We start from the raw sequence: 56692 nt of genomic DNA, 5'->3' as shown, positions 1-56692 counted from the left end.
GCTCGCGTCTCGTGGCCGTGCCCGTCGAGGTCTGCGCCATGCTGGGTCGGCAGGTCGCGGCGGCCGACATGCCGCGCGACGCCTTCGAACCCGCTCCGACCTGGTTCGGCTCCGGCGACGAGGCGCTCAAGGCCGACGAAATCATTCGTGTCGCGGTGATGAGGCGCTGATGGTCATGGAAAACCGCAACGAACCCAACGAAGCCAGGATGCGCGCGCGCAGGCTGCATCCCTTGCCGCTGCGCCTCATGCACTGGCTCAACGCGCTGGCCATGCTGATGCTGATCGGCAGCGGCTGGACCATCTACAATGCCCAGCCCGTCGTCCCCGCCATCCGCTTTCCGGAATGGCTGACGATGGGCGGCGATCCCGAGATCTCGTTTCGCCTGAATGGCGATGGCGGCTATGGCGGCGCCCTGCAGTGGCATTTCGCGGCGATGTGGCTGCTCGTCCTGAACGGCCTGGCCTATCTCGGCTATGGCATCGCCACCGGCCGCTTCCGCCGCAAATTCTTTCCGATCCGGCCGGCCGATGTCGCGGCTGAAATCGCCAAGGCCCTGCGCTTCGATCTCGGCCATGCCGATATCACCCTCTACAACGCCGTCCAGAAGCTGCTCTATGTCGGCGTCATCCTCGTGATCATCCTGCAGGTCGCGGCCGGTCTGGCATTGTGGAAGCCGGTGCAGTTTTCCAATCTGGTCTGGCTGATGGGCGGGTTCCAGGGCGTCCGCATGGTCCATTTCCTCGGCATGGGCGCGATCGTCGGCTTTCTCGTCATCCATGTTCTGCTAGCGCTCATCGTGCCGCGCACCATCGCGGCGATGGTCACGGGCGGACCGCGCATCATCGAGAAGAGCACTGCAGCCAGCGAAGCGGGCACGATCCCGGTCGCCACTCAAGGACAGCCATCATGACAGGCTCCCTCTTCAGGCCGCGCGGCGGCATCGACCAGGTCCCGCTGCTGGCGGAGCGCAAGCTCGTCGAGACGGTCGAACGGCGCGGCGTGCTGAAAGGCGCGGTCAGCCTCGGCGCGCTGACCTTCCTGTCCGGCTGCGACGTCACCAATGAGCGCTCGGTCCAGAGCGTGCTGACCGCGATGTCGTCCTGGAACGACAAGGTCCAGTCTTGGCTCTTCGACGCGAACCGTCTCGCGCCGACCTTCGCGCTCTCCGATGTCGTCGATCCGCCGCGCTACAATGCCTTCTACCAGATCGAGGAGGTCAAGCCTGTCGATGTCTCGACCTGGAAGCTCGAACTCGGCGGGCTGATCTTCGACAAGCGGCCCTGGCTGCCGGCGCAGCTCGCGGCCTTGCCGCAGCAGGACATGATCATCAGACATGTCTGCGTCGAGGGCTGGGACTATATCGGCCACTGGACCGGGGTGAACCTGAAGGCATTCCTCGAACGCATCGGCGCCGACATGACCGCCAAATACGTAGCCTTCCGCTCCTTCGACGGCTATGTTTCCTCGCTCGACATGGCAAGCGCGCTGCACCCCCAGACGATGCTCGCCACCCACTACGCCGGCCGTCCCCTGACCGAACCTTTTGGTGCACCATTGCGCCTGCGGACGGCGGTCAAGCTCGGTTTCAAGAACCCAAAGTGGCTGACCGCGATCGAGGTTACGAACGCCTATCCCGGCGGATACTGGGAGGATCGTGGCTACAACTGGTTCAGCGGGATGTAGGGAAGAGCGCCGGAATCTTGGGCATGTCCGGCTCGGAAGCCCAAGGTGATCGCCGACGGTAATTCGCTGACCGAAATTAGAAATCCAAACGTTCGATGCCGACCAGCTTCGGCCTGACTGTCATGTTGCCCGAAAGCAGACCTTGCGAGCGTCCGCAACGGGCCAAAACCGCCAGCCGCTCGCCCGGGCGAGATGCGCCACTTCCTGACATTCGGGCTTTGCCATTAAGCGGACATTCGAGCGCATCGCGACGCCATCCGAACCCGTGACGGAGATCACAGAGTTTTCGGTCTGCAACGGCGCGGCGGGAGCTGCCGCGCCGTCTCGATCAGATATCGGTCTGTTCAGACAAGATTAGAGCGTCATCGACCTCAATTCCGAGGTAGCGGACTGTGCTCTCCAGTTTCGAGTGGCCAAGCAGGAGCTGGCAGGCGCGCAGATTTCCGGTGCGCTTGTAAATCAGCGCGACCTTGGTCCGCCTCAGGCTGTGCGTGCCATATAGAGCCGGATCAAGACCGATCAGCGAGACCCAGTCATCGAGCAGGCGTCCATATTGGCGGGTTGTGACGTGGTCGCCTTTGTGGCTACGGCTGGGAAACAGCCAATCGGCATCGATGGATGGTCGATGCCGGAGCCAAGCGGTCAGCGCTTCGCGCGTCGGATCTGTCAGTTCGAAGGGCACTGGTCGGCCCGTCTTTTGCTGAATGATCGAGGTCCGCAGTCTTACCGTTCCACCGAGGACGACATCGCTGATCCGAAGGCGAACCAGGTCGCAACCTCGCAACTTGCTGTCGATCGCCAGGTTGAACATGGCGAGGTCGCGTATGCGATGATCATGCTGAAGCCGAGTTCGAATAGCCCAGATGTGACGGGGCTTCAGCGGAGGCTTGGGGCCAATCAGGCGCCCTGTGTTCCAGGCCCGACGTTGAGCGACTTTTTGCTGCTCAATAAGCATAGTGCATCCTCCTCAGGATGCCGCATCCACCCGCACAATATATCATCGTGATCAGGCTGCCGTGAGCGGCCTGCCGATGGTGCCAAGCGCCGGTTTGCAACTCCGGCGCGTAGCCCGAAAGCGCACTGGTGAAGCGGGGTGGCTAGGTAGACCACGCCCACGCGCCGCCATTTCGCGAGCGAGAGCCAGGAAGGCCTTCATTCCCGCCGAGAGGTTTCGGCGGCCGGGGTAGTAGAGGCAGAGCCCGGAGGACGGCGCGTCCAGTCCTCCAGGATGCGGATGAGATTGCCGCTTGCGATGTCCGCGAGAACGTCCTGCTCGAAGAAGAAGCCGATACCCTTTCGCACGCCCATCCGCGCAAGGCCGCCCTCATCCAGGATGATCGGCCGCGGACATCCAGTTAGCGATCTCGCCGTCCTTCTCGAAGTGCCAGCGAAACAGCCCGCCATCGGGCAGCCGCACACGGATGCAGGTGTGACGGAGAAGGTCTCGCGGGCCCCGAGGCTTGCCGTGGCGCTCGAAATAGCCTGGCGATCGCCGGGAAAAGGACGTTCCCGTAGCGACATTGGCCGTCACAGGCGACGCCGAGATGCAACCTCGCCGCCTTTACGGTTCCTAAGCACTCAAAGTTCGCTCAACGCGACCGCAGGCTATTTGAATTTTCTGGTCATATCGAAGCCAAGATAGCCGAGAATTGCCACGGTCTGGGCGGCGACCATGGCGCCGCCGCCTGCATGGCGGCAGCCGCGGTCCGCCGCGGCCTGCAGCAGCGGGGTCGAAGGCATTGTCACGATGTCGACGACCGCCGTGTTTGCAGACAGTCCGGCGATGTCGATCGCGATCTCGTCGCCGGGCGCCATGCCGACCGGCGTCGCATGGACGAGCAGATCGATTGTGCCGACATCGAACGTCCCCGCGACCGGCGCCAGCGGCCCGGTCGCCGCAACCCGGCGGCAGAGATCGGCGGCTCGCGCGCCGTCGCGATCATGGATCGCAAGGGAGATGACGCCGGCCTCGGCCAAGGCGAAGGCGATGGCTGCGCCGGCTCCGCCGGCGCCGATCAGCCCGACCTTCAGCCCGCGCGGCGACATCCCCAGGCCTTCGATGGCTCCGACCAGGCCGACGCCGTCAAAGATATCGCCAACCCAGGCGCCATCGGCCCGTCGCCGGGCCGCATTCACCGCCCCCACGGCGCGGGCGCGGGCCGAGACCTCGTCGAGCCGGGCGATCAGCCGCTCCTTGAACGGCATCGTCACAACGAGCCCGTCGAGATTGGCGATCGCCATCACGCCGCCGATGGCGGCGTCGAATTCATCCTGCCGCAGATGGATCGGCACCAACACGGCGTCATGTCCCGTCGCGGCCAGGCGCGGGTTGAAATTCTGGGGCGATTTGGCGTGGATGACGGGATCGCCGAGAAAGCCGATGAGGCGCGTGGCGCCCGTGATCGGGACGGCGGAGGCAACGGGAGGTGTCATGGCAAGCCTTCTGGGAGAGGGATCGGGGAATGGGTGATCCCTACGTGGCAGGGGGAGGCCCCGAGGACGCCCGGATGACCAGCTCGGCCTGCGCCTCCAGCGGCGCGCTGCAGCTGCGCCCTTCGAGCCGCGCAATCAGCACCCGAGCGGCAATCCGGCCGATCTCGGCACTGGGAACCCGAACGGTCGTCACGGGCACAGGGAGATGGCTCATGATTTCGATGTCGTCATAGCCGACGATCGACAGGTCGTCGGGCAGGCGCAGGCCCATGGCAAGTGCTTCCAGTACCGCGCCGACCGCGAGATGGGCGTTGCCACAGATGATGGCGGTCGGCTTCGGATTGGTCTGCAGCAGGGCACGCAACAGGCTGCGGCCCTCCGCGATCGACCATTCGCCGGTGGCGAAATGCTGGGGCCGCACCGCCAGCCCGCGCAGGGACAGGGCATCGCGCACACCGTCGAGACGCGCGCTGGCGCGATCGTTGTTGCGGGTCGATTGCGCGATGACGCCGAAGCGGACATGGCCCAGATCGGCCAGATAATCCGTCATCATCATCAGCGCCTTGCGGTTGTCGGGGCCGACGCAGGTGCCGTGGGTCTGCGGGTCGTAGACGAAGGTGTTGACGAAGGGCATCTGCCGTTGCGCCAGCAGCGGCGCCAGATCGGGGTGATGCGCCTGGCCGACCAGCATCAGACCGTCGACGCCGCGCTCGACGAATTTCCGGACCTGCCGCAGTTCGAGATCGGAATCATAGTCCGAGCAGGCGAGGAGCAGCGTGTAGCCCGACAGGGACAGCTCCGACTGGATGGCCTGCGTCGCATGGGCGAAATCGCCGACCGACAGGGCCGGAAACACCGCCCCGATGGTTTGCGAGCGGCGTGTGCTCAGCGCGCGCGCTGCGCCATCGGGCACCCAGCCCAGCGCTTTGACGGCAACGGCGATGCGCTCGCGCAAATCCGCGGAGACGACGTCGGGCGTGTTGATCGCGCGCGAGACCGTCGCCGTCGAGACGCCGGCGGCGCGCGCCACCTCCCTCAATCCCACCGTGCGGGACCCCTCCAGCATGGCAGGAGGGATCTCGGCCTCGGTTCTGGTCTGCGCGGTCTTGCCCCTCGCCATCGCGATCCGTTCCTCCAGCGGGCTGTCACTCAGGCGATCTGGTGTTTCGCGAGCCCGTATTGCAGCCGATAGATGCCACAATCGCGAACCGCGTCGTAATCGGTCGCGATCAGGGCAAGCCGCGTCTGCGAGGCGTGCTCCGCCAGGACGGCCTCCAGCGGCCCGGCATCGACGGCCTCGACCAGCAGGATCCAATCGGCGATCTGGTCCGGTTGCCCGCGCAGCGCCCTTTCCGCCGTCGCGCCGGTGCCACCGCCACCTTGCCCTTCGAGGAGATGGACGGCCACGATCGACGGGGCCTGTCTCAAAGGTTCCAGAACCGCCTCGCGCATCGCGTTCCAAAATTCCATGCGCTCGCCGCGCGCCGCCAGCCGCAGCGTCGCCACATAGGCGCCGTCGCCGAGTCCCTCGCTGGCGGCGACCGCGCACACCGTTCGCGAGGTATCGCGAAAATGCCGAACGACGCGCTTCGTCCAGTCCGAGGGTGCATTGAGCCGCGCTAGGTATTCCGGCGAGACGAGCGCGTCGGGCGAGTCCGTCTCGTAGAAGTTGAAGTATTTCGGCGTCCCGCGCTCGGCGACATAGCGGCGTCCGCGCAGGAAGCCCGGCACGGCGACGCGCTCGGGGATGTGCTCGCCGATATGCCAGGCGATGAAGTCGTCTTCCGCCTCCGCGGCGATGCCGTTCCAGATCGCCAGGACGCCATTACCTGCCAGTGCCATTTCGTCTTTCTCCTCAGACCCGGTGCAGGTGCAATCCGCCCCCGACATCGATGTGGATGCCCGTCGCATAGGGGATCGCCCCGGTCGCGAGCGCGGCCACCGTACGCCCTATATCGGACGGCTCGCCCCAGCGGCCCATGGGAATGCCGCCGCCGGCCAACAGCGCATCGTATTTGGTCGCGGCCGGCGCCGTCATTTCCGTGCGGATCACGCCCGGTCGCACCTCGAAAACGGCGATGCCATCGGCCGCCAGGCGCGCCGCGAACAGCTTCGCCATCATCGCGACGCCGGCCTTGCTGACGCAGTAATCAGCGCGGTTCTCGCCGAGGATCTCGGCATTGGCCGAGCCGATGAAGATGATGGAGCCCGGCTCGATGTCTTTGTCGCCGTTGATTGCGGTCTTCGCCAGGCGCCGGCTTGCAAAGGCCTGGGTCAAAAAGAAGCCGGCCCGCAGATTGATGGCCAGGGTGCGGTCGTAGCTCTCCGGCGAGAGATTGAGCAGATCGCCGCGCTGCAGCGAGGTGACGCCGGCATTGTTGACCAGACAGTCCGGCTCGCCGAGATCCTCCGCGATGCGCGCGATCAATCGGACGTGGGCGGTCAGGTCGGCCACGTCGCAGCTGTAATAAGCGCCCGTCCCGGGGGCGATGCTGCCAGCCTCGGGCGCCGTTTCCAGGCTGACGCGGGCCACGATGAACCCGGCCTCGACCAGCGCGTCGGCGATGGCGCGGCCGATGCCGCGGCCAGCCCCGGTGACGATCGCAACGCGGCTCATCGCCCGCCCATCCTACGGGCGCTGTCGGCCGATGATCTGGAACCAAGACTTGACACTGGAGGACTCCCAACTTTATGCAAGCGGTTACAAAACCGGCGGCGAAAGTCAATCGCATCGAGGCCGGACGCCATGAGGAAGCGACCGATGAAGGTGATCAGCGCCAGCGAGGCCGCCTCGCTCATCCAGCAAGGCGACAGCGTGCTCGTCAGCGGCTCGGGCGGCGGTCACTGCGTGCCGGAAGCCATTCTCGAAGCGGTCGAGGCCCGTTTTCTCGAAACCGGCGCGCCGCGCGACCTGTGCCTCATCCATGCCGTCGGCATCGGCGACCGCAAGCTGAAGGGCGCTGCCCGCTTCCGTCATCCCGGCATGCTCAAGCGCAGCATCACGGGCGCGCTTGTCGACTCGCCCCCGCTGATCGCGCTCGCGCAGAGGGATCTGATCGAGTCCTACACCTTGCCGCAGGGCGTGATCGCGCAGATGACGCGCGAGATTGCGGCCGGCCGGCCCGGCGTGATCACCAAGACGGGGCTGCACACCTTCGTCGATCCGCGCCAGCGCGGGGCGAGGCAGAGCCCCAGCGCGCGTGAGGATCTGGTCGAGCTGCTCGACATCGGCGGTGAGGAATGGCTGCGCTTCAAGCCGTTTCCGCTCGACATCGTGCTGCTGCGCGGCACCAGCGCCGACGAGGACGGCAATATCACCATGGAGCAGGAGGCCATTCCCGGCGAGATGCTGTCCTCCGCGCAGGCCGGGCGGCGGCTGGGCGCGGCGGTGGTCGTCCAGGTCAAGCGCATGGCAAGGCGGGGTACGCTTCCGCAGCGCGCGGTGAAGATCCCCGGTGTCCTGGTGGACTATGTTGTCGTCGACGAGAACCAGCGCCAGACCTATTGGAGCGACTATAACCCGAGCTACTCTGGCGAGATGCGGGTTCCGCTCGAAGGCCTGCGCAAGCTGCCCTTCACCGAGCGCAAGATCGTCGCGCGGCGTGCGGCCATGGAAATCCAGCCGGGCGCGATCTGCAATCTCGGCGCCGGGATCTCGACGGGCGTTTCGGCCGTGGCGGCCGAGGAGGGCTTCCTCGACGAGATCGTCCTGACCAACGAGCAGGGCTTCATCGGCGGCGCCCCGCTGACGGGACCCGATTCCGGCGCCGCGCAGAACTACGACGCCATGGTCGACCAGCCTTACCAGTTCGACTTCTATGACGGCGGCGGGCTCGACATCGCCTTTCTGTCCTTCGCCGAGGTGGACGCCCAAGGCCATGTCAATGTCAGCCGCTTCGGCGACACGATCGTCGGCATTGGGGGCTTCGTGAACATCAGCCAGAATGCGCGCAAGGTCGTCTTCAGCGGCACCTTCACCGCCGGCGGGCTGCAGATCGCGACGACCGACGGCAAGCTGCGCATCCTGCAGGAGGGCCGCAGCCGCAAGTTCGTCCAGGACGTCGAGCAGATCTGCTACAATGGCCGCTTCGCCCGAGAGCAGGGTCGCGAGGCTGTGTTCGTGACGGAGCGCGCGGTGTTCCGCGTCGGCTCGGCGGGTCTCGAACTTTGCGAAATCGCGCCAGGGGTCGAGATCGAGCATGACATCCTGGCGCATATGGCCTTCCGACCGGCGATCGCGGCCGATCTCAAGACGATGGATGCGCGCCTCTTCGCGGCCGAGCCGATGGGCCTGAAGCGCGATATCCTCGCCGGCGGCTCGCAGGCGCGGCGGCCGCGGCGGCTGCTGGCTGCCAAGGATAGCGCCCGGAGGCCGGAGGGCGTGGCCGAGCCGGCGTGACAACGCTGGAGCCTTTTACCTCAGGCTCCACCGCGTGCCGCCTCCAACCCGAGGATCAGCGCGGCCAGAGCCTCGAGTGTCGGTGTCGGGACGGCCTTGGCCCGCCCGCGTTCGATGACGCTGAGATAGATCGCCTCGACCTCGCTGGGCCGTCCCGCCTCGATATCGCGGCGCATGCTGGTCTTGTTGCGGGCCGCGCCGCTGGCCACGATGCCGTCGAAGACCTCATAGCGCGTTTCGAACGGAAGGCTTATGCCACAGGCCGCGGCCACGGCCGCCGCCTCGTCCATGGCCCGGCGCGCAACGATCGCGAGAGGCGGCAGGTTTGCGACGGCGCCGATCGTCAGCCCGGTCAGCCCGCTCGTCGCCGACATCGCGACATTGAGCATCAGCTTGCGCCATTTCTCGGTGAGGATGTCGTCGCTGGCCGAGGTCGGAAGGCCGTGAGCGGTCATCAGCGCGGCCATGGCCTCGGCCCGCGGCGAGAGCCCGCCCGCCATCTCGCCGATCATCGTCGGCAGGGTGGCATAGCTGCGCACCATGCCCGGCGCTTCCAGCGTCGCTCCCAGCGAGGTCAGGCCGCCGAGCACCGCTTCGCGGCCCATGGCCTGCGCCATGATGTCCTCATTGCCGAGCCCGTTCTGGAAACTGACGGCAATCGCGCCGGGCGCCATCAGCGCAGCGACGCTTTCGCTGAGCGCCCGAGTCGCATGCGCCTTGCTCTGGATGAAGACGATATCGGCAGGCGAGACCCCGGCGGTCGATGTCGCCGCGCCGATCGGCACATGGCGATCGCCGCCCTCGCCGACGATGCGCAGCCCGTGCTCGCGGATGGAAGCGACATGCTCCTCGCGCCGCGCCAGCAGCGTCACGCGCAGCCCGTTTTCGGCGAGCAGTCCGCCGAACAGGCTCCCCATCGCTCCAGCGCCGGCGACGACGATATGCGGATCCTTCACGACGGCTCTCTCCAGTCACTGTCGCCCACCGCCATAAAAGGAATGTAAGCGGATACATTTCTGTTGTCACGCCTGCCAAGTTGGAATAGCGTTCAAACATCGGACGAAGTGCCTGCGCGATTGCCAGGCTACAAAAAAGAAGCGCGACCCTCGGGATACGCGTCGATGTCAGGGAAGGAGAGCTGCGAGATGGCTTCGCAGATGGCGTCGCGTGCGGCGTCGGATTTCACGATGCCCGAGACGCTTGGCGATGCGCCCCGGCGGCGTTCGCCGGCGACGCGCCGACTGATGGCGATCGGCTGGAATTTGATTCCGCCGCTGACCTTCGTCGCGATCGTCGGTTTGTGGTCGGCCTCGATCCAGATCTTCCAGATCCCCGCCTATTTGCTGCCGGCGCCTGGAGCGGTCTTCCAGCGCGTGATCAGCGACGCGGCGATGCTGTGGCTGAACGCGAAGGTCACGCTCACCGAGATCGTTCTGGGTTTCGGCCTCACCGTCGTCTTCGCGATCCCGCTGGGCCTCCTGATCGCCCTGTCGCCGATCGCCAAGCAGACGCTTTACCCGCCAATCATGCTGCTACAGCTGGTGCCGAAGATCGCGGTCGCGCCGCTCTTCCTGGTCTGGCTCGGCTTCGGCATGGAATCGAAGGTGCTGCTGACCTTTCTGATGACGTTCTTTCCGCTCCTGCTCGCCAGCATCAGCGGGTTTCAGATCCTCGATCAGCGGCTGCTCTATCTCACCAAATCCATGGGTGCGAGCACCTGGCAGACCTTCTGGTATCTGCGCTTCCCGGCGGCGCTGCCGGTGATCTTCTCGGGCATCAAGACCTCGGCCACGATCGCGGCCACCGCGGCCATCGTCGCGGAGTTCGTCGGTGCCAACCAGGGTCTCGGCTATGTGCTGCTGCGCGGCACCAGCACGCTCGACATGGAACTCACCTTCGCCGTCCTCGTGGTGCTGACGGTGATCGGGGTCATCATCAACTACGCGGTCGAGTTCAGCGAATGGGCGTTGACGCCTTGGCAACGCCAGAACCGCCGCTGACCACGGCCGGGCCAAACGACAAGCCGGTTCATCGAACAACAATAACGGGAGGATTTGTCATGAAGCACTGGATCAATCGGACGCTTGCAGCCACCGCGGTCGTGGCCGGGATGGGCCTGGCTGCAGCCACCGCGCAGACGCCTGTGACCTTCCAGCTCAACTGGACGGCGGGCGGCCCCAATGCGGGCTTCGCCGCAGCGGTCGGTGAAGGTTACTACAAGGCCGCCGGCCTCGACGTCACCGTCGTCCAGGGCAACGGCTCGGGCAACACCGCCCAGCTGGTCGCCAGCGGTCGCTCTCAACTGGCCTATGCCGACGCGGTGGCGGTGAGCCAGCTGATCTCGAAGGGCGCGCCGATGAAAATCGTCGCGACGGTCTACCAGTCGAACCCCAATTCGGTGAACGCGCTCAAGAAGACCGGCATCAAGTCGCTCGCCGATCTCAAGGGCAAGAAGGTCGGCGTTCCCGCCGGCTCGTCGCAAGGCCCCATGCTGCCGCTGCTGCTGAAGGCCAACGGCCTGAAGGAGGCGGACATGACCCTGATCAACATGCCGGTGGCCGCGATGGTGCCCTCACTGCTGCAGGGACAGGTCGATGCGATCCTCGGTTCGCTTGACGCCTATCAGATTCAGCTCGAGATGCAGGGCGCGGAATTGAGCAACTTCCCCTTCGCCGACCATGGCGTGCCCACCGTGGCCACCTCGATCTTCGCATCGAACGATTTCATCAAGCAGAATCCCGAGGTCCTGAAGAAGTTCATCGGGGCGAGCCTGAAGGGCTGGTCCTTCGCGCTCGACAATCCGACCAAGGCGATCGAGCACGTCAAGACGCTGTTCCCGGACGTGAACGTGAAGCTCGCCACCGCCGAACTCGCCGCCATCACCCCCCTGTTCTGCAGCGGCGGCGCTAAGTTCATCGGCAAGGCCGAGGACGCGCACTGGACACGGACGCAGGCGCTGCTCTCCGAGGTCAAGCTGCTGCCCGAGGGCCAGGATCCCAAGAGCTACTACAGCAACGACTATCTGCCGGCGGCTGCCGAGATGCGCGCCTGCAAGTAAGCGCACGCCGTCGCTCATGCTCCATCAGGTCGTGGTCAGGACATCAGCGGACGCCATGAACGTAAAACCGAGACTCGGTTATCGCTATGACGATCTCTTCGTCGGGATGCAGTTCCGCAGCCCCGGCCGGACGATCACCGACGCCGACCTGATGAGCTTCGCCGGGCTGACGGGCGACCATTCGGAGCTGCACACCAGCGACGTCTATGCGCAGGCCAGCCAGTTCGGCCAGAAGGTCGCCCATGGCATGATGGGGCTGGCCTACGCCCATGGCCTGATGTGGGCGCGCACCGGCGAGTTGCGCGAGACCGCCATCGCCTTCCTCGGCATCGATGGCTGGCGCTTCGTCGGGCCGATCTTCGTCGGCGACACGATCTTCGTCGACTACGAACTGGCCGAACTCCGCGAAAGCCGGTCCCGGCCGACGCAGGCGATCGCGACCTTCGAGGTGAAGGTGGTCAAGCAGGACGGCTCGATCGTGCAGCAGGGCCGCAAGGCCCTGCTCGTCTCCAAGTTTCCGCTCGAGGCCGTCGCAGCCTCTGCCCCCGTCGCGGCGACCGCAAGCTGATGAGCCAGCCCATGACCGACAACACCATGACCGACAGCGCCCCGAAATCGGGCGTGGCGATTCATATCCGTAACGTCTCCAAGGTTTTCGGGGCCGATTTGGAGAAGCCGTTTCGGGCCCTGAAGCCTCTCGACGTGACGATTCCCGCAGGCCAATTCATCTCCGTCGTGGGTGCGTCCGGCTGCGGCAAGAGCACGCTCATGCTGATGATCGCGGGGCTTCTGGCGCGCTCCACCGGCGAGATCACGGTCGACGGCAAGGTCGTGACGAAGCCGATCACCGATGTCGGCATCGCCTTCCAGGATCATCTCCTGCTCGATTTCCGCACGGCCTTCGAGAATGTGATGCTGCACGCCGACATCCGGGGCCTCGACCGGGAGGTTCTGGCAAGACGCGCGAAGGATCTGTTCGCCCAGCTGCGCCTCGAACATGCGATGGACAAATACCCCAACCAGCTCTCGGGCGGCATGCGCCAGCGCGTCTCGCTGATCCGCACCCTGGTGCATGAGCCGCCAGTCATCCTGATGGACGAGCCTTTTGGGGCGCTCGACGCCCTGACGCGCCTGCAGGTGCGCACCGATCTCGAAAGCCTCTGGCTGCGCCGGCGCCCCACCGTGGTGTTCATCACCCACAGCGTCGAGGAGGCGGTCGGCCTGTCCGACCGCATCCTGGTGATGAGTCCGAGCCCGGGCGAGGTAATCGACGACATCCAGGTCGAGCTGCCGCGCCCCCGCCCGATCGTGCTCGGTGACGCGGCGGCCTTTTCAGCCTATGTCGACCGAATCCACCAGCAGTTCGAGCGGATGGGCGTGCTGCACGGCATCACCCTGCCGCAGCAGAGCGCGGCCTGACGATGGCGGGCACAGCGGCGACGCCGCCACCTCCGGCGGGCTTGGTCACAATGAGCGAGAATGGCGCTGTCGCCGAGATCCTGCTCGCGAACGGTTCACTCAATCTCGTCACCCGCTCGTTGCTGCGGCAGCTCAACCGGCTACTGGCCGCCGTCTCACAAAGGCAGGACCTGCGCTGCATCATCCTGCATGGCGGGGACGCACGCGCCTTCTGTGCCGGCAGCGACATCAAGGAGTTCGGCCCGTTCAAGGCCGATGCCAGCGAGCAGAAAATCCTGTTCGAGGACATGGTGCTGCGCAATCTGGCGCGGCTTCCCATCCCGACCATCGCGGCGATCGACGGACCGGCGCTGGGCGGCGGACTCGAGATCGCGCTGTGCTGCGACCTGCGCATCCTGCGCGCCGGCGTTTCGATAGGCCTACCCGAATGTCATCTCGGCGGGCTCGCCGGCAATGGCGCGATCCGGCTGACGCGCCTTGTCGGCCCCGCACGCGCCAAGCAGATACTGTTCACGGGCGCTCCGATTTCGAGCGAGCAGGCCCTCTCCTGGGGCGTGGTAAACGCGGTGACGGGAGTAGGATCAGCCCTGGCCGCGGCCCGCGAGATGGCCGGGACGATCGCCCTTCGCGGCCCGATATCCAACCGCCTCGCGAAGGAACTCGTTGATCTGGCGGATGATCTGCCGCTCGATGCCGGCCTGTCGCACTCGACCGTGGCACAGCAGCGTATCTTCGATTCCGACGATCTGCAGGAGGGCGCCGCGGCCTTCTTCGCAAAGCGACCGCCCGTTTTCGCCGGCCGCTGATGGCGGAGCCGGCACACATTCGGATACTGCGCGAGCCATGGCCCATATTCCCGCCGAACGCTGCTTGTCCATCGTCGAGCTTCTTGTGGAGGAAGCGGGCGAGATGCAGCTCGGCGACATCGCCCTGCGGCTGGGCTTGCCCAAGAGTGGCGTCCACCGCCTGCTGGGCGCTTTGATCCAGCAGGGCTGGGTGGCGCAGGATGAGCAAACGAGCGCCTATCGGCTAACGATGCGTCTGAGCATCCTGGGTCAACGCCTCTACAATGCGACGGGCATTCCCGATATCTGCCAGCCCGTGCTCGACAATCTGGCCGTGGAGACCCGCGAATTCGTCCGCCTCGCCGTCATTGACGCCCATGCCTTGGTCTGGATCGCTGATGCACAGGGCGCACGCGGCGGCCTGATGTACCAGCCGTTGCTGAGCACCAACACCGTGCCCCTTCATGCCACGGCGAGCGGAAAATCCTGGCTCGCGCGCCTTCCACCCACGCAGGTGCATCATCTGATCGCCCGCAATGGCGGCTTTGGTGAACCTGGCCAGTATGGCCCCAACGCGGTGCGCAGTTTCGACCAGCTTTTCGCCGAGCTGGAACACACTCTCGCACGTGGCTACGGAATTGCAGTCGGCGAGGCGGAGCCCGGAGTCACGGCGGTTGCCGCCGCCATCATCTCAGGAGTCGAGGGGCACATCGTAGGCACCGTGAGTGTGGCCGCCCCCAATATCAGACTGGGCTTAGCACAACTCAATATCGTTGGCCGTCGCGTGATCGACGCAGCCGGCCAGTTGTCCGAGATCTGGCCGCTACGCGAGAAGGCGAAGCGGGGAGGTTTGTCAGCAGCTGCATGAAGGATAGCTAAAGTGATGGCAGGCTGGAAACAAGCAGCCGACGCGCTGCGCCAATACCAGACTTTAAAGCAATGCCAAGGAGCGGACCTTTAAATCAGCGATACACCAGGTCGCGTAGCGCGAGCGAAATCCACGGCACGTAGGTGATCAACATCAGGCAGGCCAGGACCACGCCGATAAAGGGCAGGAGCGACTTCGTCATTCGGTCGAGCGAGATCCGGGCGACCGCGCAGGCGGCGAAGAGATTGACGCCGAAGGGTGGCGTGATCATGCCGAGCGCCAGGTTGACCACCATGACCATGCCGAAATGGACCGGGTCGATGCCGAAGGTCATCGCGACCGGCGCCAGAATCGGGGCCAGCACAATGATCGCCGCCGAGGTCTCGATGAACATGCCGATCACGAACAGGAACGCGTTGACCGCCAGCAGGAACGACCAGCCGCTGTCGAAGGTCGCGATGATATAGGCACCGATCTGGGCGGGCACGCCGGCGCGTGTCAGCAGGAAGCTGAACAACCCCGCCATCGCGATGATCAGCATGATCACCGAAGACGACACCACCGATTTGCGCAGGATCGCGATGACTGCGGCGAGATCGAGCTCACGATAGATGAAGCAACTCACGATCAGCGCGTAGAAGACGGCGACGATCGACGCCTCCGTCGGGGTGAAGACACCGCCATAGATGCCGCCGAGGATGATCACCGGCATCATCAAGGCAAGCGCCGCCGCGCGCGTCGCCGGCCAGACGCCGAGGCGGCCTTCGTGGTCGGTCTTGCCGTAGCCGCGGATCAGGCACCAGACCCAGACGGAGAGCATGAGTGCGCCGGCGATCAGGATGCCGGGGCCGAAGCCAGCGACGAAGAGCTCGCCGATCGAGACCTCGGCGGCCACGCCATAGAGGATCATCGGTATGGAAGGCGGAATGATCACGCCGAGCTCCGCCGCGCTCGCCTGGAGCGAGGCCGCAAACGAGACCGGGTAGCCATGCTTGACCATGGCCGGGATCAGGATCGCACCGATCGCAAAGGTGGTGGCGACGCTGGAGCCGGAGACGGCGGCGAAGATCATGCAGGTCAGGATGCAGGTGCAGGCCAGCCCGCCCTGGACGCCGCCGACAAGGCTCTTGGCGAAATCGACCAGCCGGCGCGAGATGCCGCCCTCGCCCATCAGGTTGCCGGCGAGGATAAAGAACGGCACGGCGGCGAGCGGAAACTTGTCGAGCGAGGCGAAGGCCTGCTGTGCCACGAGGACGAGCGGCAACGGCGTGTAGAGGCTCATGCCCGCGACGGCCGCCAAACCGACGGCGATAGCCACCGGCACGGAGCACAGGAAGAGCACGCACATCGTGACGAGCATGGTGGCGGTCATGATCGGCTCCTCAGACCGCGGTTTCGAGTTCTTCGCGACGCGGATCGAAGAAGTGGGCGACGACGGCCAGCATCGAGATCAGCGCGCCCGTCGGGATTGCGGCATAGGCATAGCTCACCGGGATCTCGAGGCCGGCGAGGTTCTGGAAGCGCACCCGATTGGTCAGGTCGATGCCGAACCAAACGAGCACCGCAAGCAGGCTCAAGGTCGCCAAAGCGATCACCGCTTCCAGCGCGCGCCGCTGGCGCCCGCGAACCAGCCGGTATAGCAAATCGACCGAAATCAGCGAGCCGGCCCGCACCGCGGATGCCAGCCCGAGATAGGCCATCCAGATCAGCATGATCCGGATGAGCGGCTCCGACCAGGTCGCCGGCTCCTGCAGGATGAAGCGGGTCAGCACCTGGAAGAGTCCGGCACAGGCCGCGACCGTCATCGCGACGCAGCCCATGGCTAGCGCCGCGCCGGTGACAAGGCGCTCGGTTGCGAGCAGCAGCGCGACCGGGCGGCTACCTTGCGCGCTCACTTCTGATCCTTGATGCGCGCGATCGTCGCCTCGCCGAAGCGCTTGCCGAGTTCGGCGAAGGCCGGCTTGAGCAGGTCCTGGAACTTGGCGGTGTCGACCTTCTCGACGACCTGAAGGCCGAGCTTGCGCAGCTCGTCGATGCCGGTCTTCTCGACCTTGGCGACCTCGTCCTTGCAGATCGCCATGGCGCGGCGCCCGGCCTCGACGAACAGCTTCTGGTCCTCGGGCGACAGCGCCTCGAAAGCACGCGGGGCCATGACGAAGCCGACCGGCGTGAAGGCATGGTTGGTGATCGTCAGATACTTCTGCACCTGGCCGAACTTGTTGTTCAGGATCGCGCCGATCGGGTTTTCCTGGCCGTCGACGACGCCTTGTTGCAGCGCGGTGAACACCTCGGGCAGCGCCATCGGTGTCGGCAGGGCGCCGAGCGCGCGCCAGACCTGGAGATGGATCTGATTCTCCTGCGTGCGGATCTTCAGGCCCTTGACGTCCTCGGGGCCGTTGACCGGCCGGCGGCTGTTGGTGAGCTGGCGAAAGCCGATGCCCCCAAAAGCGAGGCCCTGCAGCCCCTTGGCCTTGAACTTGGCCAGGATCTCCTGGCCGATCGGGCCGTCGAGAACCGCTTGGGCGTGGTCGAAATCGCGGAACAGGAAGGGTATGTCGAAGACCTGAACCTCGGGCACGAAATTGGCGATGACCGAGGTCGAGGGGACAGTGAGATCGACCGTGCCGATCTGCAGGCCTTCGAGCACTTCCCGGTCACCGCCGAGGGCGCCACCCGGATGCAGGCGGATCTCGATACGGCCATTGGTCTTGGCCTTGATCTCCTCGGCAAAGGCGGTCATCGCGATGCCTTCCGGCGCCGTCGCCCGGCCGACGATCGCCAGATTCAGCACTTTGGGCTGCTGTGCCGTGGCCGTCGTGATGCCGGCGAGGCAGGCGACGCCGATCAGGGCGGTATGCAGGATGGAGGTCAGTCGCATGGTTCGTCTCCTCTGGGATGCGGTCGCGGTTGAGTCCGACGAGCCGGTTATTCGATGGTCCAATGGTTGGCGATGAAGGGTTCGAGCTTTTCGGGCGTCAGGTCGAGGCCCAGGCCCGGCGCATCGGGAACGGCAACCATACCGTCGCCGTCGAGCGGATGGCAGGCGAAGGCGGTGCGGAGCGGATTTTCCGAAGGATCATACTCGAAGAGCGGCCAGCGCAGGCGGCCGCGCCGCTCCGGCAGGCAGGCGGCGAAATGCAACGAGGCCTGGAAGTTGACAACCGAGCCCCAGACATGGGGCACCAGCGCGACGTCGAACGCCTCGCACAGCGCCGAAATCCGCATGCCCTCCGAGAGCCCGCCGCACAGGCCGAGATCGGGCTGGATGAAGTCGAACACGCCCGCGGTCAGATAATCGCGGAACGCGCGGAGGCCAAACAGCGCCTCGCCACCGGCCAGCGGCATCGGCGATGCGGCCGCGAAGCGGCGGTAGCCCGGCAAGTCGTCATGCGCGATCGGCTCCTCGAGCCAGACCGGATCGACCTCGGCGAGCCTGCGCGCGATCGCCATCGCGCCCTCGACCGTGAAGCCCTCGTTGAGATCGACCATCAGCGGCATCGCAGCTCCGATCTGGGCACGGACCTTGAGCGCCGTCGCGCCATCCTGTGCCGGATTGCTGCCCATCCGCAGTTTGATCGCCCGGAATCCTGTGTCGAGATAGCCGGCGATATCGGCCTCGAAATCCCGATAGGGATTGCCGGCAGGCTTCATAAAGGGACCGCTGACATAGGCCGGAATGCGGTCTCGCAACTTGCCCCCGAGCAGCGCATGGACCGGCTGCCCGGCGATCTGGCCGGCGAGGTCCCACAAAGCCACATCGAGGCCGCCGAGCGCCATGGTCGAGATGCCGCGCCGGTCATAGCCGAGCTTGGCCGCCATCGCCTGCCATCCGGCCCGCGGCGTGGTTGCGTCGCGGCCGATCAGCACCGGCGCGAAATGCTCGCGGATAAGTGCGGCCGCCGCACCCGGATAGGCCCAGGTTTCGCCCCAGCCGACGGCGCCGGCTTCGCTCGTGATGCGGAGCAGCAGCGCGCCACGGCGGTCGAACATCTGCCGCGAATTGCCGACGGTCTCTCTCAACTTCGCCGTGAGTTCGAAGCCCTCAATGCGGGTAATTTTGGGAGGCGCGGACAGCATGGACACTAAGGGTTGCGGCAGGGACGCCATCGTAGATCAGCTTTGCAAACGCTAATCCAATTGGTTTATCTGCAGGGGTATTCATCAGGTATCCTAATATGAGCATCGTATGGGTATGAGATTTACGATCGCGCAGCTTGAGGCCTTCTTCTGGACTGCGCGGCTCGGTTCGCTGAGCCGCGCCGCCGGCCATCTTCACATGTCTCAACCGACGATCTCACTGCGCCTGCGCGATCTCGAACAGGCGCTGAATGTCGAGCTGTTCCAGCGGAAGGGGCGAGGCCTCGCGCCGACAGCGGAGGGGCTCGCCCTGCTGCCGCGCGCCGCTGCGCTGCTGGAGGAAGCGGACCGGATCATGCTCCAGACCGATCCGGCTATCGTGACCGGCAACATCCGCGTCGGCTTCGCCGAGGGCTTCGCGATGACCTGCCTGCCGGCGCTGCTGGAGACCGTGCGAGCGAGTTATCCCCTGCTGAAGGCCGAGTATGTCGTCTCGATCAGCTATGAACTGGAGCGCGAACTCAACGAGCGGCATCTCGACCTTGCCGTGCTGGTCAATCCAATCGGACGGCCCGGCATGAGGCTCGTGCCGCTCGGTGTGCAGGACACGGCCTGGGTCGCCTCGGTGAAATGGGGGCTTGGGCCGGAGGTTCGCCCGGCGGATCTCTATCACCTGCCGATCGTCAGCAATCAGCCGCGATCGGCGATGTTCCGGCAAATCAAGGACTGGTTCGCGACCGCCGGACTCGAACCGCTGCGCCATGATCTCTGCAACAGCGTCGCGGTGATCGGCCATCTCGTCTCGTCTGGCGTCGCGCTCGGTGTGCTTCCGGCACGGATGATGGAGGCCGACGTCGCGTCGGGGCTGGTCAAGGTGCTGAAGCCCGTGCCGGAGCTCAATCATGGCCGGGTCTATGCCAGCTATCCGGAGGGCGGGCTGACGGCGCCGGTGAGCGCGATGCTGAAATCGATCCAGAAGGCGCTCGATGCGATCGACTATCTCAAGGTCGACGCGCCGATCCCGTTCGACGGGGCGGTTGCCTCGGCGGGCGCGTAAGGGTTGGACCTTCCGCCGCAGGCAGCAGGAACGGGACCTGATCGAGGACGCGCTGCGCTGCCGCGATCACCACTTCGATTTCCGCCGTCGCACCGCCGACGCGATGGCCGGCGCAGAGCGAGGCATGCTGGAAATCGGGCACCGAATGAAGCTTCACGACCCGTCCTGTGCTCAGCGCGGGTTCCATCAGCTTCACCGGAAGGAAGGCAGCGGCGACGCCTTCCTGCACCAGATGGGCGATGACCATCTGCCCGGTGCAGAAATCAAGTCGGCGCGGTTTCACGTCAGCGGCACTGAACCATTCCGTGATCTGCCGATGCATCGCCGAGGGCGGCGGATTGGACAGGATCTGGCAGTCCTGCAGATCGGCGGGCCGCACGATCGGCCCCAGACCCAGGCTGTCGGACGCGACCCAGGCCGCTTCCTGCCGTCCGAGATGGACGAGCCGGATGGCCGCCCCGTCGCTGGGATGGACCAGAAAAGCGAGATCGAGCCGATGGGCGCAGAGATCGTCTTCCAGACGCGAGCTCGTCGCCACCGACAATTCCAGCCGCAGCAACGGATAGCGCGCCGCGAGATCCTTTAGGATCAGCGGCAGGCAGGCGACCGCGAAGGTTTCGGGCAGGCCAACCTTCACCGTGCCGTGGAGCGACCCGGTCGAGCCGGCGCGCTCGCGCATCCGGCCGAGTTCCTCGATGATCGCGATGGCATGGGCAAAAAGCCGGTCGCCGTCCGGGCTCAGCCTGAGTGCCGCGCCGGAGCGGTCGAAGATCCTGACCCCGAGTTCGTCCTGCAGGGATTTCAGCCGAAGCGAGACAGTCGGCTGCGCGAGGAAAAGATGCCGGGCAGCCGCCTGCACCGAGCCGAGGCGTGCCGTCCAGACGAATGCCTCCAGCTCCGCGATCGTCGGGCGCATTGAAATTTCCAATGTTGCTAGGCGAGATAATCCAATTGGATTTGCGATTGCAATGCGGCTTACGCTGTTTGTGAGAAGTCGGATAAACGGCCTTACCAAGGGGAGAGTGCGATGCAGCGACCTGTTCGGGTCATGGCCTTTCTGGCCGCCTTTGGAATATCCGCCCTGGGTGCCCAGGCGCAGGACTTCCCAAAGCTCAATCTCAAAGTGTCTGGCGGCAACCAGACGCAGAACCTGTTTCAGAAGATCTACAAGCCGTTCTTCACCGAAATGCTCGCGGCCAAGACCAACGGCGCGATTACCACGACCTTCGGATCGCTCGAGGAACTCGGCCTGCGCGGGCCTGAAGTGCTGCGGCTGCTTCGCCAAGGCGTGTTCGACATCTCCGAGGCGACGATGAGCTACATGGCCGGCGAGGATTCGCGCTTCGACGGCCTCGACCTGCCCGGCGTCACCGTCGACATCGCCACGCAGCGCAAGGCGGCCGACGCGTTCCGGCCCGCGCTCGCGAAGGCGCTGGAGACGAAATACAACACCAAGCTCCTGAGCATGAGCCCGGTCGCGGCGCAGATGTTCTATTGCAAGGGCGAGATCCTCGGCCTCGACTCCCTGCGCGGCAAGGCTGTCCGCACCTTCAACCGCGCGATGTCGCAGATGGTCGAGGGCGCCGGCGGCTCCTCCGTCAACGTGCCTTTCGCGGAGGTCATTCCCGCGATGCAGCGCGGCGTCGCGCAGTGCGCGGTGACTGGCACCTCAGCTGGGAACACGGCACGCTGGTGGGAGGTGAGCGACCACCTCTATGCACTGCCGATGGGCTGGTCGATGACCTTCTTCGGCGCCAATTTGAATAGCTGGAAGAAGCTCGACGAGAAGACACGGACCTTCCTCGAACAGCAATTCGCCGAGATGGAAGGCCGCATGTGGGCGCAGGCCGGCAGCGACATCCAGGACGGCGTCAACTGCAACACCGGCTCCGGGCCCTGCAAGGACGGCATCGAGGCCAACCCCAAGATGAAGTTCGTCACCGTCTCCGATGCCGACAAGGCGGTTGCGCAGAAGATACTGCGCGAGCGCGTGCTGCCGGACTGGGCCAAGCGCTGCGGCCCGGAATGCGTCGCGGAGTGGAATGCGACCGTGGGCAAGGTGGCCGGGGTCGAGGCGAGCGCGCAGTAGACCCGCGGTTCAAGCGAGGCGCTTCTTCATGAAAAGATTTCACGCGATCGTCGCGGCCATCTCGCTCTGGATGGCTCGCCTCGGCGGCCTGATGCTCGTCGGCTCCGCCGTGGTCATCACCATTGAGATCCTTGCGCGCAAGGTGATCCACATTCCGTTCAGCGTCGGCACCGAATTGTCGAGCTATGCCCTCGCCATCTCGGCAAGCTGGTCGTTCAGCTATGCGCTGCTGAACCGCGCGCATGTGCGGATCGACGTGATCCGGAACTGGACGCCGCCGACCATCCGGTTTTGCCTCGATGTGCTGGCGCTCGGCTCGCTCGGGGGCGTCGCCATGATCCTTGCCTGGTTCGCTTGGGACACCGTCGATACCTCTTGGGCCCTGGGCGCCCGCGAAAACACCTCGCTCGGCACGCTGCTGGTGATCCCGCAAGGGCTGTGGTTCGCCGGGCTGATCTGGTTTGCCCTCGTCTGCGTGGAACAGCTCGGGTTGGTCGCGCTCGCCCTCATGCAAGGTGACCAGGCCGCCGCAGCCGCGATCGTCACGACGCCCGATGTCTCCGACGAGATCGACGAAGCGCTCGAGGCCGTGGATGCACAGCCCGTGATCCCGAGGTAAGCCGCCATGGTCCCGAGCTCGCTTGGCCTCCTCATCCTCCTGCTCGGACTCAGCATCCCTGTCGGCGCGGCGCTGCTGCTGCTCGCACTATCGCTAGGAGCGGCTTTCTCGCCGATGCCGATCTATCTCGCTATGGGCGAGGTGATCTGGTCGGCCTCGACCAATGCGATCCTAGTCAGCGTGCCGCTCTTCGTGCTGCTCGGCGAGATCCTGCTGCGCTCGGGCATGGCCGACCGACTCTACAGCTCGATGAGCCACTGGCTCGCCTGGCTGCCGGGCGGGCTGATGCATGCTAATATCGGCGCCTCGATGGTGTTTGCCGCGACATCGGGTTCGAGCGTTGCGACCGCGGCGACGATCGGGACCGTCGCGACGCCCGTCATCAAGACCTACGGCTATGGCGAGCGGCTCTTCCTCGGCTCGGTCGCCGCGGGGGGGACGCTCGGTATCCTGATCCCGCCCTCGATCAACCTGATAATCTATGGCTGGCTGACGCAGACCTCGGTGCCGCAGCTCTATCTCGCCGGCTTTGTGCCCGGCATCGTGCTCGGGCTGATCTTCATGGCGACGATCGTGATCTGCTGCCTGATCCGGCCGCAATGGCGCGGCCGCACGATCGAGACCTCGTGGAAGCAGCGCGTCGAGAGCCTCGGCGGCCTTGTCCCGCCCGGCATCATCTTCCTGATCGTAATCGGCAGCATCTATGCGGGCTTCGCGACGCCGACGGAATCGGCCGCGCTCGGCGTCGTCGTGGCGATCGGGCTCGCGGCGTTCAACCGCAAGCTTTCCGTTAGGATGATACTCGAAGCGCTGGACGGCACCATGCGGACCTCGGCGATGATCATGCTGATCGTCGCCTCGGCCTTCTTCCTGAATTTCGTCCTGTCGGCGATCGGTCTCGTCGGTGCGCTGAACAGCTTCATCACCGGCCTCGGGCTCGGGCCAATGGGGACGCTGGTCGCGATCATCGTCTTTTATCTGGTCCTCGGCTGCTTCATGGAGCCGCTGCCGATGATGATCGTGACGATCCCGATCATCGTGCCGGTCGTCATCCAGGCCGGCTTCGACCCGGTCTGGTTCGGCATCATGGTGGTCCTGCTTTGCGAGACCGCGATGATCACGCCGCCGGTCGGCGTCAATCTTTATGTCGTGCAGGGCGTCAGGGGACGCGGCGTCATCAGCGACGTGATCCTCGGCGTCCTGCCCTTCATCGCCAGCCTGCTCGTCATGATCGTGCTGATCATCGCCGCGCCCGGCATCGTCATGTGGCTGCCGCGCCTGATCGGCGCGCAGTGAGCACCATCCAAGACCCGACCACCTGGAGAAGACCGTGACCTATCCCCGAACCGTCACGCTGCGTGGCAAGACCATCGAGATCACCCAGGCCAAGCGCGCCGCTCGCGTCGCCGAGATGCCCGAGATCGACTGGATCGAGGATGGCGATCTGCGCGATAAGGTGATCGACGCCTGGGTGGCGGCGCTCGAAGCCCACGGCTTTACGCAGATCGGCGAGATGAAGCCCTCCGGCAACTACGACTCCAACCCACTGCTGACCGGCACTCAATGCGACCATATGCGCTCGGTCTGCCGCTTGGCGGTGAAGACCGCCGAGGAAATGGCCGCGCTGTTTCCGAACTTCCGCTATGACCGCAATATCCTAATCGCGGGCGCTCTCTGCCACGACATCGGCAAGGTTTGGGAGTTCCAACCAGACAATGTGCAGCGCTGGAAGGCTAATCCCTACGCCACCGGCTTCCCCTCGATCCGCCACCCCGGCTATGGCGTCTTCATCTGCTTTGCCATGGACCTGCCGGAGCAGGTCGCCCATATCGCCGCGGCACATTCGGCAGAGGGCGAGCTGCTTGAGCGAAGCCTAGAGAACACTATCGTTCACTGGGCCGACGTGACCTTCTGGAAAACCGTGGCAGCCGGACGGCAATTCGCGGAAAGCGATACCTGGCTCGACGGGTTGACCGGTGGTGTCAGTGGCCAGCCTAAGTAGGGTAGCTGACGAATATCAAAAAGCGCGCGGTGAAGCATCGGGCACATGTGCTTGGTCAATCTATAGGACAGACGCTTCGCGGTTATCGGGCACGCTTTTTCTACTGGTTCAATCGTAACCGTGTGCCTTCGTCGGCTATGGGCAGAACCGCCCTCCCCGCTCCCGGGTGAAAGGCGCCACTTCCTGACCTTGGGCGCGTTCCATATACCGGACGGTGGATGCGGCTAGCTGCCCAGTTGCCCAAGAATGCCATCGATGCGATAGAGCCGGCAGGGTGTTCCGCTCCAATCGTTGAGCGGGCAGGACGAGCGTAGGTCGGGCCGCCAGCGCGGGAAACCTGCGCCTATGACCCGGTCCTTTTCAACATTTCGCGAATTCCTGCGCAATGAGGCGGCCGGCGGCCTGGTCCTCATGGGCGCGGCGCTGTTGGCGCTAGTCGTTGCGAATTCGCCGTTAGCACCGACCTACTTCTCCGCGCTCAAGGCCTATATCGGCCCTCTTAGCTTGCTCCATTGGATCAACGATGCCCTGATGGCAGTCTTCTTCCTGCTCGTGGGGCTCGAGATCAAGCGCGAGGTCGTCGACGGCCAACTTTCGACGTGGAGCCGCAGAACACTTCCCGGTGTCGCTGCGCTGGGCGGCATGATCGTTCCTGGTATCATCTACGTCGCCTTCAATCGTGCCGACCCTTCAGCGCTACGCGGCTGGGCCATTCCTGCGGCAACGGACATCGCATTTGCCTTGGGCGTGCTATCCCTACTTGGATCTCGAGTGCCGACGTCCCTCAAGGTCTTTCTGGCGGCTCTGGCCATCATAGACGACCTCGGCGCCGTCATCATCATCGCCATCTTCTATACGGCTCAATTGAACGTCTACGCACTCCTCGGCGCACTGTTCGTATTTGGAATCCTGAGGGCGCTGAACACCTTCGGTTACGACCGGCTGCCACTCTACCTCGCATTCGGCGTCGTGTTGTGGGTGTTGGTATTACTGTCCGGTATCCACGCCACCATCGCAGGCGTCGTGCTCGCCCTGATGATTCCAATCGTGCCGACGCCCGCCAAGCCCGAAGCGGCTCTAGACATCTCGCCGCTGCACCGCCTTGAGCATGCGCTCCACGTCCCCGTGGCTTTCGTCATCGTCCCGATTTTTGGGTTCGCTAATGCGGGCGTCTCTTTTATTGGTCTGACACCTGCGGTGCTCGGCGACACGCTTGCGGTGGGCGTGGCCGCCGGCCTTCTTTTTGGCAAACTGTTCGGCGTCTTCGGCGCGGTGACACTGCTTGTGAGGGCAGGATGGGCAGACCTCCCCGCGCACGCGACATGGCCTCAGATGCTGGGTGTCTCGCTGCTATGCGGCATTGGCTTCACGATGAGCCTTTTTATTGGCCTGCTCGCCTTTGATGACCCGTCCATGCAGGATCGCGTGAAATACGGAATCCTCGTCGGATCCTTGCTAGCAGGCATGACCGGCTATCTGGTCCTTCGCACACAACGACAGAGGAGAAATGCATGATATTTAGGCGTCGGCATGTTGCTCTTGGTTAGATCACGACGATCCTCGCTGCCGGCGGGACACTTCACCTGAGTTGGTCAAGGGGCATCTTACCAAAAAGGCCTGCGGCAAGCGCATTGGCAACCGCTTCAGCCATGCAGGCATATCCGGAACTGGTGGCGTCGAAGTCGTCGACGGATGCCCCCGATCGTGCCTTGGCGAGCGCCTCTCCGGCTTCATAGCGTCCAATTCGCAGAACGCCCTGCTCAACGGCGACCCGCCGTACGGCTTCTCTAATGGCTTGGTAGATCGCGTCGGTCTCCAGGCTGCGAACATAGTGTAGGCCGACAAAAACCAGATCGATTTTGTGGGCCCGAAGCCATTTTGCCGTCTCCGCAAGGGTCTGCGCGATCTCCTCCGGCGCGACCCGCGCAAGAGCATCGAATGTGCCGACTTGCCAGAGGACAAGGTCGACACTGTCCAGCGCAACCTCGAGCTTGATCCGCTCTGCCGCATCGCGGACTAATTCACCCGAGACGCCCCGGTCGAGGATTTCGACGTTCAGGCCCTTGAACGCCCGTTCAAGATAGCGCTCGATGATGTCGTAATAGTCTCTCGACGGCGTACGGCTGGCGGCCGAGGCTCCGATCGTGAGAATGGTGATCTTGCGCTTGTTGGCCAGGGCGTTGCCGATCTGCGGCAATCGGATTTCGGTTGTTGCAACGCCGGTGCCGGTCATGCAGCCTGGCGCGGCCTCGTTTTGCGGCATGGGCGGAACCGTTTGCGCCACGGCCGTGCTGCACATCCAGGCCATGGCGGCGATCCAGAGCGCGAGCGAGCCCTTCATGCTGGTTTACCCCCCAAGCGATCGCGCCATTCCGACAACCATGCAGTAAATCCCAGTAGCGATATACCAACAAGCATGATGACCGTGTCGAGCAGGATGCTCGCTCCCACCGATACGCGCACGATCTGGGCCAACAGGCTCAGCAATGATCCGACGCAGAAAACATGTAGTGAGTTCCGGCCTAGGAGTGCGAGGCCCCCGACCACACGGCCTGTGTGTCGCACAATAAATGGATAGACGGCTGAGAAGAGCGCAACCAGCGCCAGGAACTGGATCAGACGCAACGGCGTCACGTAGGTTTTGCTTACCAGGAAAAGCAGCCGTGGGGATGGCACCTTGGTCGGGTCGGGCCACAAACTGAACCACATCATGACGCCGCACCCCAGGATGATCGGCAACGCCAGAAGTCGAATAAGGTGGAGATGTTCACGGACGATCCGACCTGGGCCACGCTCCCGGGCCAGGGTAAAGCCGAGCACGAAAACGAGCTGCCAGCATAACGGGTTGAAGAACCACTGGCCTCGGGTCGGCCATGTTGGCAGATTGATCCGCAGAACGATCGCGAGCAGGTAGAGCGCGAGCGAGATTGGTAGCAGCCAGTTGGGTGCCGACCGGTGAACCAGCACCATCGCCGGCGCCATCATCATCAGCACAATATACAGGGGCAGGATGTCAAAATAGCCTAGTTGCAGACTCAACATCGCCAGCCCGAGATGGGCGTCTGCCGGATTGTAGAAGATCGGCGCGGCGTTGATCCATTCGAGGATCAGCGGGTTGTCGAGTCCGCGCGCGGTCGCGCCCAACATAGCGATTGCGACGAGGACGATCATTGCCTGCGCAGCGTAGAGCGTCACCGCCCGGCCTAGGACACGCATGACGACCTGCTTGTGGGGTACTTCGCTATCGGCTCGCCCCACCGCGTAGCGCAAGCCCCAGCCCGCAAGGAACACGAACAGGTCAGCGGAATCGGAAAGTGAAATGTTGCGATGCGTGAACCGCTCGTAAAACAGTCCAGGAACGTGATTGATGAATATCGTGATCAGAGCAAAGCCGCGCCAGAAATCAACTGCGTTAGGCTGGCGCATGGCAACTCGTTCTTCCTTTTAGACGACGATCATCACCTGCGTCGACGTCGGTGCGTCAACATATGAATCTCTATGTCGTTCACCGCGCCACCGGCGCGCCAACATCTAAGCCTGCCAATGAGCATCTTACCGGCTTGGCTGGGCCGAATCCCCGGCACGTCATCGCGGAAAGGGCGACTTTGGACCATCCTAGCTCACGCCTTCTATCTCTGCCGCAAGACTGCGTAGCACAGCGATGTCCTGCTCAAGGGGCAGAGCAGTCTCGGCCCGCTTCAAGGCCAGCACTGAGTGCCGCGCGGCATTCTCGGCGAAGTTTGCCGGACCGAGGCGCGACAGGATCTTAAGCGTCTTTTGCAGCCTGACCCCGACTTCGACGATGCCTGCGCCATCGCGCGCGATCGGCGTGAACAGGTCGTCGAACAGGTCGGCCACTGCGATCGCCGGAATATGCACCCGCGGGAACAGCGTCTCGTGCTCCGGGTCGCCCGGTTTGGCCCAGATCGCGAGTATGCGGACAGCTCGGCCGATGACGTCGATCGCGGTGCCGGGATCATTGATGGCAGGCGACAGGGCGCGCGATGCGATCTCGGCCAGCACCGAGGCGCCAAAGCGTGGGTCCTGATCGAATGAACGGACGTCGTCGATCGTGAAGCAGGCGCGGATCTCGCTGTCCTGCTCGTCTTGTTCAAGCGCGTCCGCCCAGGCGATCGGCTCGGTCGGGCTGACGAAGGCACCAGGCGTGGCACCGGCAAAAATCGTGCCCCCGCCGCGTTCTGCGATCTTCGACAACTGGCCAACGTCGAGATGCTGAACATAGCCGATCTGCGACGCGTAGATCGGCCGTGCCGCCTTCGGAATCTCGGTCAGAGGTTGGCCGCCCATGAACGGGCTTTCGTGGCGCATCAGCATGGCATCTGTTGCAGCCTTCTCAACGCGGGCCGTGGTCTCCGTCACCCGCCCGAGCCGCGACAGGTGATCGATCCAGCGCAGCAGCGTCACAACGATCAGGACGATGACGCCGGCCGTGACGACGAACAGCACGACGCGACCGGTACTGCCATAAGCCCCTGTGCTGAGCGCGATGATGCCGACCAGGCTGTAGAGAAATGAGCCGACGAAGGTCGCCAGCACGTTCTGCGTGGTTGTGTCCTCCATCACCAGCCGGGTCGCGCGCGGCGTGACGTTGCTGGTCGCAGCCGAATAGGCGGAGACCATCGTGCTGAGCGAGAAAGTGGTCACGGCCAGCATGCTCGAGGCGATGATGCCGAGAATGTTGTCGACCGCGTCGGCGCCGATCTTCGTTGGCAGGTCGCTGGGGATATAGGGACCCAGCACGATCGCCACGAGCGCCGTGGCAACTGCCAGGATCGAGAAAAGCGTGGCGCGAAACCACATCCGCCGGGTCAGTTGAGACGCAAGCCAAAGCCATCGCGACGTCATAGCGGTGCCGAGGTCATACGGAGTACTTTCTTGGTCTCAGGCTAGTCAGAGAAGCCGATTGATATAACGCGGGCCCATCGCATCAGTTGCGGTGTCTCGCCCGATCGACGATGAGCGTTGAGATGGAGCCCTTATCGTGACGCTGCGTGCCGCCCTCCCGCGCTTCCAGGATCAGCAATGCTCTCCGCTTTCGACCTCATTGCCATCCTGATCGTCCTGACCGCCATCTTCGGCTGGCTGAACCACGTCTTCATCGGACTTCCGCACGCCATCGGCCTGCTTGTGTTGGGGCTGGCTTCGTCGTTGATCCTCATCGGGCTCGAGGTCGCCTTGCCGAATATCTCGCTTTACGATGATTTGCGGCGCCTGCTTCGGCAGATCGATTTCCAGGAGGCGGTCCTCAACGGGATGCTGGCATTTCTGCTGTTTGCCGGCGCGCTCCACGTCAATCTCGCCATTCTCAAAAGCCGGGCCTGGGCCGTCGGTTTGATGGCAACCGTCGGCGTGGTGATCTCGACAGGCGTCGTCGGCGTCGGCTTCTGGTGGCTGTCGGCTCTCCTTGGAGCACCGGTTCCTCTCGCCTGGTCGCTGGTCTTTGGCGCCCTGATCAGTCCGACCGACCCGGTCGCGGTCCTGAGCACGCTCAAATCGGTCAGCGTTCCCAAGACGCTCGAAGCCGATATGGCCGGAGAATCGCTCTTCAACGATGGCGTCGGTGTCGTGATCTTCACGGTGATCGTCGCGATCGCGGCAGGTGCGAGCAACGGTGCCGTCGAGGTCACGCAGGTCGCGCATCTATTCGTCTTCGAGGCGCTCGGCGGCGCCATCCTAGGCCTCATCACGGGCTATGTCGCCTATCGCGCCACGCGCGCGATCGACGACTACCCGATCGAGACTCTGATCTCGCTGGCGCTGGTGATGGGCACGTACGCCCTGGCATCGAAGCTTCACATGAGCGGGCAGATCGCCGTCGTGGTCGCCGGCATCCTGATCGGCAACCAAGGCCCACGCGATGCGATGAGCGACGAGACGCAGCGCTATCTCTTTGCGTTCTGGACCCTGATCGACGAGGTCCTGAATTCGGTCCTCTTCCTGCTGATCGGCCTGGAGGTCCTGGTCCTCAGCTTTGACCGGATATTCCTCTGGCCCGCGCTCTGCGTCATTCCGCTCGTGCTGCTGGCGCGTTTCCTGGCCGTATCAATCCCGGTCATGGCGCTAAGCTCGCGCACTGAATTCGTAAAGGGAACGATCCCCATTCTGACCTGGGGCGGCTTGCGCGGCGGCATCTCGATCGCGTTGGCGCTGTCGCTTCCTACCGTTGCCGAGAAGCCGATCCTGCTTGCCGCGACCTACGCGGCCGTTATCTTCACGATCGTCGTCCAAGGCTTGAGCTTGAGAGCTGTCGTCGAGCGGTTCTCAGGGCCGCGCTGAATGCCCAGATTTCGCCCACGCGCTCGGCTGGCAGCCGAAATATCTTCGGGCTTCGGGCTCAGCGTTTAATTAAACTTGGCCTGCCGCCGGTATCGTGGACACCGAGCTTGGGCGTTCCATGAAGCCAGCAGAAGGCCACGATGGTCATCCTCGTTTACGGCTCAAGCTGACGAAATCGACAACTCAATAATCTCGCCGCGCGCCGGCACGGGCTGGCGCGGAAACAGCGTGACGAGATCGTCATGAATTTTCGCTCGGAGAGAGGCGAATTCAGATGCGGGTGGTGAGGTTGGTCAGCCAAGCCGGCGAGTTTTCGACCAGATAGGCCTCTACGATTTTGTCGAAGCCCGTCACAATCAGGAGACCGGTGGCGATCAGGACAGCGCCCATCACGATCTTGGAGCCCTGTCCAGCGCTCAGCATCCTACCTCGCCAGCGCAGTATCGCTTCGCGCGAGAGAAAGCCGAGCAACAGAAGCGGCAGTGCCGCGCCGATGCCGAACACCACCATTGTCAGCGCGACCTGCCCCAGATTCTCGCCCTGCGCTGCTAGCACCGAAGCTGCGCCAAGCGTCGGGCCAACGCAAGGAGCCCAGACCGCGCCAAGCAGGAGCCCGACGGCGAACTGGCCGGACAAGCCGGAGCCGGATATTCCGCCAAAGCGCTGTTCGGCCCAGTTGCCGACCGGGCCGGCCGCGAGCGCGACCTGCGCCTGCAGCCTGGGCGTCACCAGCACGAGGCCGATCAGCATCAACACGATCGCGGCCGCAAGCCGGAATAAGCCGCCGTCGAGCCCGATCGAGAAGCCAATCGTGGCGACGAACAAACCGATGGTGACAAAGGACAAGGCCAGGCCGGCAGCGAGCGCTACCGGCCCAAACCTATGCTGCGAAACCGCCGTGCCGAGCACGATCGGCAAGAGCGGTAGAACGCAGGGCGACAGCGTCGAGAGTAAGCCAGCCAGCAGCGCGAGCGCGGCAGTGCCCATGATCGCTCAGACACCCTTTTTCAGGAGCGCCTCGATCGAGGCGGCGTTGGTGTCGCCAACCGAACGCCCGACTTCCTGCTTGCCCTTGTAGATGATTAGCGTGCTTTGCATCGTCGACTTGAGCATGCGCACGACGTCCTTCTGGCTGTCGAAGTCGACCTCGAAGACCGTAAGCGTGGCGAATTCGGGCTTGCTGCCCAGGCTCAAAATAATGGGCTTCTGCGCCTTACAGGTAGGGCACCAAGGCGCGCTTATCTCGACCAGGATCGACTCACCGGCTGCCTGCGCAGCCTCGAATGCCTTCACGTCGAAGGGCGCCTTGGCGGAGAAGGCGACGGCAGAACTTGCGGACGCCAAGCTGGCGAGAGCCACAGCTGCAAGTCCAAGATTACGTCGAGTGAGGGACATTTGTGATCCTCCGGAGCTTCAGGCGATTGAATTGACCGCATCGGTGAGTGGGAGATAGCCCGGCCAATTGCAAACCTGAACTGACGTTTGCCGGAGTTGCTTCACATTGCTGTGGTCTACCGCGCACGCCGGCCTTGTAATGCGAACATCGGATATTTCCTGGAAAGTGGGATGAAAGTTTTTGTGGGCCCTGGCAAACTTCCTCGGCGCGCCGATTTTGCAATTTACGCCGACGCGCTCGACGAGGCGAAGGCGGGGTTTAAAGAGCTCGGGTTTCAATACCGGCCATAGTGGTCGAATGGTCACCTTGAACGAGCGCTCGCTCAAGGCGACGGCGTCCCGCTGACCATGGCGTGAGGGGGCATGCCGCCCTCGAAAGATGCCTGAGACGGCGATGAAACGGGGCGCAAGCGGCGGCTCGGTGCCCCCTCAGTGGAGTGCCCAGAAGGAGACATTTCTAGTGTCAGCTAATGGGATGGACCGGCTGCTCCCGCCGCCGCGTAAGCTGTGGCCTTACCCAAGCCGGAGCAGCCCCATGAACAGGACGACCTCGAACACCGAAGCAGAGCTTACCGTTGTCGGCATCGACATTGGCAAAGACGTTTTTCACCTTGTCGGCTTCGACGGGAACGGCAAGCTTGCCTTCCGACGCAAGATCCGGCGCTTGGCGCTGGAGGAGACCTTCAAGACCCTCCCAGGCTGCATCGTCGGGATGGAGGCGTGCCTGAGCGCTCATTTCGTCGCCCGAACACTGCGCAGGCTCGGCCACGAACCCCGCATCATTCCGGCAAAATATGCCAAGCCCTTCGCGAAGGGACAGAAGAACGACTACAACGATGCCGAAGCGATCGCGGAGGCCGCGCTGCGACCGAACCTGCGGGTGGTGCGGGAGAAGACGCAGGACGAACTGGACCTGCAAGCCTATCATCGTATCCGGTCGCGCCTGGTCTCGCGCCGGACCGCAACGGTCAACCAGATTCGGGCTTTCCTCATCGAGCAGGGCATCGCCATCCGCCCCGGCTTGCGAGCCCTGCGCGCCTCGCTCTTCGATATCCTGAAGAACCGTGCCGATGAGATCTCGCCTCGCATGAGCGATCTGATCGTCGGCCTCTATGAAGACTGGCTGTGGCTCGACAAGCGGATCGAGACGATCACCGCCGAGATCGAGAAGATCGCAGCCGAGCAGGCCGCGTGCGCTCGGCTCATGAGTATTCCGGGCGTCGGGCCGATCATCTCGACGGCGCTGGTCGCCGCGATCGGCGATGGTGAAGCCTTCGACCGAGGCCGCGATTTCGGCGCCTGGCTCGGTCTCGTCCCGCGGCAATACAGCACCGGCGGCAGAACCGTGCTCGGGCGCATCTCCAAACAGGGCAACACCTATCTCAGAATGCTGTTCATCCAGGCCGCGAAGGTCATCATCATGAGACCGCATAACTGGGAGAAGTTCAGCTTCGGAACCTGGTTGAAGGAAGCGGCTCCGCGGCTTCACCGCAACAAGCTGGCAACGGCCCTCGCCAACAAGCTCGCTCGCATCAGCTGGAGCGTTCTGCGCAACGGCAGGTCGTTCGACGCGCACGGGGAGGCTGTCGCCATCTAGCACCCCAAGGAGTTCGCGACGGAGCAGGCATGGAACGGATTCAATATGCGCACCCTGAGCCTGGTGGCCCTTTTGGCCCCTGAACGGCCGATCTGCTAATAAGGCCAAAGGTGCGCGCGTACTCCCATCAAGGCCACGGCCCACGAGCCGATCAGTAGGCCGGATACATATGAGCGACTTCCGTCACCGCGCCGAACCCGTTGTGAAACGCAGCCGGTCCATACATAAGGGCCAAAACTGCCAGCCGTTCGGCCGGGCGAGCAGCGCCACGAGCCGACGCCGGCTTGCTGCCCGAAACCAGATTTTTACTTTCGGGCGTAGCGCGAGGTCCCGAATGTTCTGCGCCGACTACCCGCGCCCGAGGCGCGGTCTCAGATCCAGGCCTTTCGTCATGAGCTTCGCCGTGCCGCCCAACTCGCGCGATATGGACTCGGCCTCATCGTTAAGAAGGCGCATCAGTTCCTCGAACCCAATCCGCATGCCTGTCGTTGGGTGGTCCCACTCTCGCTCCCGGGCAATTTTAACTAGCAAGCAGCCCGCACGGCAGTCCTCGGCAGCCATATACTTTTTCAGCAGCTGTTTGCGGAGCGTATCGAAAAGATCTCGGCCCGGACGGTCGTCGGCCAATTTGAGTTCGATCGTCGCCTGGTGCGTCGAAGCGGTGGAGCGAAGCCGGATGTCCGTTTCCTTTTCGTCGGCTGTTACCGCTTCCTGATCGACGACATAGGCCCCCTTTGCTGCGTCGTGCAGCACATTGGCCAACGCGCGCCGCATGACGCGCTCGACCGTGATGCTCGCCCAGAACTCACGCGGGGAAGTATCCCGCAAAAGAAGATCATCGAGATCATCGAGGCGGTCGCGCATTAGCGCGAACATGGCGTCGTTCGTCGAGGGTGGCATTTCGCCCAATCTGTCGAGGACGATGAACTCGGCTTCGCTCGCGGGTGTACCATCGGCCTCCTCTGCGGCCGTCTCTGCCGCCAGTGCCAGCGTCCGATCCTTGATATGCCGAAAGGCGGGGTCGCCGACCACGGAAAGCTTGGAACTCCAACCTTCTGCACCCGGTGCCGTCAACACGGCGCTCAGGATGGCATTTCGCGCCCGCTCGGCGTAATCGCGTGTGTCTGGAGTATAGCTGCCTTCGTGATGCACATCGTCCTCGAGCCGGACGTGACGGTAAGCGACCCGGAGCATGCGTAGCAGGAGAGCCGGGACAAAGCCCGTGCCACGAAGGTCGATCCCTGCGCCGCGATCACCGTCGAAGAGGCTACCAAGGAGGTACACGCCGGCGCCGATTGGCGCGATCTTGGCCGTCTCCAGGCAGCGTTCCAACGCATCGACACCCGCCGCAGGCTGAAGCTGGAGAAGCGCGGAGAGCCAGATGTCGCCAAACGGTTCGGCTTCTGCCAAACGTCGTGTCGCCTCCGCCTCGACGAAACGACGATCGTCATCGCCGCCGCTCTTGATGAGGATTCCGACCGCTTGCCGGATGTGGCGTCCCACAGGAGCACCATCCCCGGTGTTGTTTATTTCGCCGAGCCCCGCCAGCCAAGCGCGGATGCGGGGAACGAAGAGTACCGTGAGGATCGGTGAGGCGTGACCGACGTCCTGAAGCGTCACGGCATAGCCATTGGATTCCATGTCTGCCAGCGACAGGCTGAGCTCTCGGCCAAGAACCCGATCGATTGCCGCCGGATGCTGGACCGCCAAGCATTCCAGCCACGGTGGAAAGCCGCTCAGTTGCATCGGAACATAGCGACAGGCCAATTCTGCCTCGCTCTGCGTAAGATGTTTGACCCAGTTCGGATCTTCGGCTTCGGCGGTGATGCAGGCGAGACCGAACTGCCATCGAACGAGGAAGGTATTTCTTTCTTCCTTCGGCCGCTCGCTTGCGAGGGTGGGCGTATCCTTCCGCCAAGCGGCCTTCATTGTCTCGCGGAGCTGATCTGCGACAGGTTTACCGAACTGCTGTTCGATGAGACGCCGGTTCCAGCCAGTGGCGCGGCTTTCGCCGCCCGAGCGCTCGACCGCCCTCCAGAGATTCCACGCGGTGTTTTCAGCGCGCTCAGGATGGAAGACCACATCGGAATCGCGTGCCACCTCGCGCCAGAACGCGACCCAGCTGCCGTGCGCCTTGGCCGATTTCCGCTCCGCTTGCCTCTTGCGTTTTGCGCTTTCGGCTTCCCACCGCTTCATCTCCGGATCGTCGGGCCGCGGCTTCCTTCGCTCCTCGACGATGGTGACCAGCCGTGGGGCATCGGCCACGATCAGTAGGAGATCATCAAGGAGGGCGGCGTGATCGGATATGTGACGGTTGAGAAAAACCATCTCCGCCCAAAGCATCATCTCGCGATGTTCGAGAGGCGCGGCCGGATCGGCTAGGCGTCGGTGTACCCACTCCCCGTCCTTCGCATCGTCCAACACGATGCCCTTGTTGTGGGTCAGCTCGAACATCCGGTTGTAAGCGTCCTTCATGGGACGAAGGGTTTCCAGGAGCGCGGCTTCGCTCCAGAAGCCTGCCTCGCGCGCTGCGGCGGGCAGTTCGTCGAGCGCCCGACGCAACTGCTCCGACGGCTTTTCGTCTGTGTATTCCCTTTTCGTCAGCCGCGCCGCCAACAGCGCCGATCTCGTCCAAGCGTCCGTTCGGACGCCTTCCGAGGCTTGTCGACAACATGCCGACGTCAATGCCGGAAGAAGATCCGACCGCGGAGTTCTGAGAGGCGGATGGGCTCCGTCCTTCCACTTCAAGCCGTAGCTCACGAGATCGAAGAGCGCCTGTCGCAATCCGTCGAGATATTCCGGCGCGAGCTCAGCGTGCGTGATTTCCTGACGCAAACGATATGTGTAATCGCCAAGGCCGCTGCTGTCGTCGACGACGCGCGCAAGGATTACCTTCAGCCGCTCTATCGGCATATGTGTCGGGAACAGCTCGACAGTGGCGCGGCGCGCGGCCGCGGGTGGCCAGCGTTCGGCATCTTTCTCGAGCGAGGCAGCGAGAGCGTCTACTCGGGGATCGCCCAAGCGAAGAAGCGCTTCGATGGCGAGGGTGCGCTCATGGAGCGGCGAATGCCCGTCCATTGCCGTGGCGTAGGTGAGATCTCCGCATCCACGCAACCGCCCGGCTGCGATAAGCCTCAGCAGCAGTTCACGAACTTCGCCGTTTTCAATGCCTTGGTCCCATAGCCGCGAGACCGGGCCCGCCAGCTCCTCGGCCGCGAAGCGGCGAACCTGAATGGATGGGGTTTGCAGACCCCGCCAACCGCCGGTCCTGTGACGTTCGACATAGGCCTCGAGCGCACGGCTGCGCTGAGCGATCGACAGCGATTGCGGGTCGCCGAAATCCAGCACCACCGACGCGTCGAGCCGCACGACGTCGTCGAGTATGGTCGGGTGCCAAGTTGCCAGCCAGGCCGCAACCGGGCGCATCGACGGACGCACCACCATTCGGCCTTGGGCAGTTTCAGCGAACAGGAGGCGCTTGATCCCCTTGATCGGCGCGCCTCGTGCAAGCAGGGCGTCAAGGCGCCTTGCTGCAAGAAACTCGACGACTGATCGATGATGAAATCGAACACGGCCGTAGCTGGCGAACCCGAAAAGCGGCCGCTCAAGCAATGTGGCCTGTGCCGCCGCGGTCCAATCGACGAGGATCCTCGAAACATCGAGTGCCGGTTCGCTGGCCGTAACACGATCGGATTCGACACTGTGGCGAAGGGTCAGCCTTCGCGTTAGCATCGCGGCGAGAGCGAGCCGGCTTGCCCCCTCTACCGCGGCCTCCAGCGATAACTCCACTCGCTCGGGCCGATCGGTGCGCGGCTTAAGTTTGTACGCGATGTTCGATTCGACTTGGTCGAAATGCGATCGAATTCGGTGATGATCGCGCCAGTCGGCGCATAGCTCGATCAGATCCTGCGGTCGACCGGCGAATTCCTCGGCGTCGCGAATGCGAATATCTTCCAACAACGCGTCCGGGTCAGGGATCCCTTGTCCCACCGCGAAGGTCCGCCGCTGCTCCTGCGACAGTGGCATCAACCCGACGGTCCGCCATGACTTGGCTTCTTTTTCGCTATCGCCTCCGTCCGATGTGTCGCCACGCTCCATCATCATGTCGGCGAACGCCTCGGCCGTCGGCTCGGCGAGGATCGGCGAAGGGATCGGCAACAATCGTTCGACCAAGGCGCGGTCGAACGGCACGGGCCGCGTTGTCACCACGATGCGAGCGCGAGCTATCTGGCCGCCGAGCGCCTTGGCGAAGCGCTTCAGCGAGAGTTCGAAACTGCCGAGGGTCAGCTTCAGTTCGTCTATGGAATCTAGAAAGAACGTAGCGATATCGGACTGTGAGAAGAGCCAGCCATCGAACCGGGTCTCCTCTTCGGGAAGGAGCATGTCGCGGAGCGGCTCCTTAGCCAACGTGGCAAGATCGAAGAAAAATGCGGCCTCGCCCATGGCGATAAGGCGATCCCGCTTCTCCCGGCATTCCCGGGTCTTGCCCGCCCCTGCCTCGGAGATCAGCAGCACGCGTGGCGAACGCAGAATCTCATCCCAGCCAACTCCGCCAGCCCAACCGAATTTAGCCAGCGCCGACGCCTTCTCGATGTCGGCAACCTCGGCATCCGACAGATCGCGGAACGTCCGCTCAACCGACACGTAATGACTTGGGTCAACGGCCATGGGCTCAACTGAAGGCTTACGCCGCCTTCTCCAAACGTCCGCCCGGCGACTATCGCAAAAGCGCGGAGGTCAACACAACGTCCTTGGTGGACTCATACAGCGTTGGCCTGCAGCTTTCCTACCGTACTTGCGCTCCAGTAGCCGTAGCCGCGTCGCAGCCGATCGTCACGCCGACGTATTCGACTTCCCCATTGAAACGGTAGCATCGTCGGCGTTCACCGCCCACGCAGCCTCCGCAGACTGCCCTGAACATATGTTCCAGCCGTCGGCTTGGGGCCACCTTCGGCAACTAGACCGATTGGCCCATCGGGCTCCTCGGAAGCAGACGTTCCAGACGTCGGCTAGGGGCCAACTTTCCCCGCTGGTCGAGCCGGCTGCCAGGGAACATGGCGGCCAATGGAAGGCGGAAAACTGAGCGGCCGGAACCCGTCTAAGGGAACCCCCGGAACCTGCGCATGACGTCCTGGAGAGGGAGAGTGGGCGGCCGGGCCTGATGCTCCGACCTTGGATGATCCGATGACGTTGAAGACCCCTGCGGGCGGCGAACCGCGCCCCAACGATGCCGAGCTTGAAATGTACGCCCGCGCCTACCGGCAGCGCGCTGAGGCCGACACCTTCTACCTGCGCTGGCAGTTGCATACCGCGCACGCGATGCTGCTTGAGCACGACCCGACGCGGATCTATCCGGAACATGGCGGCCTCAACGGCCGACAGATCGGAGAGGGTGCGCGGATCGCGGCGCGGCGCTTCGCGCTGCTGCTGGCCGAGCCGCCGGCCTTCTCCGAGCCGCTGCTCCGCCTCAAGATCGCATGCTACGAGGCCATGATCATCGACGCTGACGAGCTCAAGCGTTCGCGCGCCGTGGCGATGATCGAGGCCGCCATCCGGCGCGACGCGCAGGACCTCGGCATCGTCATCGACGAAGGGCCGATCATGCCCGACGCCGGCGGCTGGCACTGAGGTCGCCGGTCATGAGCTTCATCTTCTACGACCTCGAAACCACCGGCCTCGCCCCGCAATGGGACGTGCCGCTGCAGGCTGCCCTGATCCACACCGATGCCGATCTCAACATCCAGGCCGAGCTCTCGTTCCGGGCGCGGCTGCCGGCGCATATCGTGCCGTCGCCCGGCGCGCTTCTTGTCACCGGCGTGACACCGGCGATGCTGGAGCAAGCGCCGCTTTCGGTCGGTGAGATACTCGGCCTCATCGCCCGGGCCTTCACCGGATGGGCGCCCGCGACGATCGTGACCTACAACGGTCTGCGCTTCGACGAGGAGGTGCTGCGCCACGCCTTCTTCACCCACCTGCTGCCGCCTTACGCGACGCAAGGACCCGGCCTGAAGCGGGCTGACCTCCTGGTCATGTTGCGCTCGGTGCGGCTGCTCGAACCGGGAGCGGTGACGATCCCGATCGGCACCAACGGCAAGCCGTCGATGAAGCTCGGTGACGTCTGCTGCGCGAACGGCATCACGCTCCACGAGGACGATGCCCATGATGCGCTCGCCGACACCCGCGCCACGCTGGCCTTGTTCCGCCACCTCCGCAAGGTCGCGCCGAGCACCATCGCCCTCATGCTGGAGAATGCCCAAAAATCCGGCCCTGCGGCACTGCTGGCCGGCGAGGAGCTGATCCTGCTAGGTGGCATGACGGCGATGGCGCCAGTCATCGGCGTCGCGCCGAGCCCGCGCAACGCCGCAGCCTGGGCGGTGGCCGACCTCTCGGTCGACCCGGCAAGCTATCTCGACAGCCCGGTCGAGGAGATCGCGGCGCTGCTGACCGCGAAAGGACCGCGGACGATCCGGACGGTCCGGACCAATGCCCAGCCGATCCTCACCGGATGGGAGCATGGGGTACATGCCCTGCCGGCCGATCGCCTCGATGACGCAGTCTACCGCCGGCGCGCGCGGCAGGTTCGTGACCACGAGGGCTTTCGCAAGAACCTGATGCTGGCGCTCGCCGACCAGTATGCCGATGCCGAACCATCGCACTGGCCCGAGGCGACGCTGTATAGCGGTGGCTTCATCGCCGACGAGCAGATTCGCCTGTCCCGGCGTTGGCACGAGATCGACTGGGTGCAGCGCCCGGCCTTCGCCGACAAGCTCTTCACCGACTTGCGGATGCGGGCCTTCGCCAACAGGCTCACGTTCCTCAATGCCGCCGAGCACCTATCGCCGGCGGCCTGGGCGAAAGGCCGCGACTGGCTGCGCCATCGCCTCCTGACGCAGGACGATGTGCCTTGGTTGACCTTGCCGAAAGCGCTCCACGAGACCGACGTGCTTCGCGCTCAAGCCGAACCTGGCGACGGCGAGCGCCTGCGTCAGCTTGCTGAGATCGAGCGCTGGCTCGTTGAGCGCCAGCAGGAACTGGCGCGGGCATCCGCAGCCTAGGCGGATCACAGAACGGATACCGACAAAGGCCCGCGCGCTCCCGCTCGCGGGCCTTCGTTCGTTCCAGGGGAAAGGATGTCAGCGCTGCCAACTGGGCAGAACCCCACTCAAAAGGGAAAGATCATGATGGACACCAACACCAAAAGCAGCCTCGCGGACGTGAAGGAGGAGGCGTGGAACGTCTCGATCGTCGACGAGCTCGATGCCATCGCGCGCGAGCGTCCCTGGGGAGACGGAGACGCTGAAAGCTACAGCCTTATCATCGGCAAGCTTCCCTCGCTGATCGACGTCGCCGCCCGCGCCCGCTACCACGCGGGCCAGGTCGAGCGCTTCCTCGATCTCGCTGGCCGGACGCAGGACCATGCGCTGATCCAGTGCCGGCTGCCGTGGATTCTTGCGCTGACGATGCTGAACCACGCTGCGACGCTCGCGGTCGCGCTTCTGCCGGCCCGCGACACCATCGACGACTGGATCCGCGGCAACGCCGGCGAGAGCATCATCGAAACGTCGCAGCGGCATCAGACCCCGGCGACCGCCGAACTGGCTCGCGCCGCCTTCGGACTGGGCACGCCAGCCGTGAATGCGGCCCTAGAATCGCCGCGAGCGTTCATCGCGGGAGCCGACCGTCTCCTCGCGGTGACCAATGCGCTGGCACCAAGCAGGGAGGTTGAGGATGGCGGCACGCGGGTCCACTGGCTGGAACGTGGGTCAACGCTGGCTGACTACGTCGCCGATCACCTCGACCTCGAGTACCGCCTCGATTCCGTCCGGCACCATCTTCGCTGGGCCGATCGCTTCGCCGCAGAACTCGAGGATGGCGAGCTCAGCCAGGCCCATCGTGATCGGCTCGGCCGAGCCCAGGCTGGCGCGACGATCCTCGCGCTCGCCGATCTCGCCAGGATAGGGCTCTGGCCCGCCCGCGATCCTGGCGACCATCGCGTCAAGCTCCAGGCGCGTGAGCTGATGCGGGCGCGGCAGGGTCCGGATCGGCACAAGGCGATCGTCGAACTCGCCTTCGTCATCGGAGGCCAGATGCAGGCCGGGCTCGGCGCGCTCACCGCGCGCCTGAGCGAGGCCAAGATCTAAGAGGTTCCGGAGTAGCGCCCCGATCCCGGTAGCCAACAACACCGCAACAAGAAGCGCCCAGGACGGCTAAACTGGCTCAGGAGCTCGCAGGGAGCCGACGGGAAGCCACCAGGCATCCATATCGCTGCCTTCTATCGACGATCAGCAAAGCCCGGTCAGACCCAGGTTGCCTCCAGGACGGCGCTCCCACCACATTCCAAGGCCGGACCGAGCCAGGACGGCGACAACACGACAACAGGGCGCTCAGGACCGCGTCAGACGATGAAGGCGCTCCCTAGGGGGGCGCCTTTCCCATGTTCGGAGAGATCGGAGGGAGCAGCGACATGGCTGTCACCCACGTAAAGGATCACATCCGTGACCAACAAAGACAAAGGCGTGCCGGCGCCGACCGAGACCAGCGACACCGAAATGCCCCAGCAAATCCCTGGTGATCCCATCGCCATGGTCACCGGCAGCGTCGGAGACGATCCCTGCCTTAGCGAGCTTGCCGCCTTCCGCAACGGAGCGCCGGACTTGAAGTTCGCTGCTCGCAAAGCCAAGGAATTCCTCGACGAGGCCATGCGGATCAGGCTCGCAAGCAGCGATCTCGAAGATGCACAGCGCGTCGCCGCCGGCCTCATGCTGGTCGGACTCTCCTTCGTCGCCATGGTCTGCATCTGGCCGTCCGACAGCCTCGACGAGGTCGATGCCAAGCTCGCGCTGGCCGAGGTCGGCCGGGTGCATGGCGACGACCAGGAAGACGACTACGCCCCGATGCTCGAGCCCGACACCGCGCGGCGCATCCGCGTCCGGCGCGCCGCCTTCAACGTGGGCGAGCTGATGGTGCCGCCCCGCGCCGCCGGGCCGGCATCGACCGATCGCGGGCTGGCGACCTGGCCGATGCAGGGCCTCGACCTGACGCTCCTCCTGCCGCCGCGCGGCGGCGAGCCGGTCTTCGCCGACCAGCAGGCAGGTGCATGGGCCGGCCTCCTGTCTGCGCCGCCCGATCTCGATCGACTTGCCGACCGCGTTGAACGCCTGCTGGCGACGGCCGATCGGCTGTTCCTGCTGGCTGCGCGCCCGACAGAAAACAGCGCGGAACTGCGCCGTGCCGCCGAGGGCGCGCAGATCATGGCTTACCTCGCCGCCGCCCAGGTCGCACTTTGGCCGGTCGAGCGGGGCTCGGCCGGGGTCAAGGCGAAGCGTCGAATGGCGAAGGCGATCGACGATCGCGCCTGCCGTTCCGATCCGCTCCATATGCAGGCCGCTGTCCGCAACATCTTCGAGGAGGCGACCTGGCTGGCCAAGCTGCTTGGGGCCGAGCGCATGGCCATCAAGATGCCGACCTGGACGGAGATCGTCTGAACCTGATTCATCCAGAGATGAACATCGCTCATCACTGATAAGCACCGTTCAAGGCCAAGTCAGGCGGCGCCGCGCGGTGCCGCCTTTTCTCGTTGAACCAGGTTCACGGAGGGTCGGACCGACCACCCCGTCAAACGCTCAGGTTCGGCGGAATAGCGAAATCAGCTCGATGACCAAAGACGACTACGACTTCCAGTTCGCGGACGCGGGGCTCAAGGCGCGAGTCGTAAGAGCGAAGCGCGCAAACTCACAAAAGGCGACCGAAATTTCCGCCGAAGTACCTTCGGTCAAGGCTGAGCCAGCGCTGCCCGACGATTCATCGCGCTTCGCCTCGGTGGTCGACCTCCCCGCCGTCCTGCAACAGATCGAAATCGCCTATGGGCGTGAGTACCTCGGTGATCTTGAAGCCGAACACGGCTATGTTCCCCCGAACCTGCAGAGTGACGAGCAGGTGCGCATCGATCGCTTGAAGGCGATCTACCACGATCCTCGGGGCCCACTCAGGCCGCTCCTGTTCGGATCCGACGCGTTTCGCTCCCGGCTCGACATCGTCCGGCAGGGCTGCCCGGCTTTCACCGCGATCGTCGATCTCGTCGACCGCAGCGTCGCGTTGTCCCAGCGTACCGGGGCGCCGGTTTCCGTCCCGCCCATCCTTGTTGCCGGTCCCCCGGGGATCGGGAAGACCCACTTCGCCAAGACCCTATCTGCAGCGTTGGGTGTTGCCATGCACCCTCTTCAGTTCTCGACGAACGGCGACGCTCAGCAACTCGTGGCTGGGCACCCGACCTCCTGGCGCGGAGCACGCATGGGCGTGATGACCGAAGCCCTCTACAAGGGCGACACCGCCTCCCCCGTCTTCCTCGGAGACGAAATCGACAAGCTGGTCACTCACTGGTCGGAGAAGCCCTACAACGTGCTTCTGAACGTCTTCGAGCCCGAAAACAGCCGCGCCCTCCTCGACGAATATCTGCGAGTTCCATTCAACCTGGCTCATAGCATCTTCATCGCGACGGCAAACGACGTCTCGCTCCTACCGGACTTCATCGTCGATCGGCTGTTGGTGTTCGAGATCTCCCCGCCGACGGGGAACCAGCTCATCGCGGTCGCGCGCCTGATCTGCGAGGTGGCAGTGGCCGAGCTGGGGCAGACCGTCACCATGCCCAGCGACCAGGTGCTGGCGCGGCTGGCCCGCGCGAACCCGCGACGGATCGCACGCATCGTCCGGCTGGCTTTCGGCTATGCCGCCGCGGCCGGGCGAGACCACATCGTGTTCGCCGATGCCGACGCCGCCGACGCCATCTGCGGTGGGCCTAACGAAAAACCCCGCATCGGATTCCTTCCGTCGCAGCCTGCTGCCCAGCAGGGAGAGCGCGCGGGGCTCGGTCGGAACCCGCCGAAGGACGGTCCAACCAAGCGGACACTCGATCGGAAGGAATAATTTTGAGGGATTGAAGGGATGCCCCCGGAAATGCCGCTCACGCCGAAATCGAACGAGACCCTGATGACCAAGACCAAGACCACCACGCCCCTCGTCAGCCACCCAACCAAGCGCTCCCGAGCTTCGCGCAGCAGCTGCATCACCTCCCCTGCCCTGCGCCGGATCAAGCCGGAGCACAGCGCCGCCGCCGTCACCGAGTATCTGCCGACCCAATGGCCGGCGCTCGGAGGCAACGGTCCTGCGCTGCCGGCAGGCGCCTTCACCGACGCATCGTTCACGAGCCGCTTCAAGCCCGGGTTCACGGCCTACGTCTACGCGGCCGGATGTGGCGAGAACTTCCGTAATCCCACTCAGGCCGGCGGCCTGCTCGGCGTCGCCCGTAAGCTCAAGCTCCCGATCTACAAGATCTCCGCCACCAGCGGAGACCTGCGTGACAGGCTCGACGAAGTCAGCGCCGACCGGTACGCCTCTGAGACGAATGGCCCGGATGGCCCCGTCTGCCAGCTCGGATTCGACGCCTACACGGCCCAGATCCTGCGGCCCGATCGGCGACCGCTCGACGGTTCGCCTGTCGTCCTGCAGACTCGCTGCCTGGAAGTTCGCCTGCCAAGCACGCTGTCGCTGCGCGCCTTCGAGAAGGCCTTGCATGCGGCGATGTCGCGGTCGAGCCTCAACCGCTGGCTCGACACGCCCGCCGGCCGAAGCCACTGCGAACAGCTCGATCTCGTCGCTTCCGACCAGAAGCGCTACACGACCTACGCATTCGGCGCCGGGCAACGCCGGAGCGAGGCACAGGAAATCTACATCGCCAGGCCCAAGGGGCGCGATGCCAGCAGGCTGGTGGGCATCGTCGAGCGCATCGTCCACGACGCTGTCATGCCAGGGTGGGATCGCGGCCACTACGGGTGGCGCTGCCGCAGCCAGCGGTAACACCTCATCGATGCATGTCGGCGCGATCTCTGGGTCGCGCCGCCTCAGATGTCTTCTCCCTAACCCGCGCAGTACGAACAGGCGCGGAGAAAGCGTCTGCGCAACTTCAAACGTCAGATGCGCGAGAGGTCGACCTTGGAGTAGGAGATACCTTGCAGCATCTCGTTCAAAGTTCCGATGTCAAATCCATCGCCATAGCCGCTGGTCGTATCGCCCACATGATGGCCTAGGATGGCCTGCATGACGGCGTATAGCTTCCCCTTCCGGAGCTCGTCCGTCACCCTGTGGCGGAAGCTATGGAAAGTTTTATCTTTGTCTTTTGTAATGAACTGACGCGCGTACCGACCCCACCACTTGCTGAAATAGTGCGTCGTCTTGCCGTCGTATTCTACGAGATCTGGGAAGAGACGAACGTGCCCGGCCTTACCCTGCTCCTTGGCATAGGCAAGTAGCCCCTTTGCGATCAACATCGCATGGATCGGCACCCGCCGGCGCGATGAACCCGTCTTTCGGCTCGTGGTCTGACCTGGCGTATCATCGATCTCTCGCAGATCGAAATAATGAACCTCATCCTCGCACTTGATATCCATTACCCGGAGTTGCCCGATCTCCTCGAGCCTCGCTCCCGAGTACGCGCTGATCAAGGGCAGCCATTTCTGGGCCTCACCTCCCCCCGCGTCATATCTCTTTCCCTCACCGAAAACCGGCGACGCTAGGAGCCTGGATAGGTCCGCATCATCGTAAGGCTTCCGCTTGCCCGCTTCGCCCTCCTTCAAGGAAAACTTCATACCGGTGCATGGATTGGCTTCGATCTCCCCGTTTCGTAGCGCTACGGCAAGGATGGCCGAGATCGCGCCGATCGACTTGTCGTTGATCGTGGTCCGTGACAGCAGCGGATGTCCCTCCGCCAAGGCCCAGGCGTGAAGCTCCCAGAAAGGGCAGCCGGCCATCTCCTTCGGGACGTTTCGCGGGCAACCCGTCAGGGCATCGCGGTAGGCCCGCACATGCTTCTTCGTGATGGAAGCGATCGGAACATCACCGTTAATTTCAATGAATCTATCGACGTAGAGCCGATAACCCTCTGCCGTGCGTGAAGACGGCTTCCGTTCGTTCTTCCATGTATCGTAGGCCTCACCGAGCTTCACGCCCTCGTTAGGCTGGGTGCGAGCTATCGGCGCCACCAGGGCCGGCGTCGGTACGGCCGCACCCTCCAATCGCTCGAGGACAGCGCTATGGCCACGTATGCCCGCACGGATGACTTCCAGCGCCAGCAGATTACGATCGGGATGGCCGTGCGGGAGATCCACTCCGCTCTGGGCCAGAACAGCTTCGACAGCGCTTTCTCCAATGACGTCTGACAAGTCCTCCCTTGCTCGCTTCGCACTGTCGGGAGACATGCCTTCGCGCACGAGGCTCTCCAGCGTCGGAATCTGCCTGGCGCCGTCGAAGTCAAACTGATCTACGCGGCGAGCATGCGATCTCAGATGATCGAGTTCACGCAAATGGGCCCGCCGCTTCGCATCGAAGAGGTTGGGCACATCGTCGTTGCCGCGCTCACCCATCTCGTTGAGCACGATCTCCGTCAGATCGGCAGGCCGCCCCGTGAGAGCCTCTTCATCATCGGAGGCGAGAATTCGCTGGTAGACGTCCTCGGCGATCTGCTTGATGGCCTCGCGCGGAAGCGATTGCAGGCGCGTCACTGTTGAAGGGCGCGTCGTGCGACGCTGGAACGTCTCTTTCGCAAAGCCGATCAGGTTCTCGACCTGAGGATGAACCTCCATCCATCGCTGGCGCGCCAAGGTCAGGTCGGTTGTTCCTAGTGCGATCTTGAGGACCTGCTTCCCACCGACCTTCCGGCGTTCCTGCGACCAGGACAAGGCAAGCTCACCTGACAGGCTCGCGAAGAGCTTCGGAGACAGGTCGCGCGTATAGCTGAAACCGCCCTCAGGGCGCTTCACGAAATACGGCATTCCGAAGTTTGACGAGCGTCCCATCAGCACCTCATCCGGCGCTGATTCCTACCAGGATTCCTACCAAGGATCCTACCAGAGCCGATTTCGGCCTATTATCTACCAAACACTTCGTTGAAAATCAATGACTTAGCCACATGAGTGGCGCGACCTACGGGAGTCGAACCCGTCTCCCCAGCGTGAAAGGCTGGTGTCCTAACCGATAGACGAAGGTCGCGAGCTTGGGTGAACCGCGGACGGCTCGCTGCGAAGCGGGCCGAGGTATAGTGGCAGGGCCCGGCCTCCGCAAGCGCCAGTTTGCCGCTTTCGGCAGTCAAAGTCCCGGCAGGGCCATGTCGAGGACGCGCAGTTCGGCGGTCTCGTTGCCGCCCCAGCGGTTCAGCGACAAGGTCGCGGCGAGATGGACGCTGTCGCCGCGGGCGGCGAGCAGGGCCTGGCCGAGGGGTTCCTGGGCCGCACGGAAGGCTATCCCGCCCACAGTTGCGCCGTCACCGCTCCTGAGCTTGATGCGGATATGGCCGCCGCTGCCGATCTCGACCACATCGGTCAGGCGATGCGAGGGGAAGACGAAGACGGGTTCGGGCGCGCCCTGGCCGTAGGGCCCTGCCCGGTCGAGTTCGGCCAGCAGGCGCGGATTGGCACCACCGGCGCTCATCGCGGCATCGACCAGCAGGGCCTGCGCCGAATCGGTCGCGCCGAATTCGGCAGCGAGATGGTCGATCAGGAAGGCGTGGAAGGCCTCCGTCTGTCCGGGGCCGAGCGTGACGCCCGCCGCCATAGCGTGGCCGCCACCCTTCAGCGCGAGCCCGGCTTCCACAGCCTTGCGCACCGCCCGGCCGAGATCGACGCCGGGGACCGAACGGCCCGAGCCGGTGGCGCCGCCCTCCCCGTTCAGGGCCAGTGCGAAGGCGGGGCGGCGGAAGCGCTCCTTCAGCCGCGCCGCCACCAATCCGACGATGCCTGGATGCCAGTCGAGCGAGCCTGCGAGCAGCACCGGCTGATCGGGTGCGTTCATCAGCGCGTGGTCGGCCTCGGCCGTCGCCTCCAGCACGGCCTGGCGCTCGATCTCCTGACGCTCCTGGTTCAGGCGGTTGAGTTCGCCCGCGAGGCCGCGAGCCTCAATCGCGTCCTGCGTGCGCAGCAGGCGGGCACCGAGCGCGGCATCGCCGATGCGCCCGCCGGCATTGATGCGCGGGCCGAGCAGAAAGCCGAGATGCCAGGGCTGCACCGGCCCGTCGAGGCCCGCGACATCCATCAAGGCCGCAAGGCCGGGCCGCGTGCGCCCGCGCAGCATGGCGAGGCCTTGCCGGACGAAGGCGCGGTTGAGGCCGGTCAGTGGCACGACGTCGGCGACGGTCGCAAGCGCGACGAGGTCGAGGGCTGCCAGCAGGTCGGGCTCCGCAGCCTGGTTGGCCCAGAAACCCTGCTGGCGCAGGGCGGCGCGGGTCGCGACCAGCGTCAGGAAGACGACACCGGCAGCGCAAAGATGGCCGAGGCCCGAGAGATCGTCCTGCCGGTTGGGATTGACCAGCGCCGCGACCTCCGGCAGCCGCTCGGGCGCCTGGTGGTGGTCGAGCACGACGACGTCGAGTCCCAGCCTCGCGGCCTCGGCCAGCGGCTCATGGCTGGTGGTGCCGCAATCGACGGTGACCAGCAAGGTCGCGCCCTCGCCTACCAGCATCCGGATGGCCTCGGCATTGGGGCCGTAGCCCTCGATCAGCCGATCGGGGATGTGGATGCGCGGGCGGGCGCCGGCCGCCTCCAGGAACTCGGCCAGCAGCGCCGAGGAGCAGGCGCCGTCGACATCGTAGTCGCCGAAGATGGCGACCGCCTCGCCCGACTGCGCGGCCCGGGCGAGGCGGGCGGCGGCGGCCTCCATGCCGGCGAGCGAGGCGGGGTCGGGCAGGAGGTCGCGCAGCTTCGGCTCGAGGAAGCGGGCGGCGTCAGCAGCCTCGACGCCGCGGCCGGCAAGCACACGGGCGAGGATGTCGGGCATGCCCTCGACCTGCGCCAGCGCTTCGGCCCGGCCGAGGCCGGCCGCATCCAGCCTGTCGCGCCAGGGGCGACCGAGCGCGGAGCGAGTGACGCCGAGAAAGGCACGCGGGAGGGTGAGACTCATGGGCGGATGGGGTCGCGCAGGCCGGGGCCCGCGTCAAGCGACACGGCCACACCGTCGCGATGTCAGCGCTCGGCCGAGGCCGCCCAGATGTTGAGCCCGCCGTCAACGGCATGCCGGTCGATGCTCTCCAGTTCCTCGACAGAGAAATCTGGCTTTTCCAGCGCGGCGACGCATTCGACCACCTGCTCCGGACGGCTGGCGCCGATCAGCGCCGAGGTGACGCGACCGCCCCGCAGGACCCAGGCGATGGCCATCTGGGCGAGGGTCTGGCCGCGCGCGGCGGCGATCTCGTTCAGCCCGGCAATGTGGCGCAGATTGTCTTCGCTCAGGAAGCCGTCGCGGAAGGACGGCGCCTTCTTGGCGGCTCGGCTACCTTCGGGGACGCCGCCGAGATATTTCGAGGTGAGCATACCCTGCGCCAGCGGCGAGAAGACGATCGAGCCGATGCCCTCCTGCTGCAGCGTTTCGAGAAGCCCGTCTTCCTCGATCCAGCGGTTGAGCATCGAATAGCTCGGCTGGTGAATGATGCAGGGCGTGCCGAGGCCTTTCAGGATCGCGGCGGCCTCGCGGGTGCGCTTCGCATTGTAGGAGGAGATGCCGACATAGAGCGCCTTGCCCTGGCGCACGGCCGCGTCGAGCGCGCCCATCGTTTCTTCCAGCGGCGTATTGGGGTCGAAGCGGTGGGAATAGAAGATATCGACATAGTCGAGCTTCATCCGCTTCAAGCTCTGGTCGAGGCTGGAGAGCAGGTATTTGCGGCTGCCCCACTCGCCATAGGGTCCGGGCCACATGCGGTAGCCGGCTTTGGTCGAGATCACGAGTTCGTCGCGATGGCCCGCGAGGTCGCCGTGCAGAATCTCGCCGAAGGCGGTCTCGGCCGAGCCCGGCGGCGGGCCGTAATTGTTGGCGAGGTCGAAATGGGTGATGCCGAGATCGAAGGCGGTGCGGCAGATGGCGCGGCCCGTCTCGCGCGGCGTGGTCTCGCCGAAATTCTGCCAGAGGCCGAGCGAGAGCGCGGGCAGCATGAGCCCGCTGCGGCCGCTGCGGTTATATTTCATGCGGTCATATCGGCTCGCGTCAACCATCGCTCACTCTCCCTCAGGTCGCTACGAAAACAGCGCGCGATCATCGTCGCGCGCCGCTTGTCGGCTCGATCATGGCATAGCCGCGGCAGGCGCTCAGTCCAGCTTGAACTTGCCGAAATCGCGGTGCTCGCCGTGGATGCGGCGGACCGTGCCGGTGATCGAGCGGTACACGATCGTCTCGGTCTCGATGACGTCGCGGCCGAACTTGACGCCCTTGAGCATGCCGCCGTCGGTGACGCCGGTGGCGCAGACGATGGTGTCGCCCGAGGCCATTTCTTCCATGCTGTATTTCTTGTTGGGGTCGGTGATGCCCATGGTCAGCGCGCGCGCACGCTTCTCCTCGGTGTCGAGGATGAGGCGGCCCTGCATCTGGCCGCCGACGCAGCGCAGCGCGGCCGCCGCCAGCACGCCCTCGGGCGCGCCGCCGATGCCGAGATAGAGGTCGATGCCGGTCTTGTGCGGCTCGGTGCAGTAGATCACGCCGGCGACATCGCCGTCGGTGATCAGGCGGATCGAGCAGCCGGTCTTGCGGACCTCCTCGATCAGCTTGGCATGGCGCGGGCGGTCCATGATCAGCGTCGAGATCTCGCTCGGCTTGACGCCCTTGGCCTTGGCGAGCGCATGGATGTTGTCGGTCGCCGAGGCGTCTAGGTCGACGACGCCACGGGCATAGCCGGGGCCGATCGCGATCTTGTTCATGTAGACGTCGGGCGCATTGAGTAGCTTGCCGGCCTCGGCCATCGCCATCACGGCGATGGAATCGGGCATGTCCTTGGCGCAAAGCGTCGTGCCTTCCAGAGGATCGACGGCGATGTGGACCTTGGGCCCCTGCCTCGTGCCGACCTTCTCGCCGATGAAGAGCATCGGCGCCTCGTCACGCTCGCCCTCGCCGATGACGATCTCGCCGTCGATCGGCAGGCGGTTGAGTTCGCGCCGCATCGCATCGACCGCCGCCTGGTCCGCCGCCTTCTCGTTGCCGTGGCCGCGCAGGCGCGCAGCCGAGACGGCGGCGCGCTCAGTGACGCGGACCAGTTCCATCGAGAGATAGCGCTCGATGATCTGGGAGGAGGAGATACGGAGATCTTCTGACATGGGTGGCTCCTTTGGGCAGTCGGCAATGGGCAGTGCGCAGTCGGGCTTGCTCCCGCCGACTGCCTACTCCCGCTCTATCCTGATGACTTGCGGCGGTTCGGCGATATGGCCGTCGGCGGTGACCTTCTCCAGGGCCGCGCGGATCGCGGTCTCGGAGGTGGCATAGGTGATAAGCACGACCGGGACCGGGGCGCCGGAACGGCCGGCGGGATCGCGCAGGGCGGCGGCTTCCGAGCGGCGCTGGACGATGCTCTCCAGCGAGATGTCGGCTTGGGCCATGCGGGTCGCGATCGCGGCGGCTGCTCCGGGACGGTCGGCGACCGCGAGGCGGATATAGTAACCGCCCTCATGGCGCTGCATCGGGGCGCGGACAGCATCCTCCAAACGCGCCACCGGAAGGCCGAAGGGCAGCCCGGCCGTACCGCGAGCGATATCGGCGATGTCGGCGACAACGGCGGACGCCGTCGGGTCGCCGCCGGCGCCGGGTCCGACGAGCGTGATCTCGCGGACGGCGTCGGCATCCACGGTGACGGCGTTGGTGACGCCCATGACCTGGGCGATGGCCGAGGATTTCGGCACCATGGTCGGGTGGACGCGCTGCTCGATGCCGGTCTTCGTGCGCTCGGCGACGCCGAGCAGCTTGATCCGGTAGCCGAGTTCGTCGGCCATCTTGAGATCAAGCGGCGCGATCGAGGAAATGCCTTCCACATGAATCGCTTCGGCGTCGATCTTCGTACCGAAGGCGAGGCTGGTCAGGATGGCGAGCTTGTGGGCGGTGTCGTAGCCCTCGACATCGAAGGTCGGGTCGGCCTCGGCATAGCCGAGACGCTGGGCGTCCTTCAGGCAGGCCTCGAAGGTCAGCCCTTCGAGCTCCATGCGGGAGAGGATGTAATTGCAGGTGCCGTTGAGGATGCCGTAGAGGCGCGTGACGCTGTTGCCCGACAGCCCCTCCTTCAGCGTCTTGACGATCGGGATGCCGCCGGCGGAAGAGGCTTCGAAGGCGAGCGCGACGCCTGCCCGTTCGGCGAGGGTCGCCAGCGCGATGCCATGATGGGCGAGCAGGGCCTTGTTGGCGGTGACGACCGGCTTGCCGGCATTCAGGGCGGCCTCGACCGCGGCTTTCGCGGGGCCATCCGAGCCGCCGACGAGCTCGACCAGGCAATCGATCTCGGGCGAGGCCGCCAATGCGACGGGATCGTCGAACCAGGTCAATCCGCCGAGATCGACGCCGCGGTCGCGGCTGCGGTCGCGTGCGGAGACGGCAGTGACGCGGATGGCGCGTCCGCAGCGCGCGCTCAGCGCATTCTCCTGCCGGCGCAGGATGCGCAACACGGAGGCGCCGACCGTGCCGAGGCCGGCAAGGCCGATACGGAGGGGCTTCTGGGCGTTCGGAGCGGTCGCGACGGTCATGGGCGCGGGGTCGCATGAGGCGGGGTGCCGAGTCAACGGCGCAGCGTCCCGTCCGCCTTCAATCGAACCAGCAGACGACCTCGGCCACCGGCCTCCCAGCTTGGCGTCGGTGAAGGTCAGGCGCAGCAGGTTGTTGCCGAGAACCTGACAAAGTTCCGCAGCCTGATCTACCGGCGCTTGGCCGAAACCACATGCGCACGGATTTTGCCTTCAATCGCACCATGTCCGAAACTGCGGGCCAAAGCCTCCGCGACGGATTGCGTCACGGCCTCAAGGTTCGGCGGAGCCCGCGCCTCGATTTCCGTGCGAAGCGGCGTTCCCTGACAATAGGCCACCGCGACTTCCTGTGCGGAACCAGCCCTGCTCATGCGGCCGAGGGTCTCGATCGAAATCGCATCGAAACCCGCCGTGGCGAGATCGCGACGGATCATGTCGAGGTCGTGGTAGCCATGCGGGGTTCGCTCCATGAAACGGGGAGGATCGTGGGGGAAAACGCCCACCAGCGCGTCGGTAACGACCCGCGGAAAGTCATTCTCCGAGATCTGGTCCCAGACATTGAAGAGGTAATGTCCACCGGGCCGGAGAACGCGGTAGACCTCCTGATAGGCCTGAAGCTTGTCTGGAAAGAACATCGCGCCGAACTGGCAAACCACGACATCAAAGCCCTGATCATTGAACGGAAGATCCATGGCGTCGGCCTGCCGCCAGGTGATCCTTGCATCGGCGCCCTGCCGGGCCGCGGCGCGGTCAAGCATCGGCTGGTTCAGGTCGGAAGCCACGATCCGCCCCGTCGCATCCAACCGCGCCGCGATGGCCCGCGTAACCGCTCCGGTTCCCGCGGCAATCTCGAGAATGCGCTGCGGCCTCGCATCTGCGACACGTTCGGCAAGGTCAGTGGCATAGGTCTCGAACAGCAGCGGCACGAGAATGCGATCGTAGATTTCAGGAATCGGGCCGGCGAAGACTTTGTCAGTCGATGCCATGATACACTCCTGTCAGGCAGGAAGGATGGCCGGGTGTCGATGGGGTCCAGCCCGCGCGAGCCGCAATATACTGCCCCCAGACCATACACCCGGCAGCGACAGCGCGATATCGTCATCTGGGCAGACTGGAGCGCACCGCCCTCAATCGAAGCGGCAGACGACCTCCGCTGCCAGCCGCCTCAGCTTCCCGTCGCCGAAGGTCAGATGCAGACGCAGCAGATTGCTGCCGAAGGCGGTGGCCTTGATCGTGCGCAGCGCCTCGAGCGTGTCGCCGGTCCAGGTCGTGGCGTTCTCCATGGCCGGGCGCCAGAACCAGGGCTTGGGCGGCACGATGGCGATCGTGCCGAGGACACGCTCGGCCTCGGCCTGCTCCATGCCGAGCGGCAGATAGCGCGAGGCGATCTCGGTTGCGTCTCGTCCGCAGTCACGGGCCGTCGTGGCGGTCAGCACCTCGCTGACGAGGGGCGAACGGGTCCGCGGCGTGCGACCGCGCGCATAGTCGTAGGTGAAGACGAGACAGACCAGGGCGAACAGGCCGAGGCCGATGCCGATCAAACGGCCCTTGCTGAACATCTCGTGCCTTGAGCCTCGATGCGGACACATGTGTCCACCGCCTAAGGGGTTCCCATGTTTTACAGGCGCGGTCCAGTGCCAACCTGCGGCTTCAACACAACCGCCGTCATTCCGGGCGCAGCGAAGCGCAGACCCGGAATCCATCATAGGGCGCTGTCTGTTCCCTACGATGGATTCCGGATCGGCGCGGCTGCGCCGCTTGTCCGGAATGACGGTGCGGATGGATGAGGCAGCATGTTGCGCCCCCTCACCCCGCCTTCGGCATCTGGATGATGTTGTGGAGGGTCTGGTCGGCGCTCTTGAGGAAGCGGCCGACATTACGGGCGGCCTGGCGGATGCGCTGCTCGTTCTCGACGATGGCGATGCGGACGAAATCGTCGCCATGCTCCCCAAAGCCGATGCCCGGCGCGACCGCGACCTCGGCCTTCTCGATCAGCAGCTTGGAGAATTCCAGCGAGCCAAGATGGCGGAATTTTTCCGGGATCGGCACCCAGGCGAACATCGAGGCCTGCGGCACGGGGATGTCCCAGCCGGCCTTGCCGAAGCTCTCGACCAGCGCGTCGCGGCGCTTGCGGTAGATGTCGCGCATCTCGCGGATGCAGTCGTCGGGGCCGTTGAGGGCGGCGGCGGCCGCGACCTGAATCGGCGTATAGGCGCCGTAGTCGAGATAGGACTTCACCCGCGCCAGCGCCGCCAGCAGGCGCTCGTTGCCGACGGCGAAGCCCATGCGCCAGCCCGCCATCGAGAAGGTCTTGGACATCGAGGTGAACTCGACGGTGACGTCGATCGCGCCGGGAACCTGCAGCATCGAGGGCGGCGGGTCGTTGTCGTCGAAATAAACCTCGGCATAGGCGAGGTCCGACAGCAGGATCAGCTCGTGCTTCTTGGCGAAGGCGACGAGGTCGCGATAGAAATCGAGCGAGGCGGTGAAGGCGGTCGGATTGGCCGGGTAGCAGGTGACGAGCGCGATCGGCTTGGGCACCGAATGCATCATGGCACGCTCCAGCGCCGGGAAGAAGGCCGGCGTCGGCTCGGCCGGCACGGACCGAATCACGCCACCGGCCATCAGGAAGCCGAAGGCGTGGATCGGATAGCTTGGATTGGGCACCAGCACGACGTCGCCCGGGCCGGTGATGGCCTGCGCCATGTTGGCGAAGCCTTCCTTGGAGCCGAGCGTGGCGACGACCTGCGTATCGGGATCGAGCTTCACGCCGAAGCGGCGCTCGTAATAATGCGCCTGGGCGCGGCGCAGGCCGCCGATGCCCTTGGAGGCCGAGTAGCGGTCGGTGCGCGGCTTGCCGGCTGTCTCGACGAGTTTTTCAATGACGTGCCGGGGGGCAGGCAGATCGGGATTGCCCATGCCGAGATCGACGATATCGACGCCCTTGGCGCGCTCGGCGGCCTTGATCTTATTGACCTGCTCGAAGACGTAGGGCGGCAGTCGCCTGATGCGGTGGAAATCGGCCATCTCGAACGGTTCCTTCGTCGGACGAGGCCGAGCGGGCCGGCGTCAGATCGTTGCGTCGGCGGTCCTTAGCACCGCATCTTCGGTCGCGACAGTGTCGAAAACGCAAGATTCGACCAAGTGACGTCTACCGACGACAGTTGTCAGTTGGTCGGGACGACGACCGAGGGTTTGGGCGGCGGCAACGCCTTGCCGAGCGACTGTGCCTGGGAGCCGGCCGCCTCGTTGGAGATGCGCTTGGCCTCGAGCCCGGCCTCGATCGCCTTGAACTGCGCCTTGGGCTTGCAGGTGTCCGGGGCGGCCTGGGAAATCGGGAAGGTGCCGATATGGCCGCGTGCGGAGGTCGGCGCACCGGTCGGCG

At 64.7% G+C, this 56692-nt stretch carries 50 protein-coding genes, 1 tRNA gene and 1 pseudogene (2 of these 52 only partly in view); 24 read left to right on the top strand and 28 right to left on the bottom strand.

Annotated features, from left to right (window positions below; translation table 11 throughout):
• The 3 genes in view from AXW83_RS04250 to AXW83_RS04240 are tightly spaced (each overlapping or abutting the next) and all read left to right on the top strand, a layout consistent with a single transcriptional unit that may run on beyond the window.
• Positions 1-170: the final stretch of a PRC-barrel domain-containing protein gene (locus tag AXW83_RS04250; RefSeq protein ID WP_066610937.1), read on the top strand. Its footprint begins 358 nt before the window's first position; the window shows 170 of its 528 coding nt (coding positions 359-528); its start codon lies off the left edge, out of view; its stop codon occupies positions 168-170.
• Positions 170-913, top strand: coding sequence for a cytochrome b/b6 domain-containing protein (locus AXW83_RS04245; RefSeq protein WP_082766936.1), 744 nt, complete (start codon positions 170-172; stop codon positions 911-913). The genes AXW83_RS04250 and AXW83_RS04245 overlap by 1 nt, the downstream gene beginning before the upstream one ends.
• Complete coding sequence (locus AXW83_RS04240; protein WP_066610935.1) at positions 910-1686, top strand: molybdopterin-dependent oxidoreductase; 777 nt, start codon at positions 910-912, stop codon at positions 1684-1686. The genes AXW83_RS04245 and AXW83_RS04240 overlap by 4 nt, the downstream gene beginning before the upstream one ends.
• A gap of 328 nt (positions 1687-2014) precedes the next feature.
• Here the strand turns inward: AXW83_RS04240 and AXW83_RS04235 are convergent, their stop codons facing one another.
• The 6 genes and pseudogenes from AXW83_RS04235 to AXW83_RS04210 all read right to left on the bottom strand — a co-directional run bounded on the left by AXW83_RS04235 (position 2015) and on the right by AXW83_RS04210 (position 6736).
• Positions 2015-2641, bottom strand: coding sequence for a tyrosine-type recombinase/integrase (locus AXW83_RS04235; protein WP_066610934.1), 627 nt, complete (start codon positions 2639-2641; stop codon positions 2015-2017).
• A 159-nt stretch (positions 2642-2800) separates the two neighbouring features.
• Positions 2801-3175, bottom strand: a pseudogene (locus AXW83_RS27720) (LysR substrate-binding domain-containing protein); the annotation flags it as partial.
• A gap of 116 nt (positions 3176-3291) precedes the next feature.
• The gene (locus AXW83_RS04225; protein WP_066610931.1) at positions 3292-4119 is read right to left on the bottom strand and encodes a shikimate dehydrogenase family protein; all 828 of its coding nucleotides are present in this window, start codon (positions 4117-4119) and stop codon (positions 3292-3294) included.
• Positions 4120-4159: 40 nt separating this feature from the next.
• Positions 4160-5239 (bottom strand): LacI family DNA-binding transcriptional regulator, encoded by a 1080-nt coding sequence (locus AXW83_RS04220; protein WP_066610929.1) that lies wholly within the window; start codon positions 5237-5239, stop codon positions 4160-4162.
• 29 nt (positions 5240-5268) lie between these two features.
• Entirely contained in the window at positions 5269-5961 is a 693-nt protein-coding gene (locus AXW83_RS04215) for a DUF4286 family protein (protein WP_066610927.1), read from the bottom strand.
• 13 nt (positions 5962-5974) lie between these two features.
• Positions 5975-6736: a 3-ketoacyl-ACP reductase gene (locus tag AXW83_RS04210; RefSeq protein ID WP_066610925.1), complete on the bottom strand. Its 762-nt coding sequence runs from the start codon at positions 6734-6736 to the stop codon at positions 5975-5977.
• A 144-nt stretch (positions 6737-6880) separates the two neighbouring features.
• Here AXW83_RS04210 and AXW83_RS04205 point away from each other — a divergent pair, with 144 nt between their 5' ends.
• Positions 6881-8518 carry an acyl CoA:acetate/3-ketoacid CoA transferase gene (locus tag AXW83_RS04205; protein WP_066610923.1) on the top strand — a complete coding sequence of 546 codons (1638 nt, stop codon included), beginning with the start codon at positions 6881-6883 and terminating at the stop codon, positions 8516-8518.
• 20 nt (positions 8519-8538) lie between these two features.
• Here AXW83_RS04205 and AXW83_RS04200 read toward each other — a convergent pair whose 3' ends face one another.
• Positions 8539-9474 carry a ketopantoate reductase family protein gene (locus AXW83_RS04200; RefSeq protein WP_066610918.1) on the bottom strand — a complete coding sequence of 312 codons (936 nt, stop codon included), beginning with the start codon at positions 9472-9474 and terminating at the stop codon, positions 8539-8541.
• A gap of 189 nt (positions 9475-9663) precedes the next feature.
• Between AXW83_RS04200 and AXW83_RS04195 the strand changes: the two genes are divergently transcribed.
• From AXW83_RS04195 to AXW83_RS04170, 6 genes are read left to right on the top strand one after another with little or no spacing between them, the layout of a single operon-like run.
• Positions 9664-10518: an ABC transporter permease gene (locus tag AXW83_RS04195; protein ID WP_082766935.1), complete on the top strand. Its 855-nt coding sequence runs from the start codon at positions 9664-9666 to the stop codon at positions 10516-10518.
• Positions 10519-10577: 59 nt separating this feature from the next.
• Positions 10578-11576, top strand: a complete 999-nt coding sequence (locus AXW83_RS04190) for an ABC transporter substrate-binding protein (protein ID WP_066610916.1) — start codon at positions 10578-10580, stop codon at positions 11574-11576.
• A 55-nt stretch (positions 11577-11631) separates the two neighbouring features.
• The gene (locus AXW83_RS04185) at positions 11632-12144 is read left to right on the top strand and encodes a MaoC/PaaZ C-terminal domain-containing protein (RefSeq protein WP_066619786.1); all 513 of its coding nucleotides are present in this window, start codon (positions 11632-11634) and stop codon (positions 12142-12144) included.
• A gap of 11 nt (positions 12145-12155) precedes the next feature.
• Complete coding sequence (locus AXW83_RS04180) at positions 12156-12995, top strand: ABC transporter ATP-binding protein (protein ID WP_066610912.1); 840 nt, start codon at positions 12156-12158, stop codon at positions 12993-12995.
• Between the two features lie 50 nt (positions 12996-13045).
• A complete protein-coding gene (locus tag AXW83_RS04175) occupies positions 13046-13801 on the top strand; it encodes an enoyl-CoA hydratase/isomerase family protein (RefSeq protein WP_156639786.1) in 756 nt (251 codons plus the stop codon).
• A 37-nt stretch (positions 13802-13838) separates the two neighbouring features.
• Positions 13839-14648, top strand: coding sequence for an IclR family transcriptional regulator (locus AXW83_RS04170; protein WP_066610909.1), 810 nt, complete (start codon positions 13839-13841; stop codon positions 14646-14648).
• A gap of 94 nt (positions 14649-14742) precedes the next feature.
• Here the strand turns inward: AXW83_RS04170 and AXW83_RS04165 are convergent, their stop codons facing one another.
• The 4 genes from AXW83_RS04165 to AXW83_RS04150 are packed head-to-tail and all read right to left on the bottom strand — an operon-like array spanning position 14743 to position 18725.
• Complete coding sequence (locus AXW83_RS04165) at positions 14743-16020, bottom strand: TRAP transporter large permease (RefSeq protein WP_066610908.1); 1278 nt, start codon at positions 16018-16020, stop codon at positions 14743-14745.
• Between the two features lie 10 nt (positions 16021-16030).
• On the bottom strand, positions 16031-16543 hold the full coding sequence (locus AXW83_RS04160; protein WP_210179639.1) for a TRAP transporter small permease: 513 nt from the start codon (positions 16541-16543) through the stop codon (positions 16031-16033).
• Complete coding sequence (locus AXW83_RS04155) at positions 16540-17526, bottom strand: TRAP transporter substrate-binding protein (protein ID WP_066610906.1); 987 nt, start codon at positions 17524-17526, stop codon at positions 16540-16542. The genes AXW83_RS04160 and AXW83_RS04155 overlap by 4 nt, the downstream gene beginning before the upstream one ends.
• Positions 17527-17573: 47 nt before the next feature.
• Positions 17574-18725 carry a mandelate racemase/muconate lactonizing enzyme family protein gene (locus AXW83_RS04150; protein WP_066610905.1) on the bottom strand — a complete coding sequence of 384 codons (1152 nt, stop codon included), beginning with the start codon at positions 18723-18725 and terminating at the stop codon, positions 17574-17576.
• Positions 18726-18834: 109 nt separating this feature from the next.
• Here AXW83_RS04150 and AXW83_RS04145 point away from each other — a divergent pair, with 109 nt between their 5' ends.
• Complete coding sequence (locus AXW83_RS04145) at positions 18835-19782, top strand: LysR family transcriptional regulator (protein ID WP_066610904.1); 948 nt, start codon at positions 18835-18837, stop codon at positions 19780-19782.
• On the opposite strand, the gene AXW83_RS04140 is transcribed toward AXW83_RS04145, so the two are convergent.
• Entirely contained in the window at positions 19727-20698 is a 972-nt protein-coding gene (locus AXW83_RS04140; RefSeq protein ID WP_066610902.1) for a LysR family transcriptional regulator, read from the bottom strand. The genes AXW83_RS04145 and AXW83_RS04140 overlap by 56 nt on opposite strands.
• Before the next feature lie 111 nt (positions 20699-20809).
• On the opposite strand from AXW83_RS04140, the gene AXW83_RS04135 reads away from it, so the two are divergent.
• The 5 genes from AXW83_RS04135 (at position 20810) to nhaA (ending at position 26007) form a co-directional block, all read left to right on the top strand.
• Positions 20810-21871: a TRAP transporter substrate-binding protein gene (locus tag AXW83_RS04135; protein ID WP_082766931.1), complete on the top strand. Its 1062-nt coding sequence runs from the start codon at positions 20810-20812 to the stop codon at positions 21869-21871.
• Positions 21872-21899: 28 nt separating this feature from the next.
• Positions 21900-22490 carry a TRAP transporter small permease subunit gene (locus AXW83_RS04130; protein WP_066610898.1) on the top strand — a complete coding sequence of 197 codons (591 nt, stop codon included), beginning with the start codon at positions 21900-21902 and terminating at the stop codon, positions 22488-22490.
• Positions 22491-22496: 6 nt separating this feature from the next.
• Positions 22497-23786: a TRAP transporter large permease gene (locus tag AXW83_RS04125; protein WP_066610896.1), complete on the top strand. Its 1290-nt coding sequence runs from the start codon at positions 22497-22499 to the stop codon at positions 23784-23786.
• 34 nt (positions 23787-23820) lie between these two features.
• Positions 23821-24492, top strand: a complete 672-nt coding sequence (locus tag AXW83_RS04120) for an HD domain-containing protein (RefSeq protein ID WP_210179638.1) — start codon at positions 23821-23823, stop codon at positions 24490-24492.
• Positions 24493-24837: 345 nt separating this feature from the next.
• On the top strand, positions 24838-26007 hold the full coding sequence (gene nhaA / locus AXW83_RS04115; RefSeq protein ID WP_066610894.1) for a Na+/H+ antiporter NhaA: 1170 nt from the start codon (positions 24838-24840) through the stop codon (positions 26005-26007).
• A gap of 64 nt (positions 26008-26071) precedes the next feature.
• Here the strand turns inward: nhaA and AXW83_RS04110 are convergent, their stop codons facing one another.
• The 3 genes from AXW83_RS04110 to AXW83_RS04100 all read right to left on the bottom strand — a co-directional run bounded on the left by AXW83_RS04110 (position 26072) and on the right by AXW83_RS04100 (position 29313).
• The gene (locus AXW83_RS04110; protein WP_066610893.1) at positions 26072-26833 is read right to left on the bottom strand and encodes an SGNH/GDSL hydrolase family protein; all 762 of its coding nucleotides are present in this window, start codon (positions 26831-26833) and stop codon (positions 26072-26074) included.
• On the bottom strand, positions 26830-27918 hold the full coding sequence (locus AXW83_RS04105) for an OpgC family protein (protein ID WP_066610892.1): 1089 nt from the start codon (positions 27916-27918) through the stop codon (positions 26830-26832). The genes AXW83_RS04110 and AXW83_RS04105 overlap by 4 nt, the downstream gene beginning before the upstream one ends.
• Before the next feature lie 189 nt (positions 27919-28107).
• The gene (locus AXW83_RS04100; RefSeq protein ID WP_236841808.1) at positions 28108-29313 is read right to left on the bottom strand and encodes a DUF2254 domain-containing protein; all 1206 of its coding nucleotides are present in this window, start codon (positions 29311-29313) and stop codon (positions 28108-28110) included.
• Between the two features lie 222 nt (positions 29314-29535).
• On the opposite strand from AXW83_RS04100, the gene AXW83_RS04095 reads away from it, so the two are divergent.
• Entirely contained in the window at positions 29536-30789 is a 1254-nt protein-coding gene (locus AXW83_RS04095) for a cation:proton antiporter (RefSeq protein WP_066610888.1), read from the top strand.
• 270 nt (positions 30790-31059) lie between these two features.
• Here AXW83_RS04095 and AXW83_RS04090 read toward each other — a convergent pair whose 3' ends face one another.
• The gene (locus tag AXW83_RS04090; protein ID WP_066610886.1) at positions 31060-31779 is read right to left on the bottom strand and encodes a cytochrome c biogenesis CcdA family protein; all 720 of its coding nucleotides are present in this window, start codon (positions 31777-31779) and stop codon (positions 31060-31062) included.
• A 3-nt stretch (positions 31780-31782) separates the two neighbouring features.
• Positions 31783-32184 (bottom strand): thioredoxin family protein, encoded by a 402-nt coding sequence (locus tag AXW83_RS04085; RefSeq protein WP_066610885.1) that lies wholly within the window; start codon positions 32182-32184, stop codon positions 31783-31785.
• A 535-nt stretch (positions 32185-32719) separates the two neighbouring features.
• Between AXW83_RS04085 and AXW83_RS04080 the strand changes: the two genes are divergently transcribed.
• Positions 32720-33781 (top strand): IS110 family RNA-guided transposase, encoded by a 1062-nt coding sequence (locus AXW83_RS04080; protein WP_066610884.1) that lies wholly within the window; start codon positions 32720-32722, stop codon positions 33779-33781.
• Positions 33782-34129: 348 nt separating this feature from the next.
• On the opposite strand, the gene AXW83_RS04075 is transcribed toward AXW83_RS04080, so the two are convergent.
• A complete protein-coding gene (locus AXW83_RS04075) occupies positions 34130-38449 on the bottom strand; it encodes an NACHT domain-containing protein (RefSeq protein WP_066610883.1) in 4320 nt (1439 codons plus the stop codon).
• Between the two features lie 504 nt (positions 38450-38953).
• On the opposite strand from AXW83_RS04075, the gene AXW83_RS04070 reads away from it, so the two are divergent.
• The 6 genes from AXW83_RS04070 to AXW83_RS04045 all read left to right on the top strand — a co-directional run bounded on the left by AXW83_RS04070 (position 38954) and on the right by AXW83_RS04045 (position 45634).
• On the top strand, positions 38954-39409 hold the full coding sequence (locus AXW83_RS04070; protein ID WP_156639784.1) for a hypothetical protein: 456 nt from the start codon (positions 38954-38956) through the stop codon (positions 39407-39409).
• A gap of 11 nt (positions 39410-39420) precedes the next feature.
• Positions 39421-40836 (top strand): exonuclease domain-containing protein, encoded by a 1416-nt coding sequence (locus AXW83_RS04065; protein ID WP_066610874.1) that lies wholly within the window; start codon positions 39421-39423, stop codon positions 40834-40836.
• Positions 40837-40959: 123 nt separating this feature from the next.
• The gene (locus tag AXW83_RS04060; RefSeq protein ID WP_156639782.1) at positions 40960-41922 is read left to right on the top strand and encodes a hypothetical protein; all 963 of its coding nucleotides are present in this window, start codon (positions 40960-40962) and stop codon (positions 41920-41922) included.
• A gap of 354 nt (positions 41923-42276) precedes the next feature.
• The gene (locus AXW83_RS04055; protein ID WP_066610862.1) at positions 42277-43266 is read left to right on the top strand and encodes a hypothetical protein; all 990 of its coding nucleotides are present in this window, start codon (positions 42277-42279) and stop codon (positions 43264-43266) included.
• Between the two features lie 169 nt (positions 43267-43435).
• Positions 43436-44704 carry an AAA family ATPase gene (locus AXW83_RS04050; protein ID WP_066610861.1) on the top strand — a complete coding sequence of 423 codons (1269 nt, stop codon included), beginning with the start codon at positions 43436-43438 and terminating at the stop codon, positions 44702-44704.
• Between the two features lie 63 nt (positions 44705-44767).
• Positions 44768-45634 (top strand): hypothetical protein, encoded by an 867-nt coding sequence (locus AXW83_RS04045; RefSeq protein ID WP_156639780.1) that lies wholly within the window; start codon positions 44768-44770, stop codon positions 45632-45634.
• A 113-nt stretch (positions 45635-45747) separates the two neighbouring features.
• On the opposite strand, the gene AXW83_RS04040 is transcribed toward AXW83_RS04045, so the two are convergent.
• The 10 genes from AXW83_RS04040 to AXW83_RS03995 form a co-directional block, all read right to left on the bottom strand.
• Positions 45748-47628 (bottom strand): site-specific integrase, encoded by a 1881-nt coding sequence (locus tag AXW83_RS04040; RefSeq protein ID WP_082766929.1) that lies wholly within the window; start codon positions 47626-47628, stop codon positions 45748-45750.
• A 118-nt stretch (positions 47629-47746) separates the two neighbouring features.
• Positions 47747-47821: transfer RNA gene (locus AXW83_RS04035), tRNA-Glu, on the bottom strand.
• Between the two features lie 96 nt (positions 47822-47917).
• Positions 47918-49723, bottom strand: a complete 1806-nt coding sequence (gene recJ, locus AXW83_RS04030) for a single-stranded-DNA-specific exonuclease RecJ (protein WP_066610852.1) — start codon at positions 49721-49723, stop codon at positions 47918-47920.
• A gap of 62 nt (positions 49724-49785) precedes the next feature.
• Positions 49786-50808 (bottom strand): L-glyceraldehyde 3-phosphate reductase, encoded by a 1023-nt coding sequence (mgrA, locus tag AXW83_RS04025; RefSeq protein ID WP_066610850.1) that lies wholly within the window; start codon positions 50806-50808, stop codon positions 49786-49788.
• A gap of 93 nt (positions 50809-50901) precedes the next feature.
• Positions 50902-51900: a class II fructose-bisphosphatase gene (glpX, locus tag AXW83_RS04020; protein ID WP_066610848.1), complete on the bottom strand. Its 999-nt coding sequence runs from the start codon at positions 51898-51900 to the stop codon at positions 50902-50904.
• Between the two features lie 63 nt (positions 51901-51963).
• On the bottom strand, positions 51964-53310 hold the full coding sequence (locus tag AXW83_RS04015) for a homoserine dehydrogenase (protein ID WP_066610846.1): 1347 nt from the start codon (positions 53308-53310) through the stop codon (positions 51964-51966).
• A 167-nt stretch (positions 53311-53477) separates the two neighbouring features.
• Entirely contained in the window at positions 53478-54293 is an 816-nt protein-coding gene (locus tag AXW83_RS04010) for a class I SAM-dependent methyltransferase (protein ID WP_066610845.1), read from the bottom strand.
• Positions 54294-54434: 141 nt separating this feature from the next.
• Entirely contained in the window at positions 54435-54866 is a 432-nt protein-coding gene (locus tag AXW83_RS04005; RefSeq protein WP_066610844.1) for a hypothetical protein, read from the bottom strand.
• Between the two features lie 247 nt (positions 54867-55113).
• Positions 55114-56334, bottom strand: a complete 1221-nt coding sequence (locus tag AXW83_RS04000; protein WP_066610843.1) for an LL-diaminopimelate aminotransferase — start codon at positions 56332-56334, stop codon at positions 55114-55116.
• Between the two features lie 140 nt (positions 56335-56474).
• Positions 56475-56692: the final stretch of a hypothetical protein gene (locus AXW83_RS03995; protein WP_066610842.1), read on the bottom strand. Its footprint extends 250 nt past the window's final position; the window shows 218 of its 468 coding nt (coding positions 251-468); its start codon lies off the right edge, out of view; its stop codon occupies positions 56475-56477.

Origin of the sequence: Bosea sp. PAMC 26642, from assembly GCF_001562255.1 — a bacterium.
GTDB lineage: Bacteria > Pseudomonadota > Alphaproteobacteria > Rhizobiales > Beijerinckiaceae > Allobosea.
This window is presented reverse-complemented; position numbering and strand designations above follow the sequence as displayed.

Bases quoted from the DNA above. Each gene is read 5' to 3' on its own strand.
- AXW83_RS04215 (WP_066610927.1), bottom strand. From the start codon at position 5,961: ATGGCACTGGCAGGTAATGGCGTCCTGGCGATCTGGAACGGCATCGCC.
- AXW83_RS04150 (WP_066610905.1), bottom strand. From the start codon at position 18,725: ATGCTGTCCGCGCCTCCCAAAATTACCCGCATTGAGGGCTTCGAACTC.
- AXW83_RS04165 (WP_066610908.1), bottom strand. From the start codon at position 16,020: ATGACCGCCACCATGCTCGTCACGATGTGCGTGCTCTTCCTGTGCTCC.
- AXW83_RS04180 (WP_066610912.1), top strand. From the start codon at position 12,156: ATGACCGACAACACCATGACCGACAGCGCCCCGAAATCGGGCGTGGCG.
- nhaA (WP_066610894.1), top strand. From the start codon at position 24,838: ATGACCCGGTCCTTTTCAACATTTCGCGAATTCCTGCGCAATGAGGCG.
- AXW83_RS04005 (WP_066610844.1), bottom strand. From the start codon at position 54,866: ATGTTCAGCAAGGGCCGTTTGATCGGCATCGGCCTCGGCCTGTTCGCC.
- AXW83_RS04145 (WP_066610904.1), top strand. From the start codon at position 18,835: ATGGGTATGAGATTTACGATCGCGCAGCTTGAGGCCTTCTTCTGGACT.
- AXW83_RS04040 (WP_082766929.1), bottom strand. From the start codon at position 47,628: ATGGGACGCTCGTCAAACTTCGGAATGCCGTATTTCGTGAAGCGCCCT.
- AXW83_RS04095 (WP_066610888.1), top strand. From the start codon at position 29,536: ATGCTCTCCGCTTTCGACCTCATTGCCATCCTGATCGTCCTGACCGCC.
- AXW83_RS04065 (WP_066610874.1), top strand. From the start codon at position 39,421: ATGAGCTTCATCTTCTACGACCTCGAAACCACCGGCCTCGCCCCGCAA.
- AXW83_RS04190 (WP_066610916.1), top strand. From the start codon at position 10,578: ATGAAGCACTGGATCAATCGGACGCTTGCAGCCACCGCGGTCGTGGCC.
- AXW83_RS04235 (WP_066610934.1), bottom strand. From the start codon at position 2,641: ATGCTTATTGAGCAGCAAAAAGTCGCTCAACGTCGGGCCTGGAACACA.
- glpX (WP_066610848.1), bottom strand. From the start codon at position 51,900: ATGTCAGAAGATCTCCGTATCTCCTCCTCCCAGATCATCGAGCGCTAT.
- AXW83_RS04100 (WP_236841808.1), bottom strand. From the start codon at position 29,313: ATGTGGTTTCGCGCCACGCTTTTCTCGATCCTGGCAGTTGCCACGGCG.
- AXW83_RS04010 (WP_066610845.1), bottom strand. From the start codon at position 54,293: ATGGCATCGACTGACAAAGTCTTCGCCGGCCCGATTCCTGAAATCTAC.
- AXW83_RS04155 (WP_066610906.1), bottom strand. From the start codon at position 17,526: ATGCGACTGACCTCCATCCTGCATACCGCCCTGATCGGCGTCGCCTGC.
- AXW83_RS04195 (WP_082766935.1), top strand. From the start codon at position 9,664: ATGGCTTCGCAGATGGCGTCGCGTGCGGCGTCGGATTTCACGATGCCC.
- AXW83_RS04240 (WP_066610935.1), top strand. From the start codon at position 910: ATGACAGGCTCCCTCTTCAGGCCGCGCGGCGGCATCGACCAGGTCCCG.
- AXW83_RS04125 (WP_066610896.1), top strand. From the start codon at position 22,497: ATGGTCCCGAGCTCGCTTGGCCTCCTCATCCTCCTGCTCGGACTCAGC.
- AXW83_RS04110 (WP_066610893.1), bottom strand. From the start codon at position 26,833: ATGAAGGGCTCGCTCGCGCTCTGGATCGCCGCCATGGCCTGGATGTGC.
- AXW83_RS04105 (WP_066610892.1), bottom strand. From the start codon at position 27,918: ATGCGCCAGCCTAACGCAGTTGATTTCTGGCGCGGCTTTGCTCTGATC.
- AXW83_RS04050 (WP_066610861.1), top strand. From the start codon at position 43,436: ATGACCAAAGACGACTACGACTTCCAGTTCGCGGACGCGGGGCTCAAG.
- AXW83_RS04140 (WP_066610902.1), bottom strand. From the start codon at position 20,698: ATGCGCCCGACGATCGCGGAGCTGGAGGCATTCGTCTGGACGGCACGC.
- AXW83_RS04135 (WP_082766931.1), top strand. From the start codon at position 20,810: ATGCAGCGACCTGTTCGGGTCATGGCCTTTCTGGCCGCCTTTGGAATA.
- AXW83_RS04085 (WP_066610885.1), bottom strand. From the start codon at position 32,184: ATGTCCCTCACTCGACGTAATCTTGGACTTGCAGCTGTGGCTCTCGCC.
- AXW83_RS04245 (WP_082766936.1), top strand. From the start codon at position 170: ATGGTCATGGAAAACCGCAACGAACCCAACGAAGCCAGGATGCGCGCG.
- AXW83_RS04130 (WP_066610898.1), top strand. From the start codon at position 21,900: ATGAAAAGATTTCACGCGATCGTCGCGGCCATCTCGCTCTGGATGGCT.
- AXW83_RS04075 (WP_066610883.1), bottom strand. From the start codon at position 38,449: ATGGCCGTTGACCCAAGTCATTACGTGTCGGTTGAGCGGACGTTCCGC.
- AXW83_RS04000 (WP_066610843.1), bottom strand. From the start codon at position 56,334: ATGGCCGATTTCCACCGCATCAGGCGACTGCCGCCCTACGTCTTCGAG.
- AXW83_RS04170 (WP_066610909.1), top strand. From the start codon at position 13,839: ATGGCCCATATTCCCGCCGAACGCTGCTTGTCCATCGTCGAGCTTCTT.
- AXW83_RS04220 (WP_066610929.1), bottom strand. From the start codon at position 5,239: ATGGCGAGGGGCAAGACCGCGCAGACCAGAACCGAGGCCGAGATCCCT.
- AXW83_RS04210 (WP_066610925.1), bottom strand. From the start codon at position 6,736: ATGAGCCGCGTTGCGATCGTCACCGGGGCTGGCCGCGGCATCGGCCGC.
- AXW83_RS04175 (WP_156639786.1), top strand. From the start codon at position 13,046: ATGAGCGAGAATGGCGCTGTCGCCGAGATCCTGCTCGCGAACGGTTCA.
- AXW83_RS04045 (WP_156639780.1), top strand. From the start codon at position 44,768: ATGACCAAGACCAAGACCACCACGCCCCTCGTCAGCCACCCAACCAAG.
- AXW83_RS04080 (WP_066610884.1), top strand. From the start codon at position 32,720: ATGAACAGGACGACCTCGAACACCGAAGCAGAGCTTACCGTTGTCGGC.
- AXW83_RS04205 (WP_066610923.1), top strand. From the start codon at position 6,881: ATGAAGGTGATCAGCGCCAGCGAGGCCGCCTCGCTCATCCAGCAAGGC.
- AXW83_RS04060 (WP_156639782.1), top strand. From the start codon at position 40,960: ATGATGGACACCAACACCAAAAGCAGCCTCGCGGACGTGAAGGAGGAG.
- AXW83_RS04015 (WP_066610846.1), bottom strand. From the start codon at position 53,310: ATGACCGTCGCGACCGCTCCGAACGCCCAGAAGCCCCTCCGTATCGGC.
- AXW83_RS04225 (WP_066610931.1), bottom strand. From the start codon at position 4,119: ATGACACCTCCCGTTGCCTCCGCCGTCCCGATCACGGGCGCCACGCGC.
- mgrA (WP_066610850.1), bottom strand. From the start codon at position 50,808: ATGGTTGACGCGAGCCGATATGACCGCATGAAATATAACCGCAGCGGC.
- recJ (WP_066610852.1), bottom strand. From the start codon at position 49,723: ATGAGTCTCACCCTCCCGCGTGCCTTTCTCGGCGTCACTCGCTCCGCG.
- AXW83_RS04185 (WP_066619786.1), top strand. From the start codon at position 11,632: ATGAACGTAAAACCGAGACTCGGTTATCGCTATGACGATCTCTTCGTC.